Genomic DNA, 57,671 nt, shown 5'->3' with positions numbered 1-57,671 from the left:
CTCATTCCTATTAGTTTGATTATAGTAAGTATCTTAACCGCATTCTACATTGGCCGTTTGATATTTAAAGCTTTTTTTGGAAAGTTCCGGCTTTTGGATCAGCTTCAGGATAAACTTCATGGTCATCCACTGCATGATGCGCCAAAAACCATGTTGTTTCCGATGTTTATTTTGGGTGTATTCTGCTTATTCCCACTATTTTCATTCAATCCATTTTCGTACCACGATTCCTGGTTGATGGACGGCTTACTGTTGGACGAATATATCTTTGCACCAAGTCACCTTGCACACCTAATTATTCCCGCGATCCTGCTCATTGGTTCTATCATTGGCTGGATTATCGGCTGGAAATGGTATGTCCAAAATAGATACCCATTCAAATCAGCTAATCCGGCACTGAAGGTTTCTTTAAATCAAGGATATATCAATCAGTTTTACGATGTAGTATTTGTTAAGGGCACATTAAAGTTGGCTCAATTCTGTTATTGGTTTGACCAACATGTTGTTGATGCTTTTGTTTCTTTGATTCAGTCAATCGTGCTATCGCTTTCACAATTAAGTGTTTGGATAGACAAATATATTATAGACGGCTTAGTCAATACGGTTGCTTCAGTAACCTATTGGACCGGTCATCAAGTCCGCCTGGTACAGAACGGGAAGATACAGACCGCTTTGTACTCCGTCTTTTTAATAGTTTTACTTGGTTTAATTTATCTTTTATTCTTTTAGGAAATGCCTATTTTATCCTTATTGATATTTTTACCGTTATTGGCTACGGCGCTTATTCTCGCCTTGCCAACACGATATAAATCGAGTTACAAATATATTGCGTTAGCAATTACCGCAATACAATTTGTACTGGCTGGATTGTGTTACGCACATTTTGATGCAAACAAAACAGGTATTCAAGATCTGGGGGGCTATCAGTTTGTTGAGCAGCTTTCCTGGATTCGTTTAGATCTAGGATCAATAGGTACGCTAGAAATTGATTATCTCATTGGTATTGATGGGATATCGATGCCCTTATTATTGCTGAGCGCTTTTGTGATGTTGATGGCTATCGGAGCCTCCTGGAATATACAGAAAAGTCCGAAGGGATACTTTGCGTTACTCATGGTCCTTAATATGGCTGTTATGGGGATTTTCTGTGCACTGGATTTTTTCCTGTTCTACCTTTTCTATGAAGTGATGTTACTTCCACTATATTTCCTGATCGGTATCTGGGGTGGCGCAAGACGCGAATACGCAGCCATCAAGTTCTTTTTATACACGCTATTTGGTTCTGTATTTATGCTATTGATCATCGTAGGACTATACTTTTCAGTGATTAACCCGATGACTGGGGCGCATACGTTCAATATGATCCATATGATGAACCCACAGAATTACCTTGAAGGATCTATTTTTGAGTGGGGTGGTTATCAGGAAATCTTGGGTATTTCGGCCAGACTGGTTGGCTTCATTGTCCTCTTTTTTGCCTTTGCCATTAAAGTGCCCATCGTGCCATTGCATACCTGGTTACCCGATGCCCACGTCGAAGCGCCGACTCCAGTATCTATTATTTTAGCAGGTATTCTTCTGAAAATTGGAGGTTACGGTATCATCCGTATCTGTTATAGCATCTTTCCCGACATGGCCGCCTTATCCAATTGGTGGCTTGGACTAATAGGCGTTGTTTCCATTATCTATGGAGCCTTAAACGCCTTATCACAAAAAGACCTCAAACGAATGATTGCGTATTCATCCGTTTCCCACATGGGCTTTGTCTTGTTAGGTATTGCCTCATTGACTGCAGAAGGAATTTCTGGAGCGATGTTTCAGATGATCTCCCATGGGTTTTTATCCGCTGCACTCTTCTTTCTAGTCGGTGTAGTTTATGACCGTGTGCATGACAGAAATATCTATAGTTTTAGAGGTTTAGCTCAAATTATGCCCAAATATACGGGGTATGTTGCTGTTGCATTTTTTGCTTCCTTAGGTTTACCTGGCTTTTCAGCTTTTATTGGTGAAGCATTTGTCATTATCGGTTCATTCAATTCTGAAAGTGTTGGCACAGGTTTGCCGCGTTGGATGGCACTTGCAGGTTCTATAGGTATCTTATTAAGTGCAGCCTACCTACTTTGGACATTGCAACGGATGTTCTTTGGACAGATTCGTTTAAAAGGCGGTGAATCTTGGAGCAATGCACTGACAGATGTCAATTCGCGCGAGCAGGTGATCTTATTTCCAACGTTAGCGTTGGCCTTATTACTTGGCATTATGCCTGCTTTAGTTTTTAACAATTTAAACGCAAGTGTCCTGAATCTTGTAAGCTTTATTCAACAATTTATTTAAATCAGCATGCTCGCATTCAGTCCATATATCAGTTCATTTCTCGATCAGATTATCGTCAGTGTACCGTATTTTAAACCCGAACTGACATTGATCATCACTTTTATTGGTACTATTCTCGCTAGTCTTTTTGCCGACAAGCACTGGAAGCATACGTCTTTTATGCTTACGATCATCGGGTTATTGTTGAGTGGCTGTTACCTTGTTGGGCAAGGACTCAGTAACGTAGAGATGGCTGGCTTTTTCGATATGATCCAGGTTGATGCCTTTGCCACCTCTGCACGATTGATTATCCTGTTGTCGACACTCCTTGTTTGTATTTTTATTCAACAAGGTCATGGTAGACATGGCCGACCGTTAGGAGATCTATATGCTGTTTTGCTGACGGCGACGTTGGGACTGAACCTATTGACCATGTCGAGCAACTGGCTGATGATTTTTATAGCCGTTGAAACCGTTTCTATTAGTTCCTATATCATGGTGGGGTACTTTTCAGCGACTAAAGTTCAGTCGGAGGCGGCTTTAAAATATGTACTCTTTGGATCGATTTGTGCGGCAGTGATGCTTTACGGTTTGTCTTTACTCTACGGTTTCACGGGGAACTTGAATTTTGATTCCCAGAGCCACATTGCTGGCCTAATGGAAGCCCCAAAGGTCATGATCAGCATTGCGCTATTATTTTTGTTGACAGGCATTGGCTTTAAACTGAGTTTTTTTCCTTTTCATGTCTGGAGTCCAGATGTTTATCAAGGTGCTCCTACAGTGATTACCGCGTATCTGGCTACAGTACCAAAAATTGCAGTCGTCGTCCTATTATCCAAGCTCCTCGCCGCATGGCTTAATGTTTCCTTTTACTTTAGCGATTTCCTAACGTATGTGATTATTGGGGTAGCCATTGCAACCATGTTGATTGGTAATTTAGCGGCTTTACGTCAACAGGATGCCAAACGGATGATGGCCTATTCGTCCATTGGACACACGGGTATACTCCTGATGGCTGTATTGGTTTACCAAAATAATGAGTCAAATGTATTGCTATTCTATCTTTCCATCTATGCATTGATGAATATTGCTGTATTTATTTTTATTGACGCTTTGGAAGTCAGTCTGGGGAGTACATCCATCGATTCCTATCGTGGCTTAGGAAAACAGTTTCCTCTTTTGTTTACTTCATTTTCAATTGTTCTAATCGCTTTAGTGGGGCTCCCTCCAACCGCAGGATTTGTCGGAAAGCTGTTGGTCTTTTCCAAAGTGTTCGAACAGTATCAAAACTTTCAATCCTTCGGTTTATTGGCATTGCTTATTGTCGGCGCACTGACCTCAGTTATCTCTTTATTTTACTATTTTAAAATTCCACTGAACGCGTTTTTAAGGGACAATGCCGCATCTTCAACAATAAAAGTCAATGCTGTACTTCTCTTTATTGGCATCCTTTGTACCTTGGCTGTGTTGTGCTTAGGAATCTTTCCGGATCTTTTGCTTTCGGCCTTTTAGAAAAACAGAGGAGCCCCTTTCATTCTTAACAAATCTACGATCCTCATCAATCACGCTATGTGCGGGTTGAATAGTAAGGATAAACTCCATAATATATTTTATATTTCCTCAATAAAAGTATTATATATGGTTGAGGAGAGACTGATAAATTGTTTTTTATGCAAAGCGCAATTAAATTGCATATAAAAAGCAATTTATCTAAGTTTGTACCATGATTAGTGCAATAGCAAATCCAATTTTTCAGCGTGCTATCCAGGATTACCACGTATACGACCAGATTGAGCATCCAATCCAAAATCCGTATGACAAACAATCCTTAGAACATCTCCTCTATTTAAAATGCTGGATTGACACCGTACAATGGCATATGGAAGATGTCGTGCGTAATCCCGCTATTGACCCGAAAGAAGGCTTACATTGGAAAAGACAAATTGATGAGTCCAATCAATATCGCACGGATACCGTAGAGTATATTGACAGCTATTTTCTACAAAAGTTTCAAGATATACAGGTTAGGCCTACAGCAACGATCAATACGGAGAGCCCGGCGTGGGCTATTGATAGGCTTTCTATTTTGGCTTTAAAAATCTACCATATGGAACAGGAAACATTACGTAAAGATGCTTCCGAGGCACACATTAATACCTGCCAAGAAAAGCTTAACGTTTTATTGGAACAAAGAAAAGATTTATCTCAAAGTATTGATGAATTGATGGATGCCATAGCATCGGGCGATAAATACATGAAAGTCTATAAACAGATGAAAATGTATAACGATCCTTCATTGAACCCTGTCTTATATTCATCAGGAAAGTAAACATGTCGTTACCGCAACGGATCATAGTCACGCGATTTTCAGCTATGGGCGATGTTGCCATGGTTGCATCAGTATTAAAAGAGTTTTGTATACGCTATCCTGATGTAGAAATCATTATGGTCAGCAGACCATTCTTTTCGCCATTCTTTGATGGAATAAAAAACCTCAGGTTCCATGTGATTGAACCCAAAACCATTCATAAAGGTTTTTGGGGCCTGTTCAGGCTAAAAAAAGAGCTTGCCCAGTATGGTTCAGATGCCGTAGCTGACTTACATTTCAATTTGCGTTCGCGTGTGCTTGATCTTTTTTTTTCCTTATCGGGCGTAAAAGTAAAGCAGCTTGACAAGGGGCGGGAAGAAAAAAAAGCGCTTACCAGGAAAAAAAACAAAATCAAAGTTCCACTGAGGCTAACGGTAGAACGCTATGCAGATGTATTTCGCGCATTAGGTTTTAAATTTGAGCTCAGCCATAAATTGGTTCCTAATTTGCAGGATGTATCCAAAGCTGCTTTTAGTATGTTCGCGAATTTCGATCGAAAAAAAATTGGCATTGCTCCATTTGCGCAACATCGTTATAAAATTCTTTCCTTGGTAAAAATGGGGCAGATCATTGATCATTTGACACACCATGGATATGACGTATTGCTTTTTGGAGGTGGTCAAGAAGAGTTTCAAGTCGCCCAAAACTGGACCGAAAGTTTTCCGAATACTTACAATACCATCGGAAAATTTACGTTGAGAGAAGAACTGGATTTAATTTCGAATCTGGATCTTATGATCAGCATGGATTCTTCGGGTCTTCATATGGCCTCCCTAATGGGTGTACGATGCCTTTCCTTGTGGGGAGCAACACACCCTTACGCGGGATTTACGGGTTACGGTCAACAGTTAGCAGATTGTATCCAAGTTGAACATCCCAATAGACCAAGTTCAGTGTATGGGAATAAGTCCTGCATCTGTGACGGGGTAGAGGCAATTGATTTAATTAAGCCGGAGATGGTGATTGAAAAAATATAGGGGACGTGTAGCATTCTACAGGGCCTTAACCGTTGTAACAATGATGGACAAGAAAAAATAACTATTGTTTAGAGTTTTTAGATGGATAAAATTTGTTTTATTATTCTACGCTACGGCGATGAAGTGGATGGCGGTGCAGAGAAACATTGTCGTATGTTGGCTGAAAGGCTTGTGGGAGGATATGAAGTTGACATTTTGACAACTAAGTTTATTGATTACAACACTTTTGTTCCCTTTTATAAAAACGATGTCGATTACCTAAACGGTGTACGTATTCTACGCTTCGGTTCCATTGATTTTGATAGTCGAAAACGAGATATCTTATGGAAAAAAGCGCTTCGTTTTCAAAAAATAAGACGAAACTTATTTCGTTTAAAAAGTTTAAAACTTGTATCAGAGCTATTTCCATCCTGGAAACGAATTTCAAGAGCGGATATTGACTATTTCAAGTCGCACGGGTCTTATTCTCCTTCGATGTTGTCCTATATCAATAATAACCATCAACATTATAAGGCGATAATCGGAATTACCTATTCCCAGCCAAATACTTTCTTCGGAACGTTAATTGCTCCCGAGAAATCCATTCTCATACCAACATTGCATGAGGAGAGAGAAGCATTTCGGCCTATATTAACTCAGCTATTCAGCAAGGTAAAACATATTGCATTCAATACAGAAGAAGAAAGAAATCTAGCTTTCAATATCTTCGGAAGTCATGTAGCCAATAATAGTATTGTTGCGGTAGGTGTTGAAGTGTCCACTCCATTAGATAAAGAGACACTTTATAGCAAGTTTCAGCTTCCAAAAAATTATCTATTATATTTTGGAAGAGTCTGCAACACGAAAGTAAGAACGTTAATCCCTTGGTTTTTACGTTACAAGCAAAAGTATCCGTCAGATCTTAAACTTGTCCTAACTGGCCGTATATTTATGGATAAGACTGAGCATCCCGATGTTATCTATACAGACTTCGTTACCGAAGAAGAGAAAACAGCATTGATTGAGAATGCCCGCGCTGTGATTAATCCTTCTCAATACGAAAGTTTATCATTATTATTGTTAGAAACAATGGTTCTCGGTAAACCGATCCTTGTAAATGGAAAATCAAAAGTAATGAAAGAGCACTGTATTAAAAGTAACTATGCCGCTCAGTACTATTCTTCAGAATCTGATTTTCAAAGAAAACTTTACCAAATACTAGAAGGAGACGTCTCATTTATGCGATCAATATCTATATCTTATGTCGAAAACAACTACTCGTGGCCGTTAATTATTAAAAAATTAACGCACATAATTGACTCAATTTAATGACATCTTAAATGACTATAGCTCTACTAATTTCCACTTATAACTGGCCAGAAGCTTTAGAACGCGTACTTGAAAGCGTATTGTTGCAAACAAAGAAGCCTGATGAAATTATTATTGCAGACGACGGCTCCACCGAAAGCACAAAAGAGGTCATTGACGTCTTCAGACTCAAAACCCATATTCCCGTAAAACATGCATGGCAAGAAGATAATGGTTTTCAAAAAACCAAAATATTAAATAAAGCTCTGGCGTTATGTGAAAGTGAATACATCGTCCAGATTGATGGAGATATCATTATGTCACCCCAATTTATTGCAGACCATATTAGAATCAGTAAACCACATCACGTCATTACAGGAAGTAGAGCATCTCTTACAAAAGAATTTACATTAGAGTTTTTGAAGAGTAAAAAACCCATCGATTACAATTTACTTCGAAAAAACTCTCCTTATAAAATGAATGCTGCAAGAATTCCCTTTTTAACACCTATCTTTGCTACAAGATATAAGACCAAAGGAAAACATAGATTCTACTCAAAAGGATGTAATATGGCATTTTGGATGAGCTCACTAATCAAAGTAAATGGTTTTAATGAAGATATGTACGAATGGGGACATGAAGATTCGGAATTGGTTGTAAGATTGCTAAAAATTGGTGAGAAGAAACTCTTTATGAAATTCAGTGGAGTAACCTATCATTTATGGCACAAGGTTTCCTCCATGGAGAGAAAGAGCATAAATCAGACCATTTTAGAAAATACTGTTGCATCAGGAGATTTTAGAATTAAAAACGGTCTCGATAAATACTTAATTAAATGAATATAGCATACGATGCTAAACGATATTTTCTCAATAAAACCGGGCTAGGAAATTATAGTCGTGACTTAATACGGATATTAGAAACGCACTATCCTGAAAACAATTATATTAAATACACCACTAAATTAGGAGGACTAGATTTTTTAAATAGTCATAGATTGACAAACACAACCAGACTGCCCAAAGGCCTAATTAATAAGGTATTCCCAAGTTTATGGAGAAATAGCAGAATTGTTAATGATTTAATTCAGGATAAGATCGATATTTACCATGGTTTATCTGGGGAAATCCCAATTAATCTTAGTAAAACGGCGGTTAAATCCATAACGACTATTCACGATTTGATTTTTATACGATATCCAGAACTTTATAAACCTATCGATCGATATATATACAATCAAAAAGCAAAACATGCTGCTATTCATTCCGATAAAATTATTGCCATCAGTCAGCAAACCAAATCTGATTTGATCGATACCTATAACATTTCGGAAGATAAAATTGAGGTAATATACCAAACCTGCCATGTGTCATTTAAGACTACGAAAACAGAAGAAGAAAAGGATTTAATTCGATCAAAATACAATCTTCCACGACATTTTATATTAAACGTTGGCACAGTAGAACCTCGAAAAAATGCATTCCAAATTGTAAAATCCATTGAGAAGCTGGATATTGCTTTATTAATAATTGGTCGAAAGACGAATTATGCGAAAGAAATTATGCATTTCGTCGAAAAAAAAGGCATGAAAAAAAGAGTAATATTTATGGAAGGATTGAGTATGCAAGAACTAGCCACCATATATGCAATGGCAGATCTGCTTATATACCCATCAAAGTTTGAAGGCTTTGGTATTCCTATTATTGAAGCGCTATATTCTAGTCTACCCGTTATTACCTCCAATTTTGGGGTGTTTCCAGAAGCCGCAGGACCATCATCTTGTTATATTGATCCTGAAGATATCGACGCTATACAATCTGCCATAGAATCAGTCCTTTCCTCTGAGTCAACTCGCGCTAAAATGGCAAGTGATGGATTAAAATTCGTAAAACGATTTGATGAAGAACAAATCGCTAGCCAGCTTATTCAATGTTACAAAAACGTCCTTTAGTTATTCAGGTTTTAAAACCGTAATCCGCTTTTGCAACCTTTTCCAATGGTTTGCACGGTCTTTATAAAGCAGTATTTTGCCCAATTTATATTTAAATTGGAGCATACCTTTATAATCAAAATGTGCTAATCGATAACTCACCTCAGGATTTTCTTTTATTTCATCTTCAATTGCTTTTGTATAAACTGTGGGGCCAGTCATCTTGTGTACGTCATTAGGATACTTATTTTGTTCAATATTTTCAATAATATATGCTATTGTCCTTTTCAAAAATGGATGACCTTTGGCATAAATTAAGCCCCATTGTGCAAATAAATCTGGGTGATTCTTTTCACGAGCAATAAAAGCTACATCGTCCGCCCTAATATGTTTATCCAATGTCACCAAAATATCACTGTCCATATCTAAATAAACGCCGCCATGAACATAGAGTACAGCATATCGAAAAAAATCAGCCTTAGCAGCTCCAATTTGCAACTTGGAGTATGCTTTGTACGTACGTTCATCAAAATTATTCTTAAAAAAATCATCAATCTTCCTATCATCATAAAAATCCCTCTTCCATCCCTTATTTTTTTGAAGATACATCCAAATATAAAAGCGTGTTAAAAGAGGTATTTTTGCCGTTTTGAATGTTTGATAAATTACTTTAGGTATCGCCATAGCTATGTTATTAAGAATTTATTAAGACCATTTGAACAACGTTTCAGTTTATGATCAATCGTAAAATGAAAGATCTGATCATTTTCAGGTAAAGAGACTCGAGATGATTCATTATGATAAAGGTGATAAGCAAGTGCAGAAAACTTGATATTATATCTTTTTATACCCTGATTAAATAGTCGCTCAACAAACTCACTGTCTTCCCTACCCCAGCCAATCATATCATTATTGAAGCCATTTACAGCTTTAACGTCGTCCATAAAGAAAGACATATTGCAGCCTCGAATAGCCGTGTGGCTATATTCAATCTCTTTTTTCCAAATTTTGGTTAGCCATGGAGCCCGAAATGCCGTTAATCGCTTTTCAAATCTACTTTCAATGCCTTTTCTCATATATTGAAAATTTGGAAGTACAGAAGTATTGTTCAAAATATGTGCGGTAAAATCAGGAGTCAACATATATCGGCCGCCTTGTAGAAAGAAACCTTTTTGTGCATTGGTAATATGATCTTCTATAAAATGCTTATCTAAAATCATATCCCCATCAATCATAATAATATAGTCACTTTCCACTAATGCTAGCCCCCGATTTCTACTTTCAGCTAATCGAAACCCTTTATCTTCGTGCCAAGAGTGTAATAATGGGATAGACCATTTTTTTTTATATTTCTGAACGACATTCAAGGTTCTATTATCAGACCCATCATCGGCTACTATAACTTGCGCAGGTTTAAGCATCTGATGTTCTACAGAATTCAATACCACCTCCAAAGCATCCGGCCTATTATACGTCGTTATTAGCAAAGAAACTCTCAAGATCAATCTTTTTTATACAAATATACAATTACATACTATTTTTCACGAATAGATAATACTATTGGTTATCCAAAAACACACCATTCAAAAGGCATTCTTCTTGCTCCCACGTGTAGAATGAATTATAAAACACTTGTGCATATTCTCTTTGTTTTGAATAAAAGCTCATATCCTCCAGAAGAAGCTTAATGTTATCCGCGAATTGTACTTCGTTATCAGCCACAAGACAACCATTATTTATTTTGTTAATCAGCCCGTCAACCCCCCTTCTATTTGTGACGATTGGAAGGCCATGACATAGGGACTCCAATACTTTAATTTTTATCCCCGTACCGCTTAGCATCGGACAAATCGTAATTTTGGCACCTGCATAAAACATCCCTAAATCTTCTACAATCCCGTATTTTATCAGTTGAGGATGATCTGGAATTTTTTCGGATATTCGCCCAATTACATGCAACTTATATTTAGGGATAAGTGGCAATACCGATTCAACAAACCATTTCATACTTTCAGTATTATGGATATTGTCGCTGGCAACATATAGGATGTCGATAAATTTGCTCTCCAGACTTAGTATCCCACTGCTATTTGAGGAAACAGGAAGTAAAGTTACTTTCTTATTGGTGAATTGCTCATAAATATAACGTTCCTCCACTGAGTAGGTCCAGATTTCATCGTACAATGAAAGGATATCCATCTCTTCCTTAAATGCACTTCCGATATACAAACCTGACTTTTCCTTAATCCGCTGTAAAGTCATAAAGTCGTGCGTATCGATAATCTTATAAGCATTTGATGAATTCAATTCGCTTATCAATGAGCCCCAAGTGGAATAACTAATGACAATAATATCATACTGTTTATCACGAACTAACGATTTTACTCGTTTCGATATAATAGGTGTCAATAAACTGATTTGAGTTATATGCATGACACGATTGATCAAGCGCGGAATTTTATCCGCTACCAAATACTTTATTCGATTTCTTTTGTCAGAATCAGTATTGGTAATCGTAAGATGGACGTGGGGGTAAGTAGCTTTAAATTTTTCTATTGATTCAGAATTCCAAAAAAGACATGATAAAAATTCCACTTCGAGTTCCTCCGAATGTTGTTCGAAGTAGGTCAACAGCTGCTTTGCACGTGTCAGATTTCCAGCATGGCTCCAAAATGGATTATCAGGCATAAAATAGAGTACTCGTTTCTTCTTAGCCATAGCTCTTTTTATTTAGTACATCGTGAATAAGTCCCAGCCAACCCGCTGCCATACTGTCCAGACTGTACTTTCTCATCATCTTATTTCCTGCTGTACCCATTTGTTGACGGAGCGCAGAATCATTCATCAATCGTTCAAGATAATGTTCCATTTCCATTTTATCGTTCGCCAAAAACCCATTCTCACCATGCTTTATTAATTCGTTTACCCCGGAACATGTAGCAAAACCTATACTAGGTAAACCAACGGACATTGCTTCGGCCAAAGCAAGCCCAAATCCTTCATATTTGCTTGGAAAAATAAAGATATCTGCATCCTTCATCTTTGCGATGGGATCCTCAGTAAATCCGCGAAGGAAAATTCTTTTGGATAGGCCCAGTTCAAGAATCTGTAATTTCAATCGCTCAACGTCATTACCTATACCCCAAAATTCCAAATCCCATGTCGGGTATTTTTCTGCCAAATTAGAGAAAATATCTATCGCTATATGTTGTTGTTTACACGCCGTATCCAATCGTCCAATATGAACTATCTTAAATCTCGATTTTTCATTACTATGTCGAACCAAATCGGTGTCACTTACCTCGTCAATAGGATTCGTAATAACACGGCATTCACCGGCAAAATTATCGGGCAAAAATTTTCGATAACTATCAAAAAGAATTTGGATACCATCCAACTTACTAAAGCTCATGGTTAACAAATCAACCAAATACGATTTCCTTCCCCCCAAGACATTGGAATAATCATAATCGGGCCTACCATTCACAGAATCTATAATTGGAACAGAGAATGTATTTTCAAAAGTAATTTCCAACAATGAACCAATAGACATTGTAATAATCAAATTTGGTTTAACTTGATCAATGTAACTTTTCCAAGCAATCGCACGATTTCTTAAATTATATTGGTATAGTTTATCCTCTCCACCCATACGCCTTATCAAACGGCGGTTATACCATTTAGCATACTTCTTTTCTATCTTATATTTTATCCAAAGAAAGGGATTTCTCCCTTTATAATTATATAAGGGGATCTCCTCTTTTTGTTCCAGATTTACATCATATATGTTTGTAACACGTACGCTCTTATCCAAAGTAAACACTGGCTTACCAACTACATTTTCATTAGTGGCTATTTCGACTTCATAACCATTGCCGGATAAAATGTTAGCCAATATCGAGCAGATTTTTTCAGTGCCTCCTATTCCATTTAAAAAATACAAATGCTGTATCAATAGTATCTTCATATATCACTATATTTAGCCCTGATATTTTGACGTAATTTTCGCCTTAATGTAGAGATTGGAATCAACTTCACCCAAAACAATGAACGTTTAAAATTCCTGGCTCTATTTGTCTGATAACTTCTATAAAAATTGTCAAAATCATCGTGGCACTTCGCTGCAATGAAATTTCTAAATGGTAAGGATAATACTTCTAAATCTCCTTCAGACAAATAGGGTTCAACATACTCCAACATAAATTTATGCAATAAATTGAAGAGTATTTCCCTTTCATGATTATCAAAAGGCATTTTTATATACCGTAATTCAAATGGTTCATGTTCAATAAAAAGAGCAAGTTTAAGCACTCTCGAGCTGAAAATATTATTTTGATCGTAGAAAATTCTTAAAAGTTCCAACCATTGAGGTATTTGTTCTAAGATGCGTGCCGTCTCCTTATTAATGCGTACATGATTTTGATTCTCATGCTGACGATAGAAATACAGTGCGCTCGGATTAAATCCAATCCTATCGGTCATCAAAAAGAGACGGTGCGAAAACAGTCCATCCTCACAAGGCTGGATTCCTTCTGGAAAACGAATATCTGGATAGGTATCTAACAAGGTCTTTTTGATCAGCAATCCGCAGGTCGGTACAGCAGTCAAACGTGGCGCCCGGAAACAATAGGGTTCCCCTAAAATTACGAGATCCAGTTTTTTTTGCGTTGCAAGTTGTAAAGATTCCAATAAAAATGCCGAGTCAATGGTATCATCAGAATCCAAAAAATAGACATATTCTCCCACTGCGTGGCTTAAACCATTATTTCTCGCTACGGAAACGCCAGCATTTTCCTGATCGAAAAAGTAAATTCTCGGATCTAAAGATGCATACTTTTTACATATTGTAGCAGACGAGTCCGTACTGCCATCATTAACAAGAATAATTTCGAAATCCTGTAATTCCTGATGAAGTACACTTTGAATGGTCTCATCCAAATATTTTTCGACATTATATACCGGTATCACTACCGACACAGCAACGCGAGAAGTCCGCTCCGTAATAATAGTTTTTCCCATCATTGACATTTAATATACAAAAATAGTAACAGTAATGATATAGTAAATACTGTCATTTTAACGATTGCTCGATCTTATCTTTGCTTAACGTAAATTCCCGATAACGGAATTCACCAGATTTATTGCCAATCATAGCACCCATCTTAATCAACGACTCATTACTGCCCATTGGAAAAATGGAACTTCTATAGGCATTATTTTTTAACAGGGGCTTTGGTAATACCTTGAAATTCAAACCATCTTTCGAATAAGCAACATATAACAACTCTGCTGTATATTTTTTCACTTCACCAACAGCTATACATAAAAAGTAATATCCATCAGCATATGTTGCCTGGATATGCCATGGAGAATTTCCATTTCCGACTCTCAACCACGGTTTATTAAGAAAATTGACGATTTTGCTTTCCCGAAAACCTGTAAAATTAATTCCATCTCCAGAAGTTCTACGAATAACATAAGACGGATCCTTACCCTTAAAACTCTTGGGGCCGAGATTCAGCTCAATTTCATAACTTAAAAATTCACTTCCGTCATGGATAAAGGAAGGAGATAACAGGTGATCATCTTTGGGAGTGAAGGGTGGATTACTTGTAAAAGCAATATTCAAATTCGACCACTTTATACCATCTGTTGACGTTTGCTGTACGATAGTTCGATGTGCATTTTGCTTTAATCGGTCAAAATTGCTATTACTTAAAACGCATTTACCTTTCAATGACTGTGCAGTGATAAAGCTCCCTCTATAATAGAGATAAAACTGATTGTTCAAATATACCCAATCGACATCCGACCAAAATCCCTGGATCGGATCAACTTTGTTTTCACCAAAACTTTCTGTCGGAAATGGGGCATTCATGATTGGATTGGTTAGGCCCGATGGATTTACCCAGTCAAGACCGTCATTTGATACAACAACACTTGGGTTTTCAAATTTCTTTGAATTCTGATTGGTCCCAACTGCTCCAAAATAAGGCGTGAAAACCATCCAATATTTGTAACCATTTAATTTGTTTGGGAAATAAAGAACATCTGGATGACAATAACTAGCGTTTGCGCCAGAGATATCGATAAAATCCGCAGCATTTTTTAGCCCTTTAAAATTAGCATCAGCGACAGTATGGATATTGACAATCCCTTCATCATTGTCAAAAACAACCGAATCAATGGGATCAACAGTCCAAATCGGAGTTTCAACATCTTGCGCAAAAAAATCCGCTGTACGGTTGCAGGCCAAAAGGAAAATACTTCCAAATAGAAGTATCCAAAAATTACGATTCATAAATAAAAATTAAACGATAGAAACAAGAGAATGCTACTAGGCCAATAATGTTTTTCAATAAATAAAATAAGCAGACAACATACAAATGTATTTTTTTCGTTGCAAAATTAACATATTTTTATCAAAAAAAACAACTACTTCCCTTTTGAAACTGATGAAATGAGAACACTCCGAAATCATTTTAAAAACTTATATTCCAAGACATTCACTTCGCCATTAGCAATCTAATTTACATCAAAGGTCTTTATTCTCGACAAGACACTCAACACATCCATGGAGGAAAGTAAACTGTTCACTAACTGCATACTTTTAAAAACTTCCTGTATTATTATTTGTACTCTTATTCACGCCTGCAATTGCACCGACACAATGAACCGCGGCAACGAGCGTTAATATTTATACGAAAAAAGAATCAAAAAATTCAATCATGGACAACAATAAAAAACTTTATATCATCCGACATGCCAAAGCCGAAACCATTCCGGGAATAAATGATTTTGATCGAGCACTTACCTCAGACGGAATACAGCAAGCAAAACAAGTGGCTGCTAAAATTGCAGCTAAATTGACTCTGGGCGAAAACGCTATGGTAATCAGTTCCCCTGCAAATCGTGCGCTCCAAACAACACGTGTTTTTTTAGAGGTAATGGGTTCATCTTCTTTTGACATTAAAATTGAAGAAACAATTTATGAATGTACGTACAAGCATATGCTGTCCATCATCAATGCAATCCCCGATCATGTCAATCATGTCCTGCTCTTTGGGCACAATCCCACGTTGACTGATCTGGTGGAATACCTGACCCGAAAAGCAGCCTACTTACGCACCTCATCTTGTGCAGAGATAAGACTTGATGGCGGCTTCACCTTTCATATGCTCAGTGGCAATTGTGCCGATCTTGTGCAAATAATTGATTAAAATTCTATTCAAAGAACAAACTTATTTCCAGCTAATATTTGCTGATCACTTACCCACATTTGATTTCATTGCCTTATCAATCACCAAAGGCACTGAAATCAAATCCAGATCATGTGAATACACCACAAATTTCTCGACCCAGCAGGGATCAAATTTTTCCTTAAATTCTTTCAAACCTTTTGGTTGACGGAAGTAAGGATTATTTTCATATAGAAAACTGATCAAACGTTCAACAAGCCCTTTCTTCTTGTCAAATCCCGAAAAAGGTGCCAGCCCCATATTGAGAAAAGAATAACCTTCCTCTTTGCAATACGCTAAAAAACGGATAATTAATACATCCATATTTCCACCTGGTGCATCTTGCAATTTCCGGATAAGATCATACGTCGCCTCGTCCGGAGCATAATTAGGAATGATATTCAAAAAGGCCAAAATACGTCCTTCGTTATCCTCCAACGTAATTACATGGCTATTTTTAATCTTACCAACGTCAAACATGCCCTGAGAAAAAACACGTTCTGAACGCTTCATATCCCGCAACCAATGATCCGACACAACCTGTAATTTCTGAAGCAAACCATTGGATAACGGTGCGCGATATAAATTCGAAACAAAACCTTTTTTTTCAATGCTATTTACCGCATTTCGAAGTGATTTGCGTTTCTTTCCTTCCAGCGAAAAATTATCGACATTCACAATGGCCTCTTCTCCAATCAGAAAAGATTTTTTGCCCAATTGCTTAAAAACCCCCAAATGTCTACCGTCAACCCGGTAATAGGCGGTTTTTAAACTCGATTTGCGACAATAGCGTTCAAATGCATTTATCAGTTCTTTCATGGCATCTTCAGTATCTTCACAAACAGGACCTTCGAGTACCATCGCAAAACCATAACATTTTTTATACGCAATAAAACCTGTCTGCTCAGCATTAAAGAAAAGATCTTTATCCCCATAGGTCTTAAAATAATCGACAGGTGATTTACCATAACGTTCCAAAATACGCTGCGCGATTTCTATCTGTCCATCAACTTCTTCCTCGGCTAACTGGCATGGATTGACCATCCAGTAGAATAATGCCGAAAGGCTGATCACACTAAAAAAATTAATAGAATACAAAAAGTACTGTCCTATGGCTGTCTGTGGTTCTGCGACATCTCCATTGAGTAGTACAAAACCGTGCAATGTATTGCTTACTGCATTTACAATGGTAAAATCCATATTAAAATGCTTCGCATTCAAAAAATAAAAGCCCGTAATCCCATACAGAAGTACAACCCCAATAAGCCACAAAACCAAGCTGAGATTTAAAGAGCTTAGCCTTCTGTTACTTTGCACAAAGTAATGTTTCGATGAATAGAGTAACATCAGCAACACCAAAAAAGCAAACCAGGCTTCTTCAAAATCCAACCCTTTGGAAAGATTGGCAACAATAGAAAGTGAACATAACGCAACCGCAACATACCAAGCCATACGTAGTCCCTTCAACAAAAAGCCCGAACACATCACCAACAATATACCGAAGAAAAGTACCGCTGCATTTGAAAAATTTAATGCATCATAAGATATAAATTGCTTTAATGCCGTTATACGGCTATGGATAGCCGGCGTCAAGACCGAGATGATATTAATAAGGCCCATCACAAAAATAAAAACAGATGGAAGTATCCGAACAAAGATGTTGTTTTTATTCACGAAGAAACTAATTCCACCCAATGCCAACGGTCCCCAAAACTCAAATAAACGATATAAAAGGGATATAGAAATCGCCTGTTCTTCGCTGTAGCCAAACTTACACAGAATGACAACCATTGACACCTCGATAAGTCCAACCCCCTTCATCAACGGTGAAAAACAATAGACCAAGGTTCCGACTGCATAGGTTACCGTACAAGCCAATAACGATGTTTCAAAACCTAAAGCAAGCATAGCAATATAGATATGTAAAATCCCGACAAGCTCAATGGCTGTTGCCCAAAGGAGACTTTGCAATACAGCCCAAAAATCTACGCCTTTTTTATGGAGTTCATCCCAGGTACCCGTAACAAAAGGGAAATGAAGTACTGTAAAATTGTATGCTCGGCCACCACAGTAAAATGAGCTGCAGTACCAGCCAAATCCCAGCAGTAGGGCGCTAAAAACAAGCATAATCCCGATGATTTGCATATCAAGACCTGCGATTCCAACAAACAGAAAAACAAAAAGACAGAGGATAAATAAGGACACTAAACTAATGATGGCGTAGATAACAGAAGAAAGATTGGCGTTTGCATCATCGATTCCCTCCTGATTGACCTCTTTCTTAAAGAAAGCCAGTGAGGTAAATCCACCTACCGGAAGAAAGACACTGATAAAGTTTCTTTTTAGAAATAGGCGGGTAGCCCCACCCAGTGATAGTTTTTGTTGCAAAGACTTAAAACTATAGACATAGACCAAACCTTGCATGGCGATATAAGCCAAAGAAACCACAATCCCGATTGCCACCCAAAATAACGAGCTTGACTGGATAAGCCCTACCGACGATGCTAGCTCCTGTCGTTGATTTGCAAAAAAATATACAGCACCCAAAATGACCAATAGGCCCAACAAGGATTTCCAGATCAACATCTTGTTTTTCATCAGCATAATTACCTCTCGAATTGACAAACCCAATTATTTCGTTTTTCTAAACCACTTTTACTAATGACATCATTTCCTCAAAATAGTCCCAATCCAATTTGTCTTTTTTTCAAGCATCAAAAATCAATACCGATCTTTGCCCGCACACCCCATGGAGATACCCCCGGATTATCCAGGTACGTAAAACGGCGAACCAGATCGACCCGTAAAATTTTAAAGATATTACTCAGCCCAACACTACCTTCTATATAGGCCCCATTATTAAGCGAGAACAGCTGCGGTTCGCGCGGATCCTTGGGCAATTCATCAAAATTTTTTGTGTATCTGTTGGAGGCATCAACAGCGCCATACAACATCTTTACAGAGGCAATCTCCCGGAGATCCAGTTTTTTTAAAAGCGGAACTTTATTCAGAAAAAAACCATTAAATGAATGTTGAAGCAATAGTGATGTATATTTATCGCTCATAAATTCCATCGAATTCATCAAATTGTAGGAGTTGAGCTGGTACGAATACGTTTGATTTGCCCGATGAATAATCATCAGCGGATAAGGAACCTTTCCAAATTGGATACCCGATTCAAATACGATATCGGCAAAACCAAATTGAGACGCAAAAAATCGCTTATTGGCATTTAATATGAAACGTTGGTAGTTATAATCTCCACCCAATAAACCTTTCACACCAACCTGTGCGGCTAAGGTAAAAATTGGTTGGCCCGTATTGATGATACGTCGATAACGTTTTCCCTGGTATAATTTCTCATGCGGAGCCCAGCGAATCTCTCCAGTGAAAGCAGAAGTCCACAGCTCATTGCCGTTACTTCTTCTAAAAGCGCGACGGTCATACGTTAAGATACCACCCGGGCTAAGGATTTGATTGAAGAACCCCACTTTAAAGGATAAATGGTTTTCAAACTCCTGCCAATATTCGATCTGCCTCCGCTGTAGATAAAACATTTTGTCATTTTCCCCTCTTCTGAATGAAAGCAAAAAATTGTCATTGTTAATAAAATTGAGATCCTGGCCCGGCACCTGCACCTCTTTACTAACCTTAGCGGAGACTAACTTTACCGGAAATTTGTATACCGATGCACCGTTAAGGGAGTAAGTAGCCCCCATATTATATTTCCATTGCCTATCATTCGTACCATAGGCACCATAACCATCCAGGACCAATGTCTTGCTAAAAATATCCGTCGTGTTGCCCCCAAATTTAAATCGGCTTCCTTCGACAGGGTTAAAACTATAGAATGAAGGTACTGGCCCTATTTCGATAACACCGCGGCCATAATACCCCGACATGATAAAGGAGCCCAATGCCATCAGGTTTTTGAAAGATTTTGATTGTTTTAAACTATCGATATTCGTAAAGGCCTGCGCCTCCAGCTTACTCAGTTTCTTAGGTCTCGCAAGATTCCAGTCAATTCCATTCGGATTCTGTGGTCCTGTTCGTGTCAAAGCTTTACCATTAACAGCAAGCTGTGTTTCACTGGAAGGTGACCTGCTGGTCACTTTCTCCCCAAACAAACCCATACCATCCTTAAAAATCCCCATGTCTATCGTCAGGACTCCCCTACTCAGAAAAAGACGATGTGCTTGATTTTCCGAATAATTCAAAACAATATTTAACCCCTTCACCCAATTGATATTGGTCGCTTCGTTGATGGTCAGCTCCGCTTGATCTAAGGCATAACTCCCATCTAGGCGGATATAGATGAAGCCTGAAAAAAGTGCATCCTCCTTATTGCGTGGCTCTACGCGTATTTTGGCATGCCAAGGTTTACTATCCTTCAAAGTGTCAACCAGGTAATATTTATAAAACGAAGGTGCCAACGTCGCTATGGGGCTCAAAAACCGTCTATTCCCAATAGAGACATCCGTATCATAGATATTTGTTTCGCCATAGATTTTATCCAGATACTCATCAATACCGTCTTCATCCAGGTACTGATCTACGCGCGACTGATTCTCCCCCAATAAAACAAAGTTATTACCTTTAGCGGCATCCAATTTTCGCTGACCGATTTTTTCATCCATGAATATGGGTACCAGCGATCTCCCCGGATACTTTAGCGTATCCATCCCCTTTTTCAAGAATCCGAAACGTTTGAGTAAGCGGGATTTATCCACCTTTTGATTTTGGATAGACAGGGACATCGATAGCTTCTCATATTCCTGATAGCTACCCGCTGCCCCATTTAGGGCATTATTTTCGTCTCTTTTTTCAATTACTTTACGGATTAAATCGACTGTTGGATTATGTTTATTCGTGTATTTCCTCTTTTTAGGCGCATTCACGACAACTTCATCGAGGCTCTGTTGTTCATCTTCCAAACGGATAATAAGAACCTTCTTGCCCTGTGCGACACTCATCGGGAACAACTGCTTTTTATAGCCAACGGCACTAAATAATAATTCCCAGTTGTCAGGCACGGATGATAGTTGAAAATGCCCCTCTTTATTTGTTGCTACAGATCTGGCCGTGTGGGAAAGCGTTACAGTAACACCTTGAATGGGTTTTGCTGATGAGGCATCGAGGACAATTCCTGTTAATGAAGCTCCTTGTCCAAATAGTCGAGAAGTAAAGAACAGTAAAACCAATAAGAAACGATATTGCATAAAAAAACCTTGCATCTAAATTCAGTAGGATGACAAGGTTTTTATAAAAAAGTCCTAGTGCGATTGCTATCTTAATCGCACAGTATTATAAATCGTCTTAAAATCACGATTATAATTATGCGGTCCAGCCAATACATCGACCTTTAGGCCAGCATTTCGAAACATTTTCACGAGATCTTCTTCGCCCTCTTTACAAAAAACATAAGTTGAAGGGAATTGCTTCAGCTTCAGGACTTCAGCAAGTACCTCGTAGCCATTGGGCTTCTGTTTCCAGTTAAGCATAGTCGATACAGTCACCTCGAAACTCGCATACTGATCGGGCGACAAATAAGTAACATGTCGGATTGACTTTTTCAAGGAATCCGAAAAATTATTCAGGACAAAAGGCAACACTCCTGCAGAAAATGAATGTCCTATCAAATAAATCTGGTCGCAGTCCCACTCTTTTCTGAAATGGTCAATATATCGTTCGAATTCCCTTCCCGCCTCTTGCGGGGTTTTCTTTTTCCAGAAATATTTTTTTGCATCGATGACCAAACGGGGATATCCATCGAGTGAGAAGTAAGCTAACAGGCTTTTACTAAAATCATTATATCCACCATCGCCTGTAATAAATACAAGCATTGTCTTTTGTTTGTTATTGGCATCTTTAAGTGGAATAACGTAATTTGGCAACATCTCTGCGTGTATTGGTTTTAGGGCGAGACATAGCCAGAAAAAAAGAAATAGGAATAGCTTATGTGCTTTATATAGTGCAGTCTTCATATGTATATATTAAAGTATAAATAGTTGCTTTTTATGATCATAATGAGCCCCGAGGCATTCATCCATAAATACGCTTTAGGATGCTTTCTTATAATTTTATTTACTGTTTCTGATAGCCTTTACCGGTATTGATTTACGAATACCATCCATCACATAAAAAAAACCAAGTGCGTTATTGGAAATATTGCCCTCAACATTGGCTGGTACCGCTGACAATAACCCTTTCCACTCTGTCTCTTGGAATAGATTATAAAGAAAACGGGAGTAACGGGGCGATTCCGAAAATTTAGAAACGATTAAACTGTCCTTCATCGAAACTTCATAGTTATAGGTCTTGCCAAGTAGATTATTCAGTACATTGGGAGCTCCCAAGCGGTAACTATAACTAAAAGGAGATCGAAAAGAAGAGATATCATCCTCTGAAAAATCTTTTTGAGGCATAATAAGCCATTTATTGGAGGTACGCATGCCAAACAGGTGTTTACTGACCTTTATCTCCCACTGATTATTCAAATTACTTTTCTCTACAGGCAAAAATGCATTTTCAACAGGAACAACAGGTATCAATTTATCCTGAGCTTCATACGATTTTCCATTCCATGTAATGGTCAGCTGAAATAGGTTGCCGACCGTGTCTTTCAGATTGAACATCTCACCCAAATAGAGCCCTTCACCCAAATCGCTAAATTCAATACTATTGGGACCATTGGTTACGCGTACGGTAGCTCCACTGATCCCGACAGTTCCAGTATTCGACTTGAGTCCGTCTAATTTCTTTAATTGAATATACTGCTCTTTGTACATCGTATTAATGCCTCCTTCTACAATCATATCGTATGACTGCCCTTCATCTACAGCGGATTTTTGACAAGAAACCGCTAGAAGATAAGTAACTAAAATCAACAAGAATCTCATATCAAAACCTCATGGTGTAATTAATTGACGGTACTCTCCCAGAAAATGATGTTTTCTGAATAGCCAAGTTCCCATTGCTATCTTCGGAGAAACTATAGTAAAGCGGATTACGTTGATCAAATAGATTATATAATCCGAAACTCAAGGTATGTCTTCGTCCGCGTTCCCGCTGCTTTATCGTTTCCATATCCACTGAACAATTCAGATCAAAACGGCTAAATGTAGGCATCCGACGCGAATTACGGCTGGAGTATACAGGAACATGGATCCCTTCATATTCCATAAATCCCATCGGATAGGTTAAAGGCCTTCCTGTATGAATCGTATAAAAAGCGCTCAGATGCATCGACCTACCTAGATCGTAGGACAAACTACTCTTGAGCACATGCGGAATGTCAAAATTGGCCACATATTCTTTTCCCTTATTGATGCCATTGATCTTCCGAAAAGATCTAGACCAGCTATAGAAAATACTACCCGAAAACTCACCGATACGCTGATTGACAGACAATTCTAGTCCATAGGCACGTCCCTTTCCTTGGCGCAGCTGTGTTTCGATAAATGGGTTGAGTATTAACTGCGCATGATCGATCAATTCGACCTGATTGCCCATTCTCTTCCAATACCCTTCCACTCCGATATTTCCACGATACAATAATCTGTTGATACGAAAAGAAATCGCATCAACATATTGTGGTTTAATATTTAATCCCGCCGGTACCCATGCTTCCAACGAGGAAAAAGCAAGTTCATCGTTCTGTAATAACTGCAAATACTGATAGCTCCGATTATAAGCCAATCTGAAAGCATAATCATTGCCCATTTTATATTGCAAAGATAACCGCGGCTCTAGACCGTAGTACGGCTTTTTCTTATCTGCATCGTTAGACAATGGCTTATACGAGCTGCCATCCAGTAAATAATAGCGTCCAAAAGATGCGTTAAAAAAGGCATTGGCGCGTATTCCCACAACAATCCGGAAGGCAGAATCTATCTTACAGTTAAAAGAAACATATCCTGTATAATCATAAGCTTGTGCCCTGAAAATATTATCCTCTGTATTTGAATTTACGGGTGATATCTCGCCGGGATTAAAACGATGCAGGGTGCCCTGAAGACCAAAATCCAAGGTACGGTCCAGTCCCATAAAATACGTAAAATCCGATTTCAAACTAAAATCACGTATACGTGTCAACCAGGTTTGATTATCGCTCGATTCAGGCTTACTGACATCCAATTTATTGTGATAATCACTGAATATAGCCGAAAGGTTCAAAAACAACCGGTCACTATGCACATGATTCCATCGCAAAGTCGATGTCCAGTTACCCCAGCGATTTGTATTCTTATTTGGTGAAATCACTTTATCTTGCCCATAGTATCCCGAAAGGTAGACCCGGTTTTTTTCATCAAATGTATAGTTGAACTTCACATTATAGTCGCTGTACTTGCCTTTGACATTGAACAGGCGATAATCTGTATTAAAAGCATTTAATATGCTTCCCCGGGCGGTGGCAATAAAAGCACCTTCTCCCTTTTTAATAAAAGGGCCTTCTGCACCCACTCTAGTAATTAATAGGCTAGATCCTCCAAAAACGTGAAAAGCATTGGCATCGCCGTCTCTAGTACTCATATCCATAATGGAAGAAAGACGTCCGCCTAAATTTGCCGGAATAGCATCCTTATAAAGCTGCGTATTCTTCAATATGTCCGAATTAAATACGGAAGTCAAACCGAATAGATGCGATGGATTATAGACAACAGCTTCATCAAGCAAAATAAGATTCTGGTCCTTACCGCTTCCCCGTACGAAAAGGTTACTCCCACCTTCGGTTAATCCGTTAATCCCATTTTGCATCTGTAAGACCTTCATGATATCAGCCTCGCCTTTATAAAAAGCATTTCTTCGCGTTTGAGTCCAATTGATCTTGTCCGTGAAACTTCCCATATGCTGCGCTGTCAAGGTAGAATCTACATTCACCACCACCTCACTCAGGTTAAAATCTATTGGCGCAAGTTTTATGACCAGATAATTGTCTTCTAATCCCGGATTCAATGTCACTGCCCTTGTCTTATAGCCGAGATAACTGACATAGCAACTATATTCGCCCCGCGGCAATGTGAGTGAATAAAACCCATATTTATTACTTAAGCTACTTTTACTTTTCTCTACAATCAACAAAGTAGCGCCGATCAGGTTTTCACCACTTAGACTATCTACAACGCGTCCCTTAATAGTAAAAGTTTTATCCTCTTCGTAGAAGATCAGAGCCCTATTTATAATCGTAAATCCAACATTAGAATCTTTCAACAAATAGTTAAGAACCTCTTCTAAACTCGATTTATTAAATGATCGACTATAGATGATATCCTTGTTAAAAATCTGCTCATCATAGGACATGGATATATCGTATGTTTTATGAATTTCGGCAAGTATCTGAATGATCTGTTTGTTACGTGTGTCAATTGAAATTCGCCAATCCGCGGGGGAATTCTGTCCCATGGATTTCGAACACATGACTATAACCAACCAGCAGAAAAAGAGCAGACGATACAGGATCCTATCTTTCATATCAGCAACGCGAAGAGTCTATTCGTAGATACTATATCCTTTTTTACTCGATTTCCATTTCACATTTAGGGTCTTGGAGAGAATCTGAACAATCTCATTGAGCGTTTGTCCATCAAAATACATACTCAGCTTCCGTGCTTTTAAGCTGTCCCCAACAACGGTAATATTCGCCCGGAAATGCTTTTCCAGATCCGCGCAGATACTGTCCAATCGAACATTCGAGTAGCTTAGCTTTTGTGCTACATCAGTATCATTGTCTACCGGCAGATCGATTTTGGAAAGCGAAGTTGTCTGCCTTTTATACAAACCTTTTTGATTTTTTTGCAGAATAAGTTCTTCTGCATGATCTCCTTTTCCACTGCTTAAAGCTACTATACCCTCCTTAACGAGTACTTCAACATCTTCTGCCAGTAAATTCACTTCAAAGGTAGTTCCGATATCGCGTACATAATTGTTTTCAAGATCTACGACAAAAGAGCTCCCTGTTTGATGTTTGACATCGAATAGCGCTTTTCCCTTTTTGAGCTCGACAGTTCTTTGCTGTGGAAATGTCCTTTTGTTGAACATCGCTTCAGCTCCGGCCTGTAGTGTGATGATCGAACCATCGGGAAGTAGGGTAGGCTGCTGAGCTACTGATCCATATAATCGGATTTCATTGCCCATCCAACGGTCAAAGTTCAGATAACAGGCAAAACCGACCATTAACAATATGGCTGCAGCCACAAATTTCATCCGGGGTCTCCAAAGCGTTCTGACTGGTATCGCCATCTCTTGGTCCTGAATAATAGCTTCTTTATCCAGCTGCAGTTTAAATTTGTCCCATTGACTATTGGTATCTACATTTTTATAGTGTTCCAATGCAATAAGGTCATCGGATATTGTTCTGATTTCATCATATAATCGATGGTTCTCCGTATCTTCAGAAACCCAACGTTCAAGCAACACCCCTTCCCTTTCGGAAATAGCCCCATCCAGCTTTTTCTGGATCAAGTCATAAGGAATAAATCTTGAAGTATTGTTTTCTTCCATATTTATAAGATAATAAACTGAACAAAAAGTCCCAATGAAAAAAATAAAAAAGCGATCAACAGCAATAAAGAATTTTTCTGCTTTGCCAAAGCCACCCGAATTTTATCGTAAGCAATAGTCAGATGATTTTTTACGGTTTTAATAGAAATTCCCAGCTGGTCTGCAATTTCCTGCTGTTTCATCTTATCATACTTGCTCATGATAACAATTTTCCGACACTGCGGTGGCAATCCTTCCAATAAGCTTTCAATCATCAATAATTTGGATTCGTAAAGTGCTGCGCTATCGGTCTGATCTTCCTCATCTGTCAGGTCCAGCTCCTTGCTATACTCATTATTCCGCTCCAATAAACGTAGGTTCTTTTTGAGGTAGGTAAGCGAGAGATTGATAACACTTCGGGATAGGTAGGCTCCAAGTGACTGATTAATGGTCAATTTTCCTGCATTTTCCCATAACATCATAAATATATCATTTGTTAGTTCCTCGGCGATTGATTCATCTCGCACATACCGAAAAGATAAGATATACAATTTACGGAAATAGGCTTTATAGATAGCCTCAAAAGCATCTCTATCTTTCTGAACTATCTTTTTAAGCAGGTCAACGTCATTTGACATAGGACTTCGGTAAAGCTAATAATAAACGTATGTAAAAATAATCAAATTCATCTGACATTTTATAACATCTAATTAATTTTGAAGCCAATGAGCTTACTTTAAACACGACGTGGAAACAAAAAAAAACGCTACACCGCAGTCTCCGTAGATTACCTTTGAGTCGGACTCCCTAATTATTACTTTTTCACTATCTTCGTCTTATGGCGAATCAATTGCAATTTGAACATTCACCGTACCTTAAGCAGCATGCACACAATCCGGTAGATTGGATGCCCTGGGGGCCGGAAGCTTTAAAAAAAGCAAAAGACGAAAATAAACTGATTATCGTAAGCATTGGCTACTCCGCTTGCCATTGGTGCCATGTGATGGAGCGCGAAAGTTTTGAAAACTCTGCCATCGCCCAGACCATGAATAAATTCTTTGTCTCGATCAAAATCGATCGTGAAGAACGCCCCGACATTGACCAAGTTTATATGTTAGCTGTCCAATTGATGACGAATGCGGGCGGATGGCCTTTGAACTGTATCTGTTTACCAGATGGTCGCCCGATTTATGGCGGCACCTATTTTAAACCGCACGACTGGCAGAACATCCTGTTACAAATTGCTCAAATGTGGGAAGAGAAACCTGAAGTCGCGTTCGAGTATGCCGAAAAGTTAAACAACGGTATTCAACGGGCTGAAAAACTACCTATCCACTCCATTCCAGATCAGTATAGTAGGGAAGACTTACTGGAAATTGTAACACCTTGGACCGAAACTTTCGATAAAAAAGAAGGCGGTTATCAAAGAGCCCCAAAATTTCCACTACCAAACAATTGGCTGTTTTTTCTAAAATATGGGGTGCTCTCAGATGATAAAGAGATCTTGAACCACGTGCATTTTACATTGAAAAAAATCGGATCTGGCGGTATATATGACCAGATTGGCGGTGGCTTTGCAAGGTATTCAGTCGATCACTACTGGCATATCCCCCATTTTGAAAAAATGCTCTATGACAACGGGCAATTGCTATCCTTATATGCGGAAGCTTATCAGCAAAACCACGATCCATTCTATAAACGAATTATCGAAGAAACGATTGCTTGGGCCGAACGGGAGATGCTTGCCCCCAATCATGGTTTCTACAGCGCACTTGATGCCGACAGTGATGGTGTTGAAGGAAAATACTATGCATTCTCCAAAGCTGAATTTGATAGCGTACTGGGCAAAGACGCTGGCTTATTTAGTCAATACTTTAATATTACAGAATCGGGCAACTGGGAGGAAGAGCAAACGAATATTCCTATTTGCGCCATAAATGCAGATCAGTTAGCTGCAAAGGTCAATATGTCAGCTGACGAATGGGCAGAGTTTCTAAAAGATTCAAAGAAAAAATTATACGACTTTCGCGAAAAAAGAGTACGCCCGGGACTGGACCATAAACAATTGACTTCTTGGAATGCCTTATTCTTAAAAGGACTCGTAGATGCCTACACCAGTCTGGACAACATACATTTTCTGGAACTAGCTTTGAATAATGCACAATTTATATGTAATGAACTTATCCAAAACAATGGGCAATTATTGCATCAGCCAAAAGATAAAAATAGAACGATTGCAGGCTTCCTCGATGATTATGCATTCACGGTTGAAGCGTTCATAGTATTGTATGAGGCTACATTTGACTTCAATTGGTTAACCAAAGCAAGACAGCTTGCTGACAAAGCTATTGCCTTATTTTACGATGGATCGCAAAAAACTTTTTATTATACATCGTCGGAAGCGGAGCAACTCATCGCGCGAAAAAGCGAAATCATGGATAATGTAATCCCATCTTCTTTATCAACCATGACCCGTCAACTGAAACGTCTAGGTCTGCTTTTTGATGATGAAAATTATATCGCCATATCAGACCAATTGTTGGCGAATGTATTCCCTCAAATCAAGACTTATGGTTCAGCCTATTCAAATTGGGCAATATTATTGCTAGAAGAAAGGTATGGAATCAATGAAATTGCATTGACGGGTAATAAAGCGATGGCTTTTAAACATGAGCTCGATCAATATTATATTCCAAACAAAATTGTTCTTGGCGGTACAGAAGAAAATCTTCCACTTCTAAAAAATAGGGTTGGAAAGGAGACAAAAGCTTATCTTTGTAAAAATAGGACCTGCAGTCTGCCTCAGGATTCAATAAAAGCGTTAATAAATTATATTTAATAAACGGTAGCCTCGGCTTCCAAAAATCAAAATCAGATGGCTATAAAAGCAAACGACGTCGTAGCATTGACGTACAGACTTCACACAGTAGAAAACGGTGAAAAAGTTTTCGTTGAAGAAACAACTGCAGAACAACCTTTAGATTTCTTATATGGTGTAGGTATGATGTTGCCTAAATTTGAAGAAAACATCGCAGATTTAAACATTGGTGATAAAATTTCATTTGAATTGGCACCTGATGATGCTTACGGTCAAAAAGACGAAAGAGCATTCGCACAGTTGCCAGTAGATATGTTCAAAGAAACAGGATTACCTCCAGTGGGAGAAGTATTACCTTTGCAAGACAACCAAGGAAACCAATTCCGCGCTGTGGTAGCTGAAGTTACTCCAGAAATTGTTGTTGCTGACTTAAACCACCCAATGGCTGGTAAAACATTAAATTTCGATATCGAAATCTTAACTGTACGTCCTGCAACTGAAGAAGAATTGTCTCATGGACACTCACATGGTGTAGACGGTACACAAGGTCACTAATTCTGGAATCAGAATACACACAGGAAAGGGGCGTCAATTGACGCCCCTTTCCTGTGTGTATTCTGATCATTTTTATTTTCTATAGAAGGAATCTCAAAAAATTCCCTAAAGTTACAAAAGGTTCGTTAAAATCCTATTCACTACCTTTCTTTCCACCCTGGCGTCTCGATACTTATTAACAGATTCTATAAAACTCTTTATAAAATATGACCTTTATTTAAATATAGACTCTAGCATCGTATCTGCCCAAACAAAAAGAGACTGCCATATCTATTTCGGGCGGCAGTCTCTTTTCTTACTTTTTAATTCTCTCTCATTAATGAGCGCTATAAGCTCTAAATGCGGGGCCCTGATTAGTATACCTGGTACCATGAACTTGTGTTACATTTTCCCCATACGCATATCTGTAAGTTTTCGGATCGTACCATTGATAGATAGGAACTACGCCCTCTCCTGAATAATTATGGTTAAATGCAAAAAAAGCACGCCCCTGATTAACAAACTTATTTCCATGAACTGGTGTCGTACTCATACTATAGCCATAGATATAATTTCCAGGGTTATACCATTGGTATATTGGCACTGTGTTGGCATTTGAGTCTTTTGGAACCCAAAAAGCAACTCCTTGATTAGCATATTCTGAACCATGACCTTGGGTAGAGTTCATTCCGTAAGCATACATATACTTATTGCTATTATACCATTGGTAAACCGGTACTAGCTCCAAGGGCTCTAATTTATTCTTATCGATATAACGATATACTGCATCAATAATCTGTTGTTTTTTATATGCATGAGATACCGGAATAAAATCATAAATGGGATAAGTCACTTTCCAGTTCACATCAACTAATCCTGCATTTCCTGAATTTACAGATCTTTCCCAAGTAGCTGTATTTATCTGAGGATAGACTGCATCTTTATTTTCATTAAAAGAAACATCAACACCTTCCCCAGCCTTATAACTAACAAACAATTCTTTATTAATATTTTGGGAAGCTAAAGTTTCATTCGTGACAACTGTATTATCTACATTAGCTCCTAAACCAATTGGGCCTAAAACAGCTTTAAACCCCGCTTTTACTACGTTTGTTCGTTTTGTCGCATCAGTTTGATCAGTAGAAGTACTTTTGTATAAAACTCTCAAAACACCGCCCAAAGTTATATCTGTTAAAACGTGTGTACCGTAAGCCTCTACAAATGCATCAGCATTTAAGGTTTCCAAATCAGTAATGAATTTGGCTGTAACATATCTAGACATAAACTGTGGAGTTTCTTCAATTCTTAGGGAACTCACATACTTTGAAATATCTAATGAAGCAAATGCATATTTTGTTGAATACGAATATCTAGTTTCAAGTTCTCTGTTATTGGAAATATTGCCAGTAAAGACATTTTTATCCCCTTTGTCAAAGCCAGGCAATAGATTAAGACCAACCTTCGTTTTCTTAGTAACATCTTTTACATAATCGCTTGAACTAAAACCGTAATAATAATAATTCTGCCCCCCAGTTTCTGGGTTAATTATAACAGAATTAGTGTTCTCTGCAGCCAATTTTTCCACATCAAGAACCACTCTTCTATAGGAATTCCTATCCAAATATTCTTTGGTAACATCGTAGCTGAATCCCAGCATACGATGTTTCGCATCTCCAACAAGCGAAGCAATAGAAACATTATCCAGGCCAACATTAAAAGCTTTGCTATCCACTTTACCAGTATTAAGCTCCAGTTCTTCTTTCTTCGAACAAGAAAATAGAACACTTGAAATTATCAATGATCCTAAAAAAAATACTTTATTCATAATTTTATATAATATTTAAGCAAATATAAATCTTAAAAAACTATAATAAGAATTTCTATAAAAAAAATAAACATAAAAACAATAAAACACTAACAAACAACGTTTTAATTAAAAAAAAATCAAAGAATTAAAATTAAACAATAAAAAAAAGCAAACCATACTTATATACATAAAAATATCTAAATTTCTGTCCATTATCGTCACTACTTTTTAGCTAGGATGAGTATATTAAACTAAACACCTATCATGGTCACATTTGCCCAAAAAGTAATCACATTTAACAAACAGTTACATTATTCGGAAAAACTTCCGGCCGATTTTGACGTCATTAATCCCTACCTCGATAATCCCGAGACATTGGTGGTGATGGAACAGTTTTACAAAAAATTTTACCAGGATAACTTACAAAGAAAATTCATTATAGGCATTAATCCGAGCAGACATGGCGCAGGAGTAACGGGTGTTCCTTTTACCGACACGAAAAGATTAGCTAGCGCATGTGGAATAAAAATGCATTCAGCACATACCCATGAAATATCCTCTGTTTTCATATACGATATGATCGAAGCCTATGGAGGACCAAGTATTTTCTACAAACAGTTTTATATCAATTCACCTTTTCCACTGGCAATTGTCCGTGAGACAAATCCCAACAACTGGATCAATGCAAACTACTATGACGATAAGCAGCTTTTTGAAATGGTGAAGCCATTTATGGTTGAATCCCTAAAACAACATATCGCTATGGGGCTCGAAACAGAGGAAGTATTTGTCCTTGGAAAGAAAAACGCAACCTTCCTCGCAAAAATCAACAAAGAAGAGAAATTATTTGGAGAGATGATTATTCTGGATCATCCCCGCTATATCCAACAATATAAATCAAAGGACAAACAACACTATATTGACAATTATATCCGATTATTAAGTGGACTATAAAATATGGATAAACATGTTAATTAACTGATAAACAAAATCTGTTGTGTTAATAAGTAGTATCAGCTTTTAAGAAGATATTTGCTTTTATATAATCTCCATTGTAAATTCATATCCAATAGGTAGCCTATATACTGTTTTACCGTTATTATTTTTAATCAGAGAGTCCGTGTTCTATACGTTATTCAATCTCCTTCGACAATTATTCGAGGCCTCTTCGGGCCTTATTCGTACTTGCTAGCACATAAGAGTGTTTTCCAACAGCCTTGCTACCGCCTTATCTCCGAGTCTAACTCGGACTCACCACGGACACATGTCGCGCTCATCACAGATTCATCTCGACTAGGGGGTGGAGTGGTATCGAAGCAGATACGATGCTGCATCGAACCTCCATTGAAGCAGCAGTTTTAAACCCATACCAAATTCGAAAAAGATCCTTACCCGCATCACTGATAAAAATAGCCAATGCAATTTTCATAATAGGCTTTTACTAGCTATTATGAATTTAATAATTGTTGGCAAAAGCCAATTTCAAATCTCCCAAAAATAAACAATTATTTGGCTTTCAGTATTTTAATTTGCAAATTCAACCCATGGCTATAATAGAGAACGGAAATCTAAAAGGCTTGGTTGGAAACCTTGTCTTTCGAAAATCAAATGAAATAACTATTGTGCAGACTGCCCCAGGGCGTAAAACAAAACAAACGAAGGGCACAAAATCAGCTGCTACAGATTTTGGTCATGCGAGTACTGCAGGATCCCGCATACGACATGTAATGGGAGAAGTTCACCTCAAATTGCACGATAGCAATATGCACAATCGCCTCATCAATCAGTTGAAAAGAGTCACCCGCCCAAATAGAGCGCCTCTGGGTGAAAAGACGATTCGAGGCGGAAAGATCGATCGGATAGTAAACTTTCAATTCAACGACAAATGCCATATGCATGACTACATGCATTTTGATCCAGAAATAAAATTGTTGGATAAAAAACAAATTGCCATAAAGTTCCCAAAATTTGACATGCAAAACGATATTCACCGTCCAAAATATTGTAATCTCATGAAGATAAATCTGATGATTGTCGTATTTAATTTCGAAAAACAGATCTATGTCCGTAGCCACAAACACCAAATTCCGTTGAGCTTACAGGCAGATCCTAGAACTGTTGAATTGGAAGAATTACGATTTGATGTGAACGATCGAGATGCTGAGACCGTACTTATTGGAATGAATATCGAATACTATGAAAGATTTCGCGAAGATTATGCCCTGCTAAATAGTAAAGATCTGCATCCTGCGGCAATTGTCGGTGCATTTATTATTGAATCTTAAAAGCAAAATATAGACATAGGCACTATAGAGAAAGAAATACCTTAATTGTTTATTATTGATATCACCGAAGAGGCGATTCGATTAAACACGCTATTAAAATTTCTCAATCTCCTCAATTGACAATCCTATAATATCAGCTATGACCTTGGAATCAAAACCGCTCTTCAACATCTTTAAGGCTGAGATTCGCTTCTCAGCTTCAGCCTTCGCTCGTTCCTCTTGCCGACCTTTTTCTATTCCCTTTTCCATGCCTTTTTTAATGCCTTTTTCCATGCCTATACGTTCCGCTGTAAGGCGAATGCTTTCCGCATCTCTTTTATCCTTAAGGCTCAATTCATATGCTTTCATATCTTCTGAATTTAGATTTGACACCTCTCCTATGTCAAAGATAAGACCAAAGACACGCTTATCCAAAAATTTCGGTATTTCATTGAGTTTAGACATATGTTTGAAAAGATAAAGCCACATGTCCATAAAACTTTTTATCTCAACCTCCTCTTTGCGAAAATTAGGCAAACAAAGAAGTTTAAAGCCTAACTTATCGTAAAACTGTTCACCTTTCTCACGATCACAAAGTACCACATCATAATAGTATCGATCATTATCAATGTTATCCAATGCAAAATTAAGAATACCAATGAAATAAACTTCTGGTAACTCATAGGTATTTCCGCTATGTCCGCGTGGAACTAATGTATGTATAAGACGCGAGCTGTAATAAACCATACGATCACGGAAAAAATCTTGGGGAAGTTGTTGCATTTCGATAATGAAATGACTATTGTCATCACTGGTACAATAGAGGTCAAAAATGACTTTACGATTGTGTTCCTGTTCACCAATACGCTCTGTGGGGCGATATTCCAGATCGCGAATAACTTTTTCCCCAGCAAATAGGCCGTTAAGGAAATGGATCAGATTCTCTTTACCACTTCTCGGGCCAAAATACAATTTCATGCCAAAATCGGTGCACATATCCACATATTTGCCCAAGAGATTATTCTGCTTTTTCATAAACTACATAATTGGTTATTTGATAACAAAAATGCAAATAAAACACACGAAAAACTAAAAATATTAGTTTTTTTTTATTCTGATTAAATCGCTCGATTGCAAAGAAGTACTTTGATTTTCAACCTCCCGTATTTTCCTACTCATTGATACCTTCCACTGAAAAACTTACTTTTGACCTAAAAGAATCTTAATGTGATAGGGTAAAATTCTTTAGTTGATTGCCATGTGCAAGGACTATTCTACAGCGAGTTCGGACAATTAAATTGTTAAAATCATTCATACTTTTTCAGTTAGTGTTCGTTAAGTATTGATATATCCCCTTTAGCTCGGTCTATTTTTTCAAACCAGCGTTTAAACCAATGCTGCTTATACATATGATTGTTTGTCCAAAAGAGCTTCAAGTCTTCATGATCCATACCCTCGGTTGTTTCATAAATTTCTCGGTCAGCCTTTAGCTCATCAAACATCTGCTTGATCTGCTTTTTAGTATACATAGGCTGGCCGTATTTGCAGGCGAGAATGAATTTCTTAGCTGTTTTTCTTTGTTTAGGTGTAGCTGAATTATGATGGGAATAGCTTAACATCCACATAAAGTCGTTTAACAGTTTTTCTACCTTAACATCGAGTATCGCACATAACATTCTGAGATTACTTGGAATATCCACTTTGACCACTCTTTCCTTCGAACCATACATTTCGTCGATTTCGGCATACTTATGATACATGTCTACCGTTACAACCTTGTTTTTACCTTTCTTCTTCATATCAAGTCTATTTTGATTTGCACAAATAAACACATCTCTATCTACGTACAGAACCAAAACCACTTGTAAAATACCTAGCATAGTTTGTATCACACTAGGATTTCTTGTTTTGTACCATCTAAAGATATTTCGTATCTTAAACACTTAATATATGCTAACTTTGGATTTATGAGTACAACCAGCGCAACACACCATATAGGAAGAAAAATCTGTCGTATCCGCGAACTTAGTGGAATGAAACAAGAGGCTTTAGCATTCGAATTGGGTGTAAGCCAACAAGCTGTATCCAATATGGAGCGTAGTCCTGAGATAGAAGTAAGTCTATTGGCTCAGGTAGCCGAAGCATTAGGTGTTACGCCTGAAGCCATTGAGAATTTTGATGAAGAAGCAGTGTTTAATATTATAAATAACACTTTTACAAGCCACGACACATCTACACTAAATGCAATAAATATACATCCGAACTTTAATCCGCTTGATAAACTCATCGAAGCATATGAAGAAAATAAAAGGCTTTACGAACGCCTTTTAGAAGCTGAGAAATCTAAGGTGGAGTATTTAGAGAGGCTGCTAAAAAATAAATAATCCATTATCTAAAGCGATCTGATATGGAATGTTTTTAGACTTAAATAATGATATAAATCCACGAAGTTTATGAAAAGCGGAGAATAAGCAGTTTATTCTCCGCTTTTTTTGCGGTAAATAACCCATATATTTACCGGATATACTTTAGAGATCGATGAAAATTAATTGCTAAACAATTTCAGCCTGATTAAAAAGTTCAGAAATGAATATTATTTCAAACTATCTAATCTACTATAGACCATTGCCTTAAAAGTTCGTTGATGGCTCGACCACGCGTCTGGCTTGAAGAATATCTTAATGACATCGCTTTCATAATTATCGGTTATCTTGAGAATCAGTTGTTCAAGTGCGGATGGATCCGTACGATAATCAATCTGTACATTAGCTGCGATAGCACGCAAGAATCTTAGCTTATCGTGGGCATAAAGATATTTCCAAAATTTCAGTAGTACAGAAGGACGAACACGATAATCTATCACCTCAAGCATTTTTTTATAATTCTTTTCATATTCCAATATCCTGAAATACAGCTCATCAGACCCTGCATATCCCATATTATTGCGAAGCATACTCAATGTCCTCGTCCTAAATTTCTTCTTGAGCTCCTCATCGTTGGAATGATCCATGATAAAAACGTAATCAACAATATTCGGAGCACTTGAAAACTTTTCCATTTTAATAGAGGCAAGCTTGCTAAAATCTCCACTATCCGCGTATATGTCCTCTAAAATCTCCAAAAAAGGATCATTATAAGTTGAATTTACATTGCCAGCGATCACCCTGTTGCAATAATCAATCGCTTTGTTGGGATCATGATCTCTTATTGCTTCTATTAATTTCAAATTAAACTTAGCTTCCCACTGGCGGGGTACAAAATAATCAGCACTGTCGTCAAACATATTATTCTCAAGCAATACATCTAAAAAGAAGCTATCAACCGCTACGGACATGTGATAGCGCCCTTCTAACAGGGAGGTGATCAGATCTTCTATTTTGTCGGCCAGTAACCGTTTCCGTTCTGTGGAAGAGCTTTCGTAGATCTGTATAAACAATTCCAACATCCCCCCCTCTGAATTTTGCTCGGACCACATTTTATCCCAATACGAATTTGTCAATGCGACCCACTGTATGTCAGAATCAACATGAGCAATGATTCCAGCGATTTTCGAATTTCCGGTTTCAATAAACTTTCTAAAACGCGTACCGGTATAGAAAAATTTATATTCGAGATCCAAAACAGCTTGATGTACCGCCGAAAATAGATCAATGATCCTTTCGTTGCCGATATTAAGTGCTAAATACTCCCAAAAAGGATCCAGTGCCTTTTCCCATAATTGTATTATTTTTTTAACTTCTGATGCTTCTATCTTCTTCCGCTTTCCTACTACTGAAACAACAGTATCTTTTAAAGTCTTAGCGACATCTGTCTCTTTATATTCCTGCTTATTTTTCCCGAATTTCATCAGAAACTGTAATTCAATATCTTTATTGGATTTGAAAAGCTCCAACAGCCAGGAGGCTAACACTTCCTGTTCTAACATGAGTAGTAGTTGTTCACTTTCCTTCACCTTCTTTCCCTTGGCTGGCTTACTGCTTTTCTTCGTAGCTGAAGGGCTCTCCTTTTCTGATGAGAGCATCAGAAGTATGGCGATCTGATGTATACAATAACTATCCCTACGCCCACAGTCGCAAGAATGACCGACAACAACTTCTTTATCCAACTGGACATTAATATCATAAGATTCCTCCGCCTCATCTACATAAGCCACAAAATTTCCTTTTACCTCAACTTCTTCCAATTCACGAACGATGAGTTTTTTAGCTTGTGTAAGCTTAGTTTCACTCTGTTTAGCTAAGATCTGTGCTATTCTCATTTTGATTTTTATTTCTACCCAACTAGTTATTGCTATCACCTGTCACCGACATGCTATTGCTCATTCCAACCGCCCTAGTGCGTGCATACTAATTTATATTCTCTTTCTCACATAGACATATAGGACAGTAAGAATCTTAAAGTTTTGTCGCCCGTAACATTTCCCTTTTTCCAGGTGCACCGCGAGCCTTCTCAATAGAAAAGCCCAAAGATTTCATACTACGTTTAAGATTACCCGTAATCGCATATGTCACAAAGACTCCCCCAGGTTTAACAAACTGCGCGACATGTGCTAATGCCGCATCGTTCCACATTTCGGGCTGATGTATGGCAGCAAAAGCATCAAAATACACGACGTCAAATTGTTTTTCTGTTTGAAAATCCATCAATAAAGTATGAGCAATAGTAAGTCGTAAACGTTCATGAACTTGCACCTCCTGCTGCAATGCCGCTTCATAGCAATTCAGGTAAGCTGACCACACTGTTGGATTCACGGTCTCGTTATATCCTGTCTCGGCAATGGTCGTAAGTGGCAAAGGGAAACCTTCAATTCCGACATAGTCTATCTGAAATGGCCTGTCCCGAATGAAATCGGCTGTCTGAAGAAAGTTAAGTCCTGTACCAAATCCTACTTCCAGGATAGCAACATCCGAAGCCCCTGTCTTTTGCACAAAATGATCCAAACCTGTTTTGATAAACACATGTTTACTTTCCTGTACGGCCCCATGCGTTGAATGATAACATTCGCCGATCTCGGCATTGTACAATGTCTTCGAGCCATCTCCGGTCGTTACAAAATTCATTTTTCTTATACTCATTATTAAAAATCTAATAGCCTTATCTCCCTCCCCCAACAAGACATAAACAAGGTCTTCATGAATCTTCGGTTCCATTCGACACAACAGGCCTCTATACTCCAACTTTCTACCTGCAACCGCGACGGTATGCTATCAGAAGATTCGTTCAAAGATAAAAAGCTGGTTCGAATAAACTCCGATTAATCTTTATCAAAACGTAAAATGAAAATAATAGATAAAAAGATTATTTTAGCGCCGTAAACACGAAACAATCACTGAACCTAATGGCATACTCGGCAAAAACTTTTATACAGCACTACGGCAGCATCTTACTCCTGCTTCTTGGCATCAGTATCGGAAGTTTACTTGGCATCTTATTTCCACATTTTGTGGATAACCTTAAGCCAATTGGGGATATCTTTCTAAATCTGCTCTTCGTCAGTGTTATACCCTTGGTCTTTTTCGCAATAGCTTCGTCTGTGGCCAATATTGAAGGTGACAGTGTGTTGGGCAGAATTATTGGCATGATGTCATTCGTATTTGTTGTCGGTATTGTCGTTGCAGGAGTATCGACCATATTCTTTCTCTACTTATTTCCGGTAGACGCCCCACTCGCCATCGAACAGGCAAACAATATCATGGATACAGCCGTTCATGATTCCTGGGGTGAAAAAATGGTTCGATTCCTGACTGTTAGTGAATTTTCCAGTCTCTTATCCCGGCAGAATATGCTTGCCTTTGTGATATTCTCATTTTTGGTAGGTATCGCCACACGCAGATCTGGCGCTTCCGCTGATATATTCCGAAAATTCATTAATTCCGGAAATGCCGTCATGGGCAATTTACTGGTCATGGTCATGAAACTGGCTCCACTAGGTCTCGGCGCTTATTTTGCCTATCAAGTCGGTACCCTTGGCCCACAGCTCTTTGGCTTCTATGCCAAACCTATTGGCCTTTATTATCTCTTTGGGGTACTTTACTTCTTCGTGGTATTTAGTGTCTTTGCCTTTCTTGCATCTGGTCTCAAAGGTATCAAACGCTATTGGAAAAACAATATTTTACCTTCGCTGACTGCCCTCAGCAGCTGCAGCAGTCTTGCGACCATGCCGGCCAACTTACTGGCAGCGAAACAAATTGGCATCCCCGATACGGTAGCCAGCGTCGTCATCCCTTTGGGCACGACCTTACATAAACATGGTTCAGCCATCGCCTGTATCTTTAAAATTTACATTGCGCTGCTGTTGAGTGGACAAGAGTTCTTTGAACCAAGCAATATGATCATGGCAGTGGGGATCACCTTGTTGGTCAGCATCGTTGCCGGCGGTATTCCAAACGGGGGATATATCGGTGAGATGCTCATCATATCGGTTTATCAAATGCCGACTGAGGTCATTCCTTCAATTATGATCATTGCGACATTGGTAGATCCGTTGGCCACGATGCTCAACGCGACCGGCGATACGGTCGCTGCAATGCTCACTACCCGCCTCATTGGACAAAAACTGACAGATCCTGTCCCAGTAAATCAGGGTTAAAGCCTGAACATGCAAGTTATTCAGCTTAAGTTCAATCAATCAGAGGTAATACCAATGGAAATGGTCTTTGCCAAATGCACTAAAAGCGGTAGGCAAAGAATAACTGTCCGTATTGATGTCGATGGAATACAGACTTAAGCTCCTTGGAATTGAAAATATAATTAATGCCGTAATTAACCTTATGGTCAGACCAGTTGAATCCGACGCGATGACTGAGCATCCAAGGTTCAATCTGATATAATCCACCAATCGGATCATCTTTCCCCATTCCCCCTTGTATAGTGGAATTATAAAAAACCCGCGTCAAACTAGGCTGATAGAAAAAGAACCACTCCTTTTCGTTGTTACTTCTGGCCTGCGTCAGATGTCCACGGGTAAAGGTCGAAGCATGGTACGATTTGAGTTTACCTGCACGTATCGGAATTCCTGCCTCGATATTGGTGTTGTTCATGCCCAGCACACCTCTTCCCATCACGCCAAGATCGAAGGACTGCGAATCATTCCGGTAAATTCCTTTAAGATACTTCGCCTGCATATCCACACCAAATGCATTGCGCAACTCCGTTTCCCAACCTGTGGCCTCATACAGTCCAAAAAGATGATGAATAAACTTCTGTGCTTCTTCACCATATGATCTGGAGCCGATTTGCCCAAATTCCACCTTTACTTCTACAACTTGATCCGCTTTTAGAAACCGCGTTGCACCTGCGCTCAAATAAAGGTAACCAGCAAAAGGCCGGTCATATGTCCTATTTTGCCGACGATAGTCCAGCATGCTAATGCCGTTATAGATTCTTTGTCCAAGTTCAAAGTCCAATACAGTATTGGAGATCTCCGCGTTGCTCCCATTCCGTATTGCCACGCGATAATTGACATTGATACCATTCGTATAATACCTATCCTGCCCCACCAAGAGGTAAACATCATTATCGTTTTGAATGGAAAGTTCCTGATTACGGAATTTCACCTGCCCAAACACAAGAAAACACGAAGATAAAAGGGGCAACAGGAGCCCTAAGGATCGCAAACCAACACTCATATTAACAGGCAATTGTAAAATTCATGCGAAATCATTGGAACCAAAAAAGCAAATCATACATCAAATTATTGAAAAGCATTGGTATACCTCCTATTTTTCAAACTAATTTAAACTATTTAGAATAGATATAAATAATATGGAAAAGTTGCATTATTCCTTTCTTAGCGAATCTATTTGTAATTTTGCATTCGATTAGGTGTCAAATGTAAGAAATTCGGGATTTTTATAAGCAGTGATCTAAATATTTTACCCAGTTAACATCATCACCAAGAACAAAGAAACCGAGTGAAACGATTTATGTTTTCGATGGAATCAAACACTTATAAATAAGTAAATACAATGAAAAAAAGTTCAATTATTCTAATTGCTATCATCGCTGTCGCCATTGCCATGATACTTGTTATCTACACCGATTCAAGTACGTATTCGACATTTACCGAAGCTAAGGAAAAGAAAACCGAACTGTACGTGGTAGGTCAATTAAATAAGGAAAAAGCGCTTCATTATGACCCTAAGACCGACGCCAACAGATTCTCGTTTTTCATGTACGACAATGATGGTACAGAGTGTGAAGTGATTTTTAAGGGTGCCAAACCTCAGGATATTGAACGTTCAGAGCAAATTGTATTGACCGGTAAAATGGATGGAAATGTGTTTAGGGCAAGTAAGATCTTAATGAAATGTCCGTCAAAATATAACGATAAATCAGTCGTTACCGAGATCAATGCGACTGCTTTCAATAATTAATTCGTAAAATCAATTTTCAATGGACGTTAATTACGTTGGTGAGCACCTGCTACCCGGGCAGATCGGACAGTTCTTTATTGTTCTTTCTTTTGGTGCCGCACTTTTATCTTGTATCGCTTATTTTTTCGCGACTAAAACTCCTGAAGAAACTTCATGGAAAAAAATTGCTCGCATCGCATTCTGGGTTAATGCTGTCTCAGTCGTAGCTGTCGGCTCAACTTTATTTTATATTATTTACAATCACTATTTTGAATATAATTACGCTTTTGCACACTCTTCGAGAGACTTACCGACTTATTATATCATTTCCAGTTTCTGGGAAGGGCAGGAAGGAAGCTTTTGGCTATGGACATTCTGGCAAACCGTATTAGGCGCAGTATTACTATTTAAAGCCAAAAGCTGGGAAACGTCCGTCATGACCTTCGTGATGTTGTGTCAGGCATTTTTAGCCTCGATGATTATAGGGATTGAGTTACTGGGTTTACGCATCGGAAGCTCTCCATTTATCCTCCTGCGCGATGCAATGGATTTCCCTATCCTAAAGGAAGCAAACTATTTGTCCCTACTTAAAGACGGTAATGGTCTAAACCCTTTGTTGCAGAACTACTGGATGGTAATTCACCCGCCTACACTGTTCCTTGGCTTTGCGTCTATGATTGTTCCTTTTGCTTATGCAACGGGCGCCCTTTGGACCAAACGTTACAAGGAATGGATCAATGCTGCACTTCCCTGGGCACTATTTGCTGTGATGATTTTAGGAGCTGGTATTATCATGGGTTCATTCTGGGCTTACGAAGCACTTAACTTTGGCGGCTTTTGGGCTTGGGATCCCGTAGAAAATGCATCCATTATTCCATGGTTTACGTTGATTGCAGCGGTACACGTCATGGTCGCTTACAAAAATTCTGGCCATTCTTACTTCACCGCTACTTTTTTAGCGATGATCAGCTTTGTACTGGTGATTTATGCCTCTTACCTCACTCGAAGTGGTGTGCTCGGAGAAACTTCAGTACACTCTTTTACCGATTTGGGAATGAGCGGACAACTGATTTTGTTCAATGTCGTATTTTTAGTTATTATGGTGGTATTTCTGACAGTTAAAAAGAAAGAAATGCCGATAACAGAAAAGGATGAGGATATCTATTCAAGAGAGTTCTGGATGTTTATCGGCGCTTTGGTATTAACTGTTGCTTGTGCACAGATCATCGCTTCAACATCAATTCCGGTATTTAACAAGATCTTTGGAACCAAAGTAGCCCCGCCTTTAGATCCGATACAACATTATAACAAATGGCAATCAGGCTTTGCTGTTATCGTTATGATCCTAACCGGATTTACGCAATTTTTAAAATATAAACGTACCGACAGCCGCAAGTTTTTGGCGTCTACTGTGGCATCATTGGTCGTGTCTCTTATATTAACCGCTGGTGTAGTTTATTTGACGAAGACCTATACCAACCTGATCTATATTTTAATCACCTTCGCAAGTATTTTCTGTATTTTGGCTAATATCCGCGTATTGGGAGATGCTGTCAAAGGTAAATGGAAGCTTGCGGGCTCTTCCGTAGCGCATATTGGTTTCGGACTTTTGCTGATCGGTGCCATGGTCGCTGCAGCAACCAACGAGGTCATTTCTGTTAACAATACAGGATACATCGCTGTATCAGGGTTTGACAAAGTTGAGAAACCCGGCGAAAATTTATTCTTGACCGAGGGTGAACCTGTACAGATGGGGGAATACAAAATCACCTATATCGGTGACAGCATCGTTGCTCCAAATACGTTTTATAAAATAAAATATGAACGAATCGACGAAGAAACAGGAAAAGTAAAGGAGCAATTCGTTCTGCAACCTTTTGCTCAAAACAATGCAAAAATGGGTGGTTTGATTGGTACCCCAGCGACCAAACATTATATTACACATGATGTTTATACACTGATTACTGCTGCGGCAGCTGAAAGTCAGGCTACACATGCGAAAGTTTCGGCAGAAGAGAAAACTGGTTTCGAAGACTACGAGGAGCCAGCGACATATCAGGTAAATATCGGCGATACGCTACGCTATCGTAATGGCTATTATGTCATTGAAGGCCTAAATAAAGAAGCTCACCTAGAGAAAATTCCAAAGGGTCCCAATGATGTCATGGTTGGATTGAAAATAAAAGTATTTTCCGCCGATAACAAACAATATGAGGTACAACCTATCTACCTTATTAAAGATGGCGGGGTTTATGACTTCAATAAAGATGTCAATGAACAAGGACTTAAATTCAGATTTACGGGTATTAAGCCCGACAAAGATAAACTGGAAATTATGGTTTATCAAAAACCCCTTCCAGAAAAAAAATGGGTCGTATTTAAAGCCATTAAATTCCCCTACATCAACTTTTTCTGGTGCGGCACAATTGTCATGACAATCGGCTTTATCATGTCCATTGTGAGAAGAAACAAAGAGGAAAAACGAAAAGCATTGAAATAATGAACATAGTGATCTTAGGGAGCGGAAATGCAGCCACACATTTCGCACGACAGTTTCAAAAAATAGGACAGCAAGTCGTTCAGATCTATAGTAAAACAAAGGCCAATGCAGACGCATTGGCCTTTGATCTTCATTGCGTGGCAATTGACCAGCTGCATGAACTTGACTTAAATGCCGATCTTTACCTTATTGCGGTTGCGGATAATGCTATCATACCGGTAATAGAAGCGCTACCTGAAAATTTAAAAGGAATTGTTATCCACTGTTCAGGCGCAACAGATCTGGCCGTACTCAATAGATTTGAGAACGCCGGTGTCATCTATCCACCACAGTCTTTATCTAAAGATAAAGCAGTCGATTTTTCCACCGTTCCGCTTTGTGTTGAAGGTAATACGGATGACAATAGCGCAATGCTACTCCAGCTCGCACGCAACTTAAGCCCGCACAGCTTATATTGTACTTCACACCAGCGTTTAGCTATTCATCTTGCTTCGGTCATGGTCAATAATTTTTCGAACATCCTCTATCAGATGGCGTATGAGATTCTCAACGAAAACAACTTATCCTTTGATCTGATCAAACCAATCATCCGGGAGACGGCAGAAAAAGCTCAAAATCATATTCCGATAACAGTTCAGACAGGACCAGCCATCCGACAAGATAGCAAAACAATGCAAAAACATTTGCAATTTATTAGCAATAAACCAGATTTACAGCAAATCTATCAACTTTTATCGCAGGAGATTACTAAAAGAAAATAGTTTGTTAGAAACGGTTATAAACTTGTCAAAACTTATTCCAAACGGGTGAATATAGCTATTTACTTAGGGAACTTTAGTACATTTGCTTCGTCCAAAAGCGTGTTTTGGAATGCTAATTGAGTACTATAATAATCAGTTGGGCTAAAATTAAAAATAGCGAATCAAAAATAAATAATCGTATTTTCTATGGAAGTTAGAAAACTCATTCTTTCAATAATGATAGTGATTAATTTAATCATCTTATCATTTGGATTTATATTTACATCAAGCTGGTTTTGGCTACTTATCATCCCATTTCCGTTGCTATTGATCGCGTTATATCATAGTTTCCAGACCAAACATGCCATCCTACGCAATTATCCTTTAGTTGGATATTTCCGTTATATCTTCGAATCTATTCGTCCTGAGTTGAGACAATATTTTTGGGAATCAGACATGGATGGACGTCCTTTTAACAGAAGACAGCGTTCGATCGTATACCAGCGTGCAAAAAATCAACGGGAAACCGTTGCATTTGGTATGCAGACCGATCCGCAGGCAGTCGGGAACGAATGGGCAGCGCACTCTGTTTTCCCTTGTCATATCGAGAACCACGACCTCCGCACTACGGTTGGAAACGCCGCTTGTAAAAAGCCTTATAGTTTAAGTGTGTTCAACATTTCAGCAATGAGTTACGGCGCTTTAAGCAAAACCGCGATAACGGCCTTAAACAAAGGCGCTGCACTTCAAAATTTTGCTCACAACACCGGTGAAGGGGGGATCAGTGACTATCATAATAATGGCGGTGATTTAATTTGGCAGGTTGGTACAGGTTATTTTGGGTGCCGTAATAAAGAGGGAAAATTTGATGCCGAACTTTTCAAGGAGAAATCAAACCGTGAAAACGTGAAGATGATTGAGTTGAAACTCTCACAAGGCGCTAAACCAGGTCATGGGGGTATCCTTCCAGCTGCAAAAAATACACCTGAGGTTGCTGCCATTCGTCACGTTATTCCCGGAACAGACGTCATGTCACCTCCAGCGCATAGTGCATTCGCTTCGCCAACAGAAATGATGCACTTCATACAACATATGCGTGAATTGTCTGACGGGAAGCCTATCGGTTTTAAGATCTGTATCGGAGACAAACATGAGTTTATGGATATCTGTCATGCGATGCAAAATACGCAGATTTTTCCAGATTTTATTTCTGTAGATGGTTCGGAAGGTGGTACGGGAGCCGCGCCACTTGAGTTTACGGACAATTTAGGTATGCCGCTCTATGACGCACTTGCATTTGTCACAAAAACCTTAATTTCTTTCGGCCTAAAAAAACACATCAAAGTCATCGTATCCAGCCGTATCGTCACCGGGTTCGACATTTTAAAAGTTATCGCCCTAGGAGCAGATGCATGTTATAGCGCGCGCGGTATGATGTTCGCTTTGGGTTGCATCCAGGCACTTAAATGTAATGAAGACGTTTGCCCAGTTGGGGTGGCGACACAACAACCACACCTCTACAAAGGACTAGACGTGAACGATAAATATGTGCGTGTCGCTCAGTTCCATCGTAACACTTTACGTGCTACTGTCGAAATTATGGAAGCGTGTGGATTCAAAACACTTTCTGATGTATCGGCAGATAAATTTTATCGTAAAGTAGATGCGATACGGACATTGAGCTTTCAAGAAATTTACTTCGGAAATGAAGGTAAATTGGTCAACAGCCGCACAGATTTCGAAAGTAAGCTATTCGAAGATTAATCGGCATTTTTTAAATAAAACAGCAAGTCCCCTATGTCAAATCAGCATAAGGGACTTTTTTATAGCTCGCTTACTTCAGGAAGAAGCCGACCATAAATAATTATGCTAGATTAAAGAGTACACGATGTAAAATCGTATTTGAGACAGCAATCTGATCATCGTTCAACCCCTCCAAGGCCTGTTCAATTGTATTTCTAGCTTGCTTCATGCCCTCGTCCCTCATCTTTCTTCCCGTTTTTGTCAAATAGATCAGATTAGACCGTCTATCGTTTTTATCATTTACGCGAATAACCAGATTGACCCGTTCCAAATTATTTATTAGCCGAGTCACGCTCGGCTTGTCCCGAAATGTACGAATAGCTAACTCCTGCTGGGTAAGCCCCTCCTCCACCCAAAGGTTATACATGATACTCCATTGTTCAGAAGTAATGCTTAATCCGGCCTCACGAAGATTACGTTGTAACCTTCGCATTACTGCAATGGAATATTTGCCCGTTAGGAAATTATAAAAATACTCTTGTGATACTAAATCTTGGTGCAACATATAATAATGGTTATGGTTGTTTACGCAACTTATTATAGCAATAAAATGCTGTCTTTCATATAATGTAAAAAAAGCTAATGTATTATGGCTAACAGTTAGCCTAAGTTACACTTTAGCATAGCTTCTACAAACAAAATTTATCAACATGTCATCAGTAGATGTTGATAAATCATCAAAATTTGATTTATGACAGACTGAAATTAGCAAATAAAAAGTATACAACCAAAATTATTGCTTGCAATTATACCTAATTCAAAAGGAGTTAGCTGATCGTAAAGGAATCAGAGTCTCTCAGGAAAGGGAATTTTTCACGGGCTTCCAATAGATCATTGGGATTTAAGGTAAATGTATATAAGTCTTCATCTTCAGGTTTGTAATACACCACATCCCCTAGTGGAGATATACACATCGAACCACCAGAATAATAAACATCATTACCATCATGCCCAACGCGGTTCACACCAACAACATAGGCTTGATTTTCTATCGCGCGTGCTGGAATAAGAGCTCTCCAATGTGCAGATCGCTTGTCAGGCCAGCTAGCCGTGTATACTAAAATATCATATGCACCATTTTGATTTTTAGACCAAACAGGGAATCTAAGGTCATAACAGATCATTGGACAAATTTTCCAGCCTTTGATATCTACTAAAATGCGTTCATTTCCAGCCTCGAAGTATTCGTTTTCTTTCGATAATCCAAAGAGATGGCGTTTGTCGTATTTTACATATTTGCCATCCGGAAACATCCACACAAAACGATTATAATATTTTCCACCATCTTCAATGATTAATGAACCGGCAACAACACAATTAAGCGAACTAGCCATCTCAAATAGCCATCTTGTGGTAGGTCCATTTGTAGGCTCCGCGCATTTCTTAACATTATTGGTGAAGCCTGTATTAAACATCTCGGGAAGAATAATAACATCCGTTTTTTCGCGTAATGCGGAAAGTCTCAATGCGAGATTATTGAGATTCTTCTCTATATTTTCCCAAAATAGGTATGCTTGAAATACGGTGATCTTTAAAGGCTCCATGAACGTAATCTAAAAATTTACTTAATTATTTTATAATAAAATAACCATTTAACGGCAAGATACAAATTTTAAAAGAAATAATACTTATTGCTGCCGTACCAAAAGGTTATTTGCTAACACTAATAACGGTTCCTTGCGATGATTTGGTACATTTAAAGCTTCCATTTTTTCGAAAGCCCGCTGTGTATAGCTATCCTTAAGTTTGTCCGCAGCAGCTTTAATTTCATATTTCCCATACAACGCAAGCATATCCTTTATTTTTGATGGAGTATCCTCAGCAGGAGCTTCCAACAAATTCTTCAAAATGGGTTTATCTTCGTGCGAAATCACGGCCATCAGCTTCACCAATAAAAACGTCTTTTTATTGATCAGAATATCACCACCAACGATCTTTCCAAAGGTTTCCGGATCGCCGTAAGCATCCAAAATATCATCTTGTAACTGGAATGCTAACCCCACATTCTCACCAAAATCGTAAATCAGTTGCTGTTGCTGTTCATCTGCTCCTGACAGAATAGCACCTAATTGCAATGCTCCACCCAATAACACTGAAGTTTTCAGGCGGATCATCTCCAAATATTCAGCCATCGATAGCGAACTCCGACTTTCATAATCCATATCCAATTGTTGGCCCTCACATACTTCCATGGCAACTTTACTTAAAATTTTCAAAGTTGCAGGTAGATAAACGGGATTACATTTTGAGATTTCCTCATAGGCTTTAACTAACAATCCATCTCCAGATAATATGGCAATATTGGCATCCCATTTCTCGTGAACTGTCGTTTTACCTCTTCGTAAGGGAGCCTTATCCATTAGGTCATCGTGGATTAGTGAAAAGTTGTGAAAAAACTCCACTGCTTTGGCGGCAGGTATAATATCGGCCATGTCCCGCATACCGAATAATTCGGCCGCCATCAAGGTCAGTACAGGTCGAACCCGCTTTCCGCCCAAAGTCAAAATATACCGTATTGGATCATATAAATTGGATGGTGTCTCAGGAAATTTACTTGTCTCTATCGCCTCCATCACGAGTTGTTGTAAATGTTGCATATATCTTTACGATCGAATCTTGCGAATATAGCAATAATCGGATAGAAATGGCAATTTTGTCCCTTTAAAGGAAGTCGCCCCAAAATTGTACATTTGTACAAGTATTTTATTATGCGCATACTGATTATCCATACATTTTACCAAGATCCTGGTGGTGAAGATACTGTGTTTCAGCAGGAAGCTTCCCTCCTTGCTCAGGATCATGAAGTCCTCACGGTCACTTTCCAGAATAAAAAGGGATGGAGGGGAGCCCTTCAGACAGTGGGATCCTTTTGGAATATTTTCGCTGCGCAACGTGTCAAGGAAAAAATAAATACCTTTAAACCAGATATCGTTCACATACATAATACACATTATGCAGCTGGCCCAGTTATCGTGCGTACCATCGCCAAACTCGGAATTCCACAGGTCATGACGCTCCATAACTTCCGGCTGTTATGCCCATCGGCCACGCTGTATCACCACAATCACCTTTTTTTGGACTCAATCCATGAGAACTTCCCTTGGACTGCTGTGCGACAAAAAGCATTCAATAACTCTACGGTAAAAACATTTATCCTAGCTTTGAATTATTGGGTTCACCGTAAAATTGGGACTTGGAAAAAAGTAAATCGCTACATCAATTTAAGCTCCTTTGCAAAAGAAATATTTGTTAAATCTACGCTGAACCTTTCACCTCACTTATTCGTTGTTAAACCAAACTTTGTCTTTCCTACTACAATAGTGCCCAACGTTACCCCTCCCTACTTCATCTACGTCGGTCGTCTTTCAGAAGAAAAGGGCATATTAAATTTGATAGATGCTTTTATCGGGACAGATTTTAAACTACAGATCATTGGCGGGGGACCGCTCGAAGCGGTAGTAAACCGACGCATCAAGGGTCAACCTAATATTTCCTACCTTGGCTTTAAAAAGAGGGATGAAATCTTGCCCTTGGTAGCAAATGCACAAGCATTGCTCGTTCCTTCCATTTGTTTCGAGGGCATGCCAATTACAATTCTTGAAGCTTACTCTGTAGGCACAGCCGTACTCTGCTCCAATATTGGGCCGCTTCCCGAATTGATTGCTCCCGGCAAAACAGGGCTGACCTTCGATCCTCACAATAAAAATGACATCATCCGCTCTTTGACCGCATGGAGTACAAAAATGAAAGATGAAAAAGATGAGATAAGAAAGACCTGCAGTACTTACTATTTTAGTAATTTTACACCTGAAATAAATAAAGGAAAATTATTGGCGATCTATCAGGACGCTATTCACGATAAAAAACGGAATAAATGAGTATCATCGTATTAGATAAACTAGGTTTAGCGCCGCAGATACAGACTGTACTGGAATCGATTTATGATCCTGAACTCAAACCTGCAAATATTGTAGATTTGGGACTTGTATATGAAATCATTACGAAGGAAGAAGGTATTGCAAAGATTGTGATGACACTCACTGCTCCAGGCTGTCCGGTGGCAGGCGAAATCATGAATGAAGTTCAGGAAAAAGTTGCTGCCATCGAAGGCATCAAAGAAGCATTGGTAGAATTGACATTTGATCCGCCTTGGACCAAAGACATGATGTCGGAAGAAGCAAAACTAGAATTAGGATTTTTGTAACTCTAAAGCTTCTGATTATTTTCCAGATCGCTCAGCTTCTTTAAGGGCTTAGCACTATTGGGATCCGCTCCAAAAAGTGTTTTCCACAGCTTTCGCGACTCTTTAGTTAATAGGGGCGATACAATTGAAAGAATAAGGACATAAACAACCACGAAGGATTGGATCACCGGTAATAAAGCCCCCGCTTTACCAATATTTGCCATGATAATAGAAAACTCGCCCCGCGCAGATAAGGTAAAGCCGATATCAAAAGAAGTTTTAGGCTTCATGCCCGAAAATTTAGCTGCAAAATATCCCGAAGCAAGATTACCCATCATGGTTACCAACGCTGCGATCGAAGCCCAAAAAACGGCACCTCCTAACGACATAATATCAATGGATAATCCAAAACTAAAGAAAAACATGGCCCCAAAAAAATCTTTATAGGGCAGTACCATGGATTCAATTTTTTTAATGTATTGAGAATCTGCAAGCACCAATCCAGCCATCAATGCACCAATAGCCTCTGCAACGTGTATCGTTTCGGAAAATCCCGCTACAATAAAAAGCAGCGCAAAGATGATCAATATAAATAATTCAGAGGTTTTCTCCTTCAATAAACGATCAATTGCAGGCACCAGTTTTCTGCCTAAAATCAAAAATGCCAATATAAAAACCAAGGCCAGTAAAGAAGTTCCAGCCACCGTCCAAAAAGAGCTGCTCCCCGTAAGAATCAAGCCTGAAAGAAAGGAGATATGCATCGCTATAAACAAATCATCGAACATAATCATGCCCATGATGACCTCTGTCTCGGGGTTGGCAGTACGTTTGAGATCAGTCAGAACTTTTGCAACAATAGCTGTCGAGGAACTCGTCATAATACCGCACAGCACCATCATTTCCTTAAATGGCATGTCCATCAACCAACCGATCAATAGTCCTGAAGTAAAGTTCAATAAAACATAAATGGTTCCCCCTGTCACAATGGCTTTACCAGACTTAATAAGCCGATTGACTGAAAACTCAAGACCAAGATAGAACAGTAGGAACAGTACCCCCAAACGGCCCATGAAATCGATAAAGGGCTTGCTTTCTGTAAATGTTAAATCCACCATGCCAACCTGTGGGGCGTGCTGTCCCAAAACCATTCCTATAATGATGAAAAAAGGAATAACAGAAAACTTAAGCTTATTGGCAATTAGACCAACAATGGCAACAAGTCCTACAGCGATTCCAATTTCCAGAATTAAGGTATGTGATAGCATAAATTACAGTAAAATTTCCTTTAAAAGTTTAATATTATTCTTTTTCCCCGCGATAACCAGTGTCGTACCTGGGCTAATCAAATAAGATGGTCCTGGATTAATAACCGTATCATCATCCCGTATACCAGCAATAATCGATGCACCAGTGCGCTGACGAACTTCCAACTCCCCGATTGTCTTTCCTGCACCTTCATTTTTGCCCTCTACTTTATACCATTCAATGCGCAAATCGTCCAGAGCAACTTCAATCGTCTCCAAAGCCTTCGGCTTGTAAGATAATCCACCGATGATTCCCGCAATCTGACGGGACTCATCGTCATTAAGTGTCATCACGCAACGTGACTCATGCTCCTCATCATCATAGCGATAAAGTTCCCGTCTGCCATCGTCATGGATAACAACAACCATGTTATCTCCCGCATCGGTTTCAATTTGAAATTTTTTACCAATTCCAATCAGATCGGACTCTCTTACAATAGACATAATCTTCTTTTTAAAATATATACCAATAATAAAAAAACCTTCATAATTTTGTATAAACGAACTTTATGAAAGCAAACTGAAGATGCTTTCCAGCCAATAAACAAAGACTTACAGAAAAAAACAGCATCCTTACTTAGCTACTAAAACACAAATCTACCCAAAAAATAAATCTTAAACGAATCGTTCAATATCTAACAGGATGTCTTCACAAGGCGCAAATTACCCTAAAGTAGCAAAAAAGAACACAGGAAACAAACATTCTTACCTATGGCACGGTATCCGTGAACCCAATAGACCCGCCTTTTTTATTCCCGCAAGGCAGCATCAATCAGCCTATAAGTACCATCTTCCCGGAGCTGACTGCGCCCGATCGTGATATTTTTTGAATGGTAAAATAAAAAGACCCAGCCTGCCGGGGCACCCTCTGCCCAGTACGCCTGACGTAACGCTTTAGAGCGCCGGCCGTCAAAATCATATTTTGCCACATAGTTATGGAAAATCTCTTCGGGCTCAGGCAATACATCTCCGCCAAAGAAATAATGCTGGTCATCCGTTTGAATATGAAATGCCTGGTGATGTGCGGTATGTCCACCATTAAGCGCATAGCTGATTTCATCATTTATTTTCCCCTCACCTTCCACCAGTACCAAATTTCCGCTGCGTTGAATCACATCAAAAATCTCGGTCCGGTATGAACTTGAAATTCCCGAGTAGGCATCTTCCCATTCACCTCGTTGCACAATGTATTCGGCCTCCGGAAATGCAATCCGACCTGTTCCACTTTCAAATGTCACCATGCCACCAGCATGATCTTTATGCAAATGGGACATCAATACATATTTTACATCATCAGGCCGGTATCCTAATTTATGTAAGTTATCATACAGCTGTAACCGCCCATTTTTATCCGTATAACCAAGCCCAGTATCACAGAGTACGAGTCCGGCATCGGTTTGGATCAAGAAAGGATGAACATCGATAAACATAGCGCCCGGACGGTCCTGAGGGTCATCTAGTGACGGATCAAAGGGAACAAATTTTCTGCTTTTATCTACCGAAAAAGAACCTTCGTATAAAGAATAAGCCTGTACCATATTTAAAACATTGGGAATATGCACGTTAAGCAACAGCGAATCAATACCCGGTTTAGGAATTAGGTAAGTCCAGCCTTAAAACGTATATTTACACTTAAAATATTGTGCAAAGATATGCAAAAAAGATGGGTACTAAAATCTAAAACTGATGTCAAAATAACCAATAAACTGCGCGAGGAATTAAACATAAACCCTGTATTGGCAGAGTTGCTCGCGAGCAGAGGGATTGAGACTTTTGACGAATCTAAACAGTTTTTTAGACCTCAATTATCGGATTTGCACGATCCATTTTTGATGCGTGACATGGAAAAAGCCATTACACGTATTATTCAGGCTATTGGTAATAAAGAAAAAATTCTGATCTATGGTGACTATGACGTGGATGGTACAACCGCTGTAGCCGTTGTTTATAGTTTTTTCAGGGAATTCCATAGCCAGCTGGAGTTTTACATTCCAGACCGCTATGCCGAAGGCTATGGCATCTCGACGCAAGGAATCGACTACGCCGCAGCAAACGGTTTCAGCTTAATTATCGCATTAGACTGCGGTATCAAGGCAATCGATAAAATAGACTACGCAAACAGCAAGGGGATTGATTTCATTATCGGAGACCATCACCTTCCGGGGGAAGAGCTTCCTAAAGCTTATGCTGTATTAGATCCCAAGCGTATAGACTGTGAATATCCCTATAAAGAACTTTCAGGTTGTGGAATCGGCTTTAAGATTATTCAGGCTTTTATATTGACAAACGGCATGGATATCAATGCCTGCTATCAGTTTTTGGATCTCGTCGCTGTAAGTATCGCTTCGGACATTGTTCCTATTACCGGTGAAAACAGGATACTCAGCCACTTTGGCCTCATTAAACTGAATACGAATCCCTGTGTTGGATTGAAGGCGCTGATTGACTTATCCAATAACCGAACGAAGATTTTTACCGTTAATGACATCGTGTTCCAGATTGGCCCCCGAATAAATGCCGCGGGCAGAATAGATCATGCCAAGGACGCCGTCAAACTTTTGATTTCCAAATCACTGCAAGAAGCAAAAGACTTCAGTTCGAGCATTGATGATCAAAACAATGTGCGGAAAGACTTCGATCTCAGAATCACAGAAGAAGCGTTGGCTCTCATTGAAGATAACGCTCTACTTAAAAGCCGCAAATCCACCGTACTGTATAAAGCCGACTGGCACAAAGGCGTCATTGGGATTGTCGCTTCCCGTCTGACCGAAAAATATTACCGACCGACAATTATATTGACCGAAACAAATGGTCATATCGCCGGTTCCTGCCGTTCGGTATTGGGTTTTGATTTATATGAAGCGTTAAGCGAATGCGCCGATCTATTGGAACAATTCGGCGGACATAAATATGCTGCCGGACTAACCATGTCCTTAGATAATGTCACCCTCTTCCAAGATCGTTTTGAAGAAGTGGTATCACGACGTATCAGTCCAGAAATGCTGACGCAAGAAATTTTGATCGATGCCAAGTTAGCACTGAAAGATATCGACGCTAAGTTTTTCCGTATTCTCCAGCAATTTGAACCATTCGGTCCCCAAAATGAATCCCCTATTTTCCTCAGTAAAAAGGTAAATGCAGTAGGACAAGCCTTTATAGTAGGTACCAATCATCTTAAGATGACCATTGTGCAGGAAGACTCTCCGGCATTTGACTGCATTGGTTTTGGATTGGCAGAACATATCACGCATATCAATTCTGGACAAAGTTTCGATATCTGCTACAGCATCGAAGAGAATGTGTGGCGCAACAAAAAGAACTTACAGCTAAACATCAAAGGGATTAAGTATTAGTATTGCAAGAGTAAGAAGATATTAAATATATTTACACAACAATAGATATTCCACGAAGATGATTTTAAAGGCAGAACATCTTATCAAAAAGTATAAACAGCGCACCGTTGTCAACGATGTTTCTTTCTTTGTAGAGCAGGGAGAGATCGTCGGGTTATTGGGCCCGAACGGAGCTGGAAAAACGACCTCTTTCTATATGATCGTTGGTCTCATTAAGCCCAATGAAGGGAAAGTATTTCTCGACGATCAGGAAATTACACAAGATGCGATGTACCAACGCGCTCAACGTGGGATAGGTTATCTCGCTCAGGAAGCATCGGTCTTCCGGAAGCTTTCTGTGGAAAACAACATCCTGGCTGTATTAGAAATACACTATCCGAATAAAGAAGAACGTTTGGCAAAACTGGAAGAACTACTCACAGAATTCAGCCTACACCGTGTCCGTAAAAACAGAGGTGATTTGTTATCCGGTGGCGAACGTCGACGTACCGAAATTGCGCGGGCATTAGCTGCAAATCCATCCTTTATTCTTTTGGATGAACCTTTTGCAGGGGTCGACCCAATCGCCGTGGAAGAAATTCAGACGATTGTGGCCAAACTCAAAACCCGTAATATCGGCATCTTAATTACCGATCACAACGTGCAGGAAACATTATCAATCACCGATAGGGCCTATCTGCTAACCGAAGGAAAGATTATGCTAACGGGTACACCTGAGGAGATTGCGGATAATGAGCTTGCCCGTAAATTTTATCTCGGTCGACATTTTGAGTTAAGAAGGAAAAAATTTTAAAAATTAAAGACAAACCTCCCCTATGGCCTTATTAAATTCCATTTTTACTTGGTTCATGAAAAAAAGAATTCACCAGATTGAACTTTTCATGAAATATCCGCATGATGTTCAAGAAGAATGGTTTCAAAGTTTAATTGCCACTGCGGAAGCAACAGAATGGGGAAAAAAATACGATTACACAAGTATATTAACGCCTGAAATTTTCAAAGAACGTGTCCCTATACAGGACTACGACGATATTAAGGGTTATGTTGATCGTATGATTAAAGGTGAGCAAAATATTCTGTGGCCATCGGATATCAAATGGTTTGCGAAGTCTTCGGGCACTACCTCAGATCGAAGCAAATTTATTCCAGTCAGTGAAGAAGCACTCGAAGAATGCCACTTCCAGGGGGGGAAGGATATGTTGACAATCTATTGCCATAATAGGCCCGAAAACCGTGTATTTACAGGGAAATCGGTGGTTATCGGTGGTTCTTCACAGATAAACAATTTTAGTCCAGATTCCTATTATGGTGATCTTTCGTCGATTCTCATTCGGAATCTGCCTTTTTGGGCCGAATTTAAACGGACACCAAATATGGAAGTAACATTAAACCCAAACTTTGAAGAAAAAATTGAGCAAA

The 57,671-nt window shown here is 38.9% G+C and carries 49 protein-coding genes (2 of these 49 cut by a window edge); 24 read left to right on the top strand and 25 right to left on the bottom strand.

From position 1 onward, the window contains the following. From J2X77_RS19710 to J2X77_RS19675, 8 genes are all read left to right on the top strand, one after another. A protein-coding gene (locus J2X77_RS19710) for an NADH-quinone oxidoreductase subunit L (protein ID WP_209580536.1) crosses the window boundary here: on the top strand, positions 1 to 729 show its 3' portion. The gene continues 1,326 nt to the left of window position 1, outside the view; the window shows 729 of its 2,055 coding nt (coding positions 1,327-2,055); the start codon falls outside the window, past its left edge; its stop codon occupies positions 727 to 729. A gap of 3 nt (positions 730 to 732) precedes the next feature. Further along, positions 733 to 2,334: a NuoM family protein gene (locus J2X77_RS19705; RefSeq protein WP_209580535.1), complete on the top strand. Its 1,602-nt coding sequence runs from the start codon at positions 733 to 735 to the stop codon at positions 2,332 to 2,334. A 6-nt stretch (positions 2,335 to 2,340) separates the two neighbouring features. Continuing rightward, positions 2,341 to 3,825 (top strand): NADH-quinone oxidoreductase subunit N, encoded by a 1,485-nt coding sequence (locus tag J2X77_RS19700; protein WP_209580533.1) that lies wholly within the window; start codon positions 2,341 to 2,343, stop codon positions 3,823 to 3,825. Positions 3,826 to 4,036: 211 nt separating this feature from the next. Beyond that, a complete protein-coding gene (locus tag J2X77_RS19695; RefSeq protein ID WP_209580531.1) occupies positions 4,037 to 4,642 on the top strand; it encodes a DUF4254 domain-containing protein in 606 nt (201 codons plus the stop codon). A gap of 2 nt (positions 4,643 to 4,644) precedes the next feature. Beyond that, positions 4,645 to 5,658, top strand: a complete 1,014-nt coding sequence (locus J2X77_RS19690; protein WP_209580529.1) for a glycosyltransferase family 9 protein — start codon at positions 4,645 to 4,647, stop codon at positions 5,656 to 5,658. 81 nt (positions 5,659 to 5,739) lie between these two features. Further along, positions 5,740 to 6,966 carry a glycosyltransferase gene (locus J2X77_RS19685; protein WP_209580527.1) on the top strand — a complete coding sequence of 409 codons (1,227 nt, stop codon included), beginning with the start codon at positions 5,740 to 5,742 and terminating at the stop codon, positions 6,964 to 6,966. 11 nt (positions 6,967 to 6,977) lie between these two features. Continuing rightward, on the top strand, positions 6,978 to 7,784 hold the full coding sequence (locus tag J2X77_RS19680) for a glycosyltransferase family 2 protein (RefSeq protein WP_209580525.1): 807 nt from the start codon (positions 6,978 to 6,980) through the stop codon (positions 7,782 to 7,784). Next, a complete protein-coding gene (locus J2X77_RS19675; protein ID WP_209580524.1) occupies positions 7,781 to 8,896 on the top strand; it encodes a glycosyltransferase family 1 protein in 1,116 nt (371 codons plus the stop codon). Before J2X77_RS19680 ends, J2X77_RS19675 begins: the two co-directional genes overlap by 4 nt. Here the strand turns inward: J2X77_RS19675 and J2X77_RS19670 are convergent, their stop codons facing one another. Genes J2X77_RS19670 through J2X77_RS19645 form a run of 6 tightly spaced genes read right to left on the bottom strand, consistent with a single transcriptional unit; the run spans position 8,897 to position 15,176 of the window. Then, on the bottom strand, positions 8,897 to 9,559 hold the full coding sequence (locus tag J2X77_RS19670; RefSeq protein ID WP_209580522.1) for a glycosyltransferase family 32 protein: 663 nt from the start codon (positions 9,557 to 9,559) through the stop codon (positions 8,897 to 8,899). Between the two features lie 2 nt (positions 9,560 to 9,561). After that, the gene (locus J2X77_RS19665) at positions 9,562 to 10,374 is read right to left on the bottom strand and encodes a glycosyltransferase family 2 protein (protein ID WP_209580519.1); all 813 of its coding nucleotides are present in this window, start codon (positions 10,372 to 10,374) and stop codon (positions 9,562 to 9,564) included. A gap of 58 nt (positions 10,375 to 10,432) precedes the next feature. After that, complete coding sequence (locus J2X77_RS19660) at positions 10,433 to 11,593, bottom strand: glycosyltransferase (RefSeq protein WP_209580518.1); 1,161 nt, start codon at positions 11,591 to 11,593, stop codon at positions 10,433 to 10,435. Further along, positions 11,586 to 12,842, bottom strand: coding sequence for a glycosyltransferase (locus J2X77_RS19655; RefSeq protein ID WP_209580517.1), 1,257 nt, complete (start codon positions 12,840 to 12,842; stop codon positions 11,586 to 11,588). Before J2X77_RS19655 ends, J2X77_RS19660 begins: the two co-directional genes overlap by 8 nt. Beyond that, positions 12,839 to 13,897 (bottom strand): glycosyltransferase, encoded by a 1,059-nt coding sequence (locus J2X77_RS19650; protein ID WP_310082129.1) that lies wholly within the window; start codon positions 13,895 to 13,897, stop codon positions 12,839 to 12,841. The genes J2X77_RS19655 and J2X77_RS19650 overlap by 4 nt, the downstream gene beginning before the upstream one ends. Positions 13,898 to 13,946: 49 nt before the next feature. Next, on the bottom strand, positions 13,947 to 15,176 hold the full coding sequence (locus J2X77_RS19645; protein ID WP_209580516.1) for a hypothetical protein: 1,230 nt from the start codon (positions 15,174 to 15,176) through the stop codon (positions 13,947 to 13,949). 427 nt (positions 15,177 to 15,603) lie between these two features. Between J2X77_RS19645 and J2X77_RS19640 the strand changes: the two genes are divergently transcribed. After that, entirely contained in the window at positions 15,604 to 16,095 is a 492-nt protein-coding gene (locus J2X77_RS19640; RefSeq protein WP_310082125.1) for a histidine phosphatase family protein, read from the top strand. Between the two features lie 45 nt (positions 16,096 to 16,140). Here the strand turns inward: J2X77_RS19640 and J2X77_RS19635 are convergent, their stop codons facing one another. The 7 genes from J2X77_RS19635 to J2X77_RS19605 all read right to left on the bottom strand — a co-directional run bounded on the left by J2X77_RS19635 (position 16,141) and on the right by J2X77_RS19605 (position 27,230). Then, positions 16,141 to 18,711 carry a flippase-like domain-containing protein gene (locus tag J2X77_RS19635; RefSeq protein WP_310082123.1) on the bottom strand — a complete coding sequence of 857 codons (2,571 nt, stop codon included), beginning with the start codon at positions 18,709 to 18,711 and terminating at the stop codon, positions 16,141 to 16,143. 116 nt (positions 18,712 to 18,827) lie between these two features. Continuing rightward, on the bottom strand, positions 18,828 to 21,347 hold the full coding sequence (locus J2X77_RS19630) for a DUF5686 family protein (protein ID WP_310082121.1): 2,520 nt from the start codon (positions 21,345 to 21,347) through the stop codon (positions 18,828 to 18,830). Positions 21,348 to 21,398: 51 nt separating this feature from the next. After that, entirely contained in the window at positions 21,399 to 22,097 is a 699-nt protein-coding gene (locus J2X77_RS19625; protein ID WP_310082119.1) for an AcvB/VirJ family lysyl-phosphatidylglycerol hydrolase, read from the bottom strand. Positions 22,098 to 22,193: 96 nt separating this feature from the next. Beyond that, entirely contained in the window at positions 22,194 to 23,012 is an 819-nt protein-coding gene (locus J2X77_RS19620; protein WP_310082118.1) for a DUF4249 family protein, read from the bottom strand. Position 23,013: 1 nt separating this feature from the next. Then, positions 23,014 to 25,515, bottom strand: coding sequence for a carboxypeptidase-like regulatory domain-containing protein (locus tag J2X77_RS19615; RefSeq protein ID WP_209580499.1), 2,502 nt, complete (start codon positions 25,513 to 25,515; stop codon positions 23,014 to 23,016). An 87-nt stretch (positions 25,516 to 25,602) separates the two neighbouring features. Further along, complete coding sequence (locus J2X77_RS19610; RefSeq protein WP_209580497.1) at positions 25,603 to 26,613, bottom strand: FecR domain-containing protein; 1,011 nt, start codon at positions 26,611 to 26,613, stop codon at positions 25,603 to 25,605. A gap of 2 nt (positions 26,614 to 26,615) precedes the next feature. After that, positions 26,616 to 27,230 carry an RNA polymerase sigma factor gene (locus tag J2X77_RS19605; protein WP_209580495.1) on the bottom strand — a complete coding sequence of 205 codons (615 nt, stop codon included), beginning with the start codon at positions 27,228 to 27,230 and terminating at the stop codon, positions 26,616 to 26,618. 200 nt (positions 27,231 to 27,430) lie between these two features. Here J2X77_RS19605 and J2X77_RS19600 point away from each other — a divergent pair, with 200 nt between their 5' ends. Next, on the top strand, positions 27,431 to 29,431 hold the full coding sequence (locus tag J2X77_RS19600; protein WP_209580493.1) for a thioredoxin domain-containing protein: 2,001 nt from the start codon (positions 27,431 to 27,433) through the stop codon (positions 29,429 to 29,431). 36 nt (positions 29,432 to 29,467) lie between these two features. Then, positions 29,468 to 29,965 (top strand): peptidylprolyl isomerase, encoded by a 498-nt coding sequence (locus J2X77_RS19595; protein WP_209580491.1) that lies wholly within the window; start codon positions 29,468 to 29,470, stop codon positions 29,963 to 29,965. A 316-nt stretch (positions 29,966 to 30,281) separates the two neighbouring features. On the opposite strand, the gene J2X77_RS19590 is transcribed toward J2X77_RS19595, so the two are convergent. Beyond that, complete coding sequence (locus tag J2X77_RS19590) at positions 30,282 to 31,769, bottom strand: MAC/perforin domain-containing protein (RefSeq protein WP_209580489.1); 1,488 nt, start codon at positions 31,767 to 31,769, stop codon at positions 30,282 to 30,284. 246 nt (positions 31,770 to 32,015) lie between these two features. On the opposite strand from J2X77_RS19590, the gene J2X77_RS19585 reads away from it, so the two are divergent. Continuing rightward, a complete protein-coding gene (locus tag J2X77_RS19585; protein WP_209580487.1) occupies positions 32,016 to 32,705 on the top strand; it encodes a uracil-DNA glycosylase family protein in 690 nt (229 codons plus the stop codon). A 590-nt stretch (positions 32,706 to 33,295) separates the two neighbouring features. Beyond that, a complete protein-coding gene (locus J2X77_RS19580) occupies positions 33,296 to 34,036 on the top strand; it encodes a hypothetical protein (RefSeq protein ID WP_209580483.1) in 741 nt (246 codons plus the stop codon). Positions 34,037 to 34,129: 93 nt separating this feature from the next. Here the strand turns inward: J2X77_RS19580 and J2X77_RS19575 are convergent, their stop codons facing one another. After that, a complete protein-coding gene (locus J2X77_RS19575) occupies positions 34,130 to 35,050 on the bottom strand; it encodes an Rpn family recombination-promoting nuclease/putative transposase (protein WP_209580481.1) in 921 nt (306 codons plus the stop codon). Between the two features lie 290 nt (positions 35,051 to 35,340). Further along, on the bottom strand, positions 35,341 to 35,814 hold the full coding sequence (locus J2X77_RS19570) for a hypothetical protein (protein ID WP_310082115.1): 474 nt from the start codon (positions 35,812 to 35,814) through the stop codon (positions 35,341 to 35,343). A 168-nt stretch (positions 35,815 to 35,982) separates the two neighbouring features. Between J2X77_RS19570 and J2X77_RS19565 the strand changes: the two genes are divergently transcribed. Beyond that, positions 35,983 to 36,399 carry a helix-turn-helix domain-containing protein gene (locus J2X77_RS19565; protein ID WP_310082114.1) on the top strand — a complete coding sequence of 139 codons (417 nt, stop codon included), beginning with the start codon at positions 35,983 to 35,985 and terminating at the stop codon, positions 36,397 to 36,399. Between the two features lie 209 nt (positions 36,400 to 36,608). On the opposite strand, the gene J2X77_RS19560 is transcribed toward J2X77_RS19565, so the two are convergent. Continuing rightward, the gene (locus tag J2X77_RS19560) at positions 36,609 to 38,273 is read right to left on the bottom strand and encodes an SWIM zinc finger family protein (protein WP_209580475.1); all 1,665 of its coding nucleotides are present in this window, start codon (positions 38,271 to 38,273) and stop codon (positions 36,609 to 36,611) included. Between the two features lie 136 nt (positions 38,274 to 38,409). Further along, positions 38,410 to 39,075, bottom strand: coding sequence for a tRNA (5-methylaminomethyl-2-thiouridine)(34)-methyltransferase MnmD (gene mnmD, locus J2X77_RS19555; protein WP_209580624.1), 666 nt, complete (start codon positions 39,073 to 39,075; stop codon positions 38,410 to 38,412). Positions 39,076 to 39,353: 278 nt separating this feature from the next. Here mnmD and J2X77_RS19550 point away from each other — a divergent pair, with 278 nt between their 5' ends. Continuing rightward, positions 39,354 to 40,604, top strand: a complete 1,251-nt coding sequence (locus tag J2X77_RS19550; protein WP_310082110.1) for a dicarboxylate/amino acid:cation symporter — start codon at positions 39,354 to 39,356, stop codon at positions 40,602 to 40,604. A gap of 79 nt (positions 40,605 to 40,683) precedes the next feature. Here the strand turns inward: J2X77_RS19550 and J2X77_RS19545 are convergent, their stop codons facing one another. Next, on the bottom strand, positions 40,684 to 41,643 hold the full coding sequence (locus J2X77_RS19545; protein WP_310082107.1) for a lipid A deacylase LpxR family protein: 960 nt from the start codon (positions 41,641 to 41,643) through the stop codon (positions 40,684 to 40,686). Positions 41,644 to 41,982: 339 nt separating this feature from the next. On the opposite strand from J2X77_RS19545, the gene J2X77_RS19540 reads away from it, so the two are divergent. From J2X77_RS19540 to J2X77_RS19525, 4 genes are all read left to right on the top strand, one after another. Beyond that, positions 41,983 to 42,390 carry a cytochrome c maturation protein CcmE gene (locus J2X77_RS19540; RefSeq protein ID WP_209580469.1) on the top strand — a complete coding sequence of 136 codons (408 nt, stop codon included), beginning with the start codon at positions 41,983 to 41,985 and terminating at the stop codon, positions 42,388 to 42,390. A gap of 19 nt (positions 42,391 to 42,409) precedes the next feature. After that, positions 42,410 to 44,869: a heme lyase CcmF/NrfE family subunit gene (locus J2X77_RS19535; RefSeq protein WP_209580467.1), complete on the top strand. Its 2,460-nt coding sequence runs from the start codon at positions 42,410 to 42,412 to the stop codon at positions 44,867 to 44,869. Then, entirely contained in the window at positions 44,869 to 45,630 is a 762-nt protein-coding gene (locus J2X77_RS19530; RefSeq protein WP_209580456.1) for a Rossmann-like and DUF2520 domain-containing protein, read from the top strand. The genes J2X77_RS19535 and J2X77_RS19530 overlap by 1 nt, the downstream gene beginning before the upstream one ends. A 186-nt stretch (positions 45,631 to 45,816) precedes the next feature. Then, positions 45,817 to 47,373, top strand: coding sequence for an FMN-binding glutamate synthase family protein (locus J2X77_RS19525; RefSeq protein WP_310082105.1), 1,557 nt, complete (start codon positions 45,817 to 45,819; stop codon positions 47,371 to 47,373). Between the two features lie 100 nt (positions 47,374 to 47,473). On the opposite strand, the gene J2X77_RS19520 is transcribed toward J2X77_RS19525, so the two are convergent. The 3 genes from J2X77_RS19520 to J2X77_RS19510 form a co-directional block, all read right to left on the bottom strand. Further along, on the bottom strand, positions 47,474 to 47,917 hold the full coding sequence (locus tag J2X77_RS19520) for a MarR family winged helix-turn-helix transcriptional regulator (RefSeq protein ID WP_209580454.1): 444 nt from the start codon (positions 47,915 to 47,917) through the stop codon (positions 47,474 to 47,476). Between the two features lie 262 nt (positions 47,918 to 48,179). Continuing rightward, positions 48,180 to 48,956: an amidohydrolase gene (locus J2X77_RS19515; protein WP_209580452.1), complete on the bottom strand. Its 777-nt coding sequence runs from the start codon at positions 48,954 to 48,956 to the stop codon at positions 48,180 to 48,182. A gap of 84 nt (positions 48,957 to 49,040) precedes the next feature. After that, positions 49,041 to 50,009 (bottom strand): polyprenyl synthetase family protein, encoded by a 969-nt coding sequence (locus J2X77_RS19510; RefSeq protein WP_209580450.1) that lies wholly within the window; start codon positions 50,007 to 50,009, stop codon positions 49,041 to 49,043. Positions 50,010 to 50,120: 111 nt separating this feature from the next. On the opposite strand from J2X77_RS19510, the gene J2X77_RS19505 reads away from it, so the two are divergent. Further along, positions 50,121 to 51,290 (top strand): glycosyltransferase family 4 protein, encoded by a 1,170-nt coding sequence (locus J2X77_RS19505; protein ID WP_209580449.1) that lies wholly within the window; start codon positions 50,121 to 50,123, stop codon positions 51,288 to 51,290. Next, positions 51,287 to 51,616: a metal-sulfur cluster assembly factor gene (locus J2X77_RS19500; RefSeq protein ID WP_209580447.1), complete on the top strand. Its 330-nt coding sequence runs from the start codon at positions 51,287 to 51,289 to the stop codon at positions 51,614 to 51,616. Before J2X77_RS19505 ends, J2X77_RS19500 begins: the two co-directional genes overlap by 4 nt. A gap of 2 nt (positions 51,617 to 51,618) precedes the next feature. Here J2X77_RS19500 and J2X77_RS19495 read toward each other — a convergent pair whose 3' ends face one another. The 3 genes from J2X77_RS19495 to J2X77_RS19485 form a co-directional block, all read right to left on the bottom strand. Then, positions 51,619 to 52,860 carry a cation:proton antiporter gene (locus tag J2X77_RS19495; RefSeq protein WP_209580439.1) on the bottom strand — a complete coding sequence of 414 codons (1,242 nt, stop codon included), beginning with the start codon at positions 52,858 to 52,860 and terminating at the stop codon, positions 51,619 to 51,621. 3 nt (positions 52,861 to 52,863) lie between these two features. Continuing rightward, entirely contained in the window at positions 52,864 to 53,343 is a 480-nt protein-coding gene (locus tag J2X77_RS19490) for a cation:proton antiporter regulatory subunit (RefSeq protein ID WP_046672804.1), read from the bottom strand. A 305-nt stretch (positions 53,344 to 53,648) separates the two neighbouring features. Continuing rightward, entirely contained in the window at positions 53,649 to 54,437 is a 789-nt protein-coding gene (locus tag J2X77_RS19485) for an MBL fold metallo-hydrolase (protein ID WP_209580437.1), read from the bottom strand. 114 nt (positions 54,438 to 54,551) lie between these two features. Between J2X77_RS19485 and recJ the strand changes: the two genes are divergently transcribed. The 3 genes in view from recJ to J2X77_RS19470 are tightly spaced (at most 58 nt apart) and all read left to right on the top strand, a layout consistent with a single transcriptional unit that may run on beyond the window. Continuing rightward, a complete protein-coding gene (gene recJ, locus J2X77_RS19480; protein ID WP_209580435.1) occupies positions 54,552 to 56,252 on the top strand; it encodes a single-stranded-DNA-specific exonuclease RecJ in 1,701 nt (566 codons plus the stop codon). 58 nt (positions 56,253 to 56,310) lie between these two features. Beyond that, entirely contained in the window at positions 56,311 to 57,045 is a 735-nt protein-coding gene (lptB, locus tag J2X77_RS19475) for an LPS export ABC transporter ATP-binding protein (protein WP_209580433.1), read from the top strand. A gap of 22 nt (positions 57,046 to 57,067) precedes the next feature. Beyond that, positions 57,068 to 57,671, top strand: the beginning of a protein-coding gene (locus J2X77_RS19470; RefSeq protein WP_209580431.1) for a GH3 auxin-responsive promoter family protein. 911 nt of this gene lie beyond the right edge of the window; only the first 604 of its 1,515 coding nucleotides appear in the window; its start codon is at positions 57,068 to 57,070; its stop codon lies off the right edge, out of view.

Source organism: Sphingobacterium sp. 2149 (assembly GCF_031455655.1).
Lineage (GTDB): Bacteria > Bacteroidota > Bacteroidia > Sphingobacteriales > Sphingobacteriaceae > Sphingobacterium.
Note: the sequence above shows the minus strand (reverse complement) of the source record. Positions and strands in the feature narration are given on the sequence as shown.

Coding starts and splice junctions, on each gene's coding strand:
- J2X77_RS19705 (WP_209580535.1), top strand. CDS start 733: ATGCCTATTTTATCCTTATTGATATTTTTACCGTTATTGGCTACGGCG.
- J2X77_RS19700 (WP_209580533.1), top strand. CDS start 2,341: ATGCTCGCATTCAGTCCATATATCAGTTCATTTCTCGATCAGATTATC.
- J2X77_RS19695 (WP_209580531.1), top strand. CDS start 4,037: ATGATTAGTGCAATAGCAAATCCAATTTTTCAGCGTGCTATCCAGGAT.
- J2X77_RS19690 (WP_209580529.1), top strand. CDS start 4,645: ATGTCGTTACCGCAACGGATCATAGTCACGCGATTTTCAGCTATGGGC.
- J2X77_RS19685 (WP_209580527.1), top strand. CDS start 5,740: ATGGATAAAATTTGTTTTATTATTCTACGCTACGGCGATGAAGTGGAT.
- J2X77_RS19680 (WP_209580525.1), top strand. CDS start 6,978: ATGACTATAGCTCTACTAATTTCCACTTATAACTGGCCAGAAGCTTTA.
- J2X77_RS19675 (WP_209580524.1), top strand. CDS start 7,781: ATGAATATAGCATACGATGCTAAACGATATTTTCTCAATAAAACCGGG.
- J2X77_RS19670 (WP_209580522.1), bottom strand. CDS start 9,559: ATGGCGATACCTAAAGTAATTTATCAAACATTCAAAACGGCAAAAATA.
- J2X77_RS19660 (WP_209580518.1), bottom strand. CDS start 11,593: ATGGCTAAGAAGAAACGAGTACTCTATTTTATGCCTGATAATCCATTT.
- J2X77_RS19655 (WP_209580517.1), bottom strand. CDS start 12,842: ATGAAGATACTATTGATACAGCATTTGTATTTTTTAAATGGAATAGGA.
- J2X77_RS19650 (WP_310082129.1), bottom strand. CDS start 13,897: ATGATGGGAAAAACTATTATTACGGAGCGGACTTCTCGCGTTGCTGTG.
- J2X77_RS19645 (WP_209580516.1), bottom strand. CDS start 15,176: ATGAATCGTAATTTTTGGATACTTCTATTTGGAAGTATTTTCCTTTTG.
- J2X77_RS19640 (WP_310082125.1), top strand. CDS start 15,604: ATGGACAACAATAAAAAACTTTATATCATCCGACATGCCAAAGCCGAA.
- J2X77_RS19635 (WP_310082123.1), bottom strand. CDS start 18,711: ATGAAAAACAAGATGTTGATCTGGAAATCCTTGTTGGGCCTATTGGTC.
- J2X77_RS19630 (WP_310082121.1), bottom strand. CDS start 21,347: ATGCAAGGTTTTTTTATGCAATATCGTTTCTTATTGGTTTTACTGTTC.
- J2X77_RS19625 (WP_310082119.1), bottom strand. CDS start 22,097: ATGAAGACTGCACTATATAAAGCACATAAGCTATTCCTATTTCTTTTT.
- J2X77_RS19620 (WP_310082118.1), bottom strand. CDS start 23,012: ATGAGATTCTTGTTGATTTTAGTTACTTATCTTCTAGCGGTTTCTTGT.
- J2X77_RS19615 (WP_209580499.1), bottom strand. CDS start 25,515: ATGGGACAGAATTCCCCCGCGGATTGGCGAATTTCAATTGACACACGT.
- J2X77_RS19610 (WP_209580497.1), bottom strand. CDS start 26,613: ATGGAAGAAAACAATACTTCAAGATTTATTCCTTATGACTTGATCCAG.
- J2X77_RS19605 (WP_209580495.1), bottom strand. CDS start 27,230: ATGTCAAATGACGTTGACCTGCTTAAAAAGATAGTTCAGAAAGATAGA.
- J2X77_RS19600 (WP_209580493.1), top strand. CDS start 27,431: ATGGCGAATCAATTGCAATTTGAACATTCACCGTACCTTAAGCAGCAT.
- J2X77_RS19595 (WP_209580491.1), top strand. CDS start 29,468: ATGGCTATAAAAGCAAACGACGTCGTAGCATTGACGTACAGACTTCAC.
- J2X77_RS19590 (WP_209580489.1), bottom strand. CDS start 31,769: ATGAATAAAGTATTTTTTTTAGGATCATTGATAATTTCAAGTGTTCTA.
- J2X77_RS19585 (WP_209580487.1), top strand. CDS start 32,016: ATGGTCACATTTGCCCAAAAAGTAATCACATTTAACAAACAGTTACAT.
- J2X77_RS19580 (WP_209580483.1), top strand. CDS start 33,296: ATGGCTATAATAGAGAACGGAAATCTAAAAGGCTTGGTTGGAAACCTT.
- J2X77_RS19575 (WP_209580481.1), bottom strand. CDS start 35,050: ATGAAAAAGCAGAATAATCTCTTGGGCAAATATGTGGATATGTGCACC.
- J2X77_RS19570 (WP_310082115.1), bottom strand. CDS start 35,814: ATGAAGAAGAAAGGTAAAAACAAGGTTGTAACGGTAGACATGTATCAT.
- J2X77_RS19565 (WP_310082114.1), top strand. CDS start 35,983: ATGAGTACAACCAGCGCAACACACCATATAGGAAGAAAAATCTGTCGT.
- J2X77_RS19560 (WP_209580475.1), bottom strand. CDS start 38,273: ATGAGAATAGCACAGATCTTAGCTAAACAGAGTGAAACTAAGCTTACA.
- mnmD (WP_209580624.1), bottom strand. CDS start 39,075: ATGAATTTTGTAACGACCGGAGATGGCTCGAAGACATTGTACAATGCC.
- J2X77_RS19550 (WP_310082110.1), top strand. CDS start 39,354: ATGGCATACTCGGCAAAAACTTTTATACAGCACTACGGCAGCATCTTA.
- J2X77_RS19545 (WP_310082107.1), bottom strand. CDS start 41,643: ATGAGTGTTGGTTTGCGATCCTTAGGGCTCCTGTTGCCCCTTTTATCT.
- J2X77_RS19540 (WP_209580469.1), top strand. CDS start 41,983: ATGAAAAAAAGTTCAATTATTCTAATTGCTATCATCGCTGTCGCCATT.
- J2X77_RS19535 (WP_209580467.1), top strand. CDS start 42,410: ATGGACGTTAATTACGTTGGTGAGCACCTGCTACCCGGGCAGATCGGA.
- J2X77_RS19530 (WP_209580456.1), top strand. CDS start 44,869: ATGAACATAGTGATCTTAGGGAGCGGAAATGCAGCCACACATTTCGCA.
- J2X77_RS19525 (WP_310082105.1), top strand. CDS start 45,817: ATGGAAGTTAGAAAACTCATTCTTTCAATAATGATAGTGATTAATTTA.
- J2X77_RS19520 (WP_209580454.1), bottom strand. CDS start 47,917: ATGTTGCACCAAGATTTAGTATCACAAGAGTATTTTTATAATTTCCTA.
- J2X77_RS19515 (WP_209580452.1), bottom strand. CDS start 48,956: ATGGAGCCTTTAAAGATCACCGTATTTCAAGCATACCTATTTTGGGAA.
- J2X77_RS19510 (WP_209580450.1), bottom strand. CDS start 50,009: ATGCAACATTTACAACAACTCGTGATGGAGGCGATAGAGACAAGTAAA.
- J2X77_RS19505 (WP_209580449.1), top strand. CDS start 50,121: ATGCGCATACTGATTATCCATACATTTTACCAAGATCCTGGTGGTGAA.
- J2X77_RS19500 (WP_209580447.1), top strand. CDS start 51,287: ATGAGTATCATCGTATTAGATAAACTAGGTTTAGCGCCGCAGATACAG.
- J2X77_RS19495 (WP_209580439.1), bottom strand. CDS start 52,860: ATGCTATCACATACCTTAATTCTGGAAATTGGAATCGCTGTAGGACTT.
- J2X77_RS19490 (WP_046672804.1), bottom strand. CDS start 53,343: ATGTCTATTGTAAGAGAGTCCGATCTGATTGGAATTGGTAAAAAATTT.
- J2X77_RS19485 (WP_209580437.1), bottom strand. CDS start 54,437: ATGGTACAGGCTTATTCTTTATACGAAGGTTCTTTTTCGGTAGATAAA.
- recJ (WP_209580435.1), top strand. CDS start 54,552: ATGCAAAAAAGATGGGTACTAAAATCTAAAACTGATGTCAAAATAACC.
- lptB (WP_209580433.1), top strand. CDS start 56,311: ATGATTTTAAAGGCAGAACATCTTATCAAAAAGTATAAACAGCGCACC.